49 protein-coding genes and 4 pseudogenes (2 of these 53 cut by a window edge) are annotated in these 57,671 nt (G+C 63.1%); 30 read left to right on the top strand and 23 right to left on the bottom strand.

The annotated features are described in order from the left end of the window. The 10 genes from LH20_RS22005 to LH20_RS24120 all read left to right on the top strand — a co-directional run. Window positions 1-1,735 carry the 3' portion of a type IV secretion system DNA-binding domain-containing protein gene (locus LH20_RS22005; protein ID WP_442800471.1) on the top strand. It extends 491 nt beyond the left edge of the window, so 1,735 of the gene's 2,226 nt are visible here — the last part of the coding sequence; the start codon falls outside the window, past its left edge; it ends in the stop codon at window positions 1,733-1,735. A 1-nt stretch (window position 1,736) separates the two neighbouring features. Further along, window positions 1,737-4,745, top strand: a complete 3,009-nt coding sequence (mobF, locus tag LH20_RS22010) for a MobF family relaxase (protein ID WP_053556514.1) — start codon at window positions 1,737-1,739, stop codon at window positions 4,743-4,745. A gap of 2 nt (window positions 4,746-4,747) precedes the next feature. Next, on the top strand, window positions 4,748-5,035 hold the full coding sequence (locus LH20_RS22015; protein WP_053556515.1) for a hypothetical protein: 288 nt from the start codon (window positions 4,748-4,750) through the stop codon (window positions 5,033-5,035). Between the two features lies 1 nt (window position 5,036). Then, complete coding sequence (locus tag LH20_RS22020) at window positions 5,037-5,753, top strand: hypothetical protein (RefSeq protein ID WP_053556516.1); 717 nt, start codon at window positions 5,037-5,039, stop codon at window positions 5,751-5,753. Continuing rightward, window positions 5,750-6,259, top strand: a complete 510-nt coding sequence (locus LH20_RS22025) for a DUF2726 domain-containing protein (protein ID WP_053556517.1) — start codon at window positions 5,750-5,752, stop codon at window positions 6,257-6,259. Before LH20_RS22020 ends, LH20_RS22025 begins: the two co-directional genes overlap by 4 nt. Before the next feature lie 20 nt (window positions 6,260-6,279). Continuing rightward, entirely contained in the window at window positions 6,280-6,486 is a 207-nt protein-coding gene (locus tag LH20_RS22030; RefSeq protein WP_053556518.1) for a hypothetical protein, read from the top strand. A gap of 26 nt (window positions 6,487-6,512) precedes the next feature. Further along, window positions 6,513-6,875: a hypothetical protein gene (locus LH20_RS22035; RefSeq protein WP_053556519.1), complete on the top strand. Its 363-nt coding sequence runs from the start codon at window positions 6,513-6,515 to the stop codon at window positions 6,873-6,875. 4 nt (window positions 6,876-6,879) lie between these two features. Next, complete coding sequence (locus LH20_RS22040; RefSeq protein ID WP_235527240.1) at window positions 6,880-7,656, top strand: CsgG/HfaB family protein; 777 nt, start codon at window positions 6,880-6,882, stop codon at window positions 7,654-7,656. Beyond that, the gene (locus tag LH20_RS22045; protein WP_053556521.1) at window positions 7,653-8,123 is read left to right on the top strand and encodes a hypothetical protein; all 471 of its coding nucleotides are present in this window, start codon (window positions 7,653-7,655) and stop codon (window positions 8,121-8,123) included. Before LH20_RS22040 ends, LH20_RS22045 begins: the two co-directional genes overlap by 4 nt. Before the next feature lie 71 nt (window positions 8,124-8,194). Further along, window positions 8,195-8,647: a hypothetical protein gene (locus tag LH20_RS24120; RefSeq protein WP_144423762.1), complete on the top strand. Its 453-nt coding sequence runs from the start codon at window positions 8,195-8,197 to the stop codon at window positions 8,645-8,647. Here LH20_RS24120 and LH20_RS23640 read toward each other — a convergent pair. Further along, window positions 8,640-8,912, bottom strand: a complete 273-nt coding sequence (locus LH20_RS23640; RefSeq protein ID WP_158501185.1) for a hypothetical protein — start codon at window positions 8,910-8,912, stop codon at window positions 8,640-8,642. The two genes, LH20_RS24120 and LH20_RS23640, sit on opposite strands and share 8 nt — an antisense overlap. 207 nt (window positions 8,913-9,119) lie before the next feature. Between LH20_RS23640 and LH20_RS22060 the strand changes: the two genes are divergently transcribed. The 4 genes from LH20_RS22060 to LH20_RS23175 all read left to right on the top strand — a co-directional run bounded on the left by LH20_RS22060 (window position 9,120) and on the right by LH20_RS23175 (window position 11,479). Continuing rightward, a complete protein-coding gene (locus tag LH20_RS22060) occupies window positions 9,120-9,551 on the top strand; it encodes a LexA family protein (RefSeq protein WP_083455639.1) in 432 nt (143 codons plus the stop codon). Continuing rightward, complete coding sequence (locus tag LH20_RS22065) at window positions 9,548-10,822, top strand: Y-family DNA polymerase (RefSeq protein WP_053556524.1); 1,275 nt, start codon at window positions 9,548-9,550, stop codon at window positions 10,820-10,822. The genes LH20_RS22060 and LH20_RS22065 overlap by 4 nt, the downstream gene beginning before the upstream one ends. Then, window positions 10,819-11,082, top strand: coding sequence for a hypothetical protein (locus LH20_RS22070; RefSeq protein WP_144423764.1), 264 nt, complete (start codon window positions 10,819-10,821; stop codon window positions 11,080-11,082). Before LH20_RS22065 ends, LH20_RS22070 begins: the two co-directional genes overlap by 4 nt. A gap of 82 nt (window positions 11,083-11,164) precedes the next feature. Beyond that, window positions 11,165-11,479 (top strand): WGR domain-containing protein, encoded by a 315-nt coding sequence (locus LH20_RS23175; protein WP_083455640.1) that lies wholly within the window; start codon window positions 11,165-11,167, stop codon window positions 11,477-11,479. Here the strand turns inward: LH20_RS23175 and LH20_RS23830 are convergent. Further along, window positions 11,473-11,649 carry a hypothetical protein gene (locus LH20_RS23830; protein ID WP_200905509.1) on the bottom strand — a complete coding sequence of 59 codons (177 nt, stop codon included), beginning with the start codon at window positions 11,647-11,649 and terminating at the stop codon, window positions 11,473-11,475. The genes LH20_RS23175 and LH20_RS23830 overlap by 7 nt on opposite strands. 38 nt (window positions 11,650-11,687) lie before the next feature. Between LH20_RS23830 and LH20_RS22080 the strand changes: the two genes are divergently transcribed. Then, entirely contained in the window at window positions 11,688-11,957 is a 270-nt protein-coding gene (locus LH20_RS22080) for an HU family DNA-binding protein (RefSeq protein ID WP_053556527.1), read from the top strand. A 134-nt stretch (window positions 11,958-12,091) separates the two neighbouring features. On the opposite strand, the gene LH20_RS22085 is transcribed toward LH20_RS22080, so the two are convergent. From LH20_RS22085 to LH20_RS22105, 5 genes and pseudogenes are all read right to left on the bottom strand, one after another. Next, window positions 12,092-12,904, bottom strand: a complete 813-nt coding sequence (locus LH20_RS22085) for a hypothetical protein (protein WP_053556528.1) — start codon at window positions 12,902-12,904, stop codon at window positions 12,092-12,094. Window positions 12,905-13,502: 598 nt separating this feature from the next. Further along, entirely contained in the window at window positions 13,503-15,215 is a 1,713-nt protein-coding gene (locus LH20_RS22090; RefSeq protein WP_051586985.1) for an FAD/NAD(P)-binding protein, read from the bottom strand. A gap of 29 nt (window positions 15,216-15,244) precedes the next feature. Beyond that, window positions 15,245-15,706, bottom strand: coding sequence for a BLUF domain-containing protein (locus tag LH20_RS22095; protein ID WP_036527633.1), 462 nt, complete (start codon window positions 15,704-15,706; stop codon window positions 15,245-15,247). 20 nt (window positions 15,707-15,726) lie between these two features. Continuing rightward, window positions 15,727-17,991 (bottom strand): catalase, encoded by a 2,265-nt coding sequence (locus LH20_RS22100; protein WP_081799113.1) that lies wholly within the window; start codon window positions 17,989-17,991, stop codon window positions 15,727-15,729. Between the two features lie 420 nt (window positions 17,992-18,411). Beyond that, a pseudogene (locus LH20_RS22105) lies at window positions 18,412-18,774 on the bottom strand (integrase core domain-containing protein); the annotation flags it as partial. Window positions 18,775-18,927: 153 nt separating this feature from the next. Here LH20_RS22105 and LH20_RS22110 point away from each other — a divergent pair. Beyond that, a pseudogene (locus tag LH20_RS22110) lies at window positions 18,928-20,224 on the top strand (IS110 family transposase). A gap of 209 nt (window positions 20,225-20,433) precedes the next feature. On the opposite strand, the pseudogene LH20_RS23180 reads toward LH20_RS22110, so the two are convergent. From LH20_RS23180 to LH20_RS22135, 4 genes and pseudogenes are all read right to left on the bottom strand, one after another. Then, window positions 20,434-21,242, bottom strand: a pseudogene (locus tag LH20_RS23180) (IS3 family transposase); the annotation flags it as partial. A gap of 49 nt (window positions 21,243-21,291) precedes the next feature. Continuing rightward, entirely contained in the window at window positions 21,292-22,113 is an 822-nt protein-coding gene (locus LH20_RS22125; RefSeq protein WP_053556532.1) for an IS5 family transposase, read from the bottom strand. A gap of 104 nt (window positions 22,114-22,217) precedes the next feature. Then, window positions 22,218-23,293, bottom strand: a pseudogene (locus tag LH20_RS22130) (AAA family ATPase); the annotation flags it as partial. A gap of 184 nt (window positions 23,294-23,477) precedes the next feature. After that, a complete protein-coding gene (locus LH20_RS22135) occupies window positions 23,478-24,299 on the bottom strand; it encodes an IS5 family transposase (protein ID WP_053556532.1) in 822 nt (273 codons plus the stop codon). Between the two features lie 459 nt (window positions 24,300-24,758). Here LH20_RS22135 and LH20_RS22140 point away from each other — a divergent pair, with 459 nt between their 5' ends. From LH20_RS22140 to LH20_RS22160, 5 genes are all read left to right on the top strand, one after another. Then, the gene (locus tag LH20_RS22140; protein ID WP_235527243.1) at window positions 24,759-28,082 is read left to right on the top strand and encodes a response regulator; all 3,324 of its coding nucleotides are present in this window, start codon (window positions 24,759-24,761) and stop codon (window positions 28,080-28,082) included. Then, entirely contained in the window at window positions 28,067-28,936 is an 870-nt protein-coding gene (locus LH20_RS22145) for a CheR family methyltransferase (RefSeq protein WP_081799108.1), read from the top strand. Before LH20_RS22140 ends, LH20_RS22145 begins: the two co-directional genes overlap by 16 nt. After that, entirely contained in the window at window positions 28,933-29,499 is a 567-nt protein-coding gene (locus LH20_RS22150) for a chemotaxis protein CheB (protein WP_036527602.1), read from the top strand. Before LH20_RS22145 ends, LH20_RS22150 begins: the two co-directional genes overlap by 4 nt. Continuing rightward, entirely contained in the window at window positions 29,496-30,629 is a 1,134-nt protein-coding gene (locus LH20_RS22155; RefSeq protein ID WP_053556533.1) for a hybrid sensor histidine kinase/response regulator, read from the top strand. The genes LH20_RS22150 and LH20_RS22155 overlap by 4 nt, the downstream gene beginning before the upstream one ends. Before the next feature lie 207 nt (window positions 30,630-30,836). Further along, window positions 30,837-31,469, top strand: coding sequence for a tyrosine-type recombinase/integrase (locus LH20_RS22160; RefSeq protein ID WP_053556534.1), 633 nt, complete (start codon window positions 30,837-30,839; stop codon window positions 31,467-31,469). Between the two features lie 178 nt (window positions 31,470-31,647). On the opposite strand, the gene LH20_RS23415 is transcribed toward LH20_RS22160, so the two are convergent. Beyond that, window positions 31,648-32,193 (bottom strand): hypothetical protein, encoded by a 546-nt coding sequence (locus LH20_RS23415; protein ID WP_144423765.1) that lies wholly within the window; start codon window positions 32,191-32,193, stop codon window positions 31,648-31,650. Between the two features lie 125 nt (window positions 32,194-32,318). After that, a complete protein-coding gene (locus LH20_RS22165) occupies window positions 32,319-33,431 on the bottom strand; it encodes a TonB-dependent receptor plug domain-containing protein (RefSeq protein ID WP_053556535.1) in 1,113 nt (370 codons plus the stop codon). Between the two features lie 614 nt (window positions 33,432-34,045). Here LH20_RS22165 and LH20_RS24300 point away from each other — a divergent pair. The 6 genes from LH20_RS24300 to LH20_RS22195 all read left to right on the top strand — a co-directional run bounded on the left by LH20_RS24300 (window position 34,046) and on the right by LH20_RS22195 (window position 41,306). Further along, window positions 34,046-35,119, top strand: a complete 1,074-nt coding sequence (locus LH20_RS24300; protein WP_321164248.1) for a hypothetical protein — start codon at window positions 34,046-34,048, stop codon at window positions 35,117-35,119. Continuing rightward, window positions 35,119-37,134 (top strand): outer membrane protein assembly factor BamB family protein, encoded by a 2,016-nt coding sequence (locus tag LH20_RS22175; RefSeq protein ID WP_053556537.1) that lies wholly within the window; start codon window positions 35,119-35,121, stop codon window positions 37,132-37,134. Before LH20_RS24300 ends, LH20_RS22175 begins: the two co-directional genes overlap by 1 nt. An 18-nt stretch (window positions 37,135-37,152) precedes the next feature. Further along, window positions 37,153-38,400 carry an MFS transporter gene (locus tag LH20_RS22180; RefSeq protein ID WP_053556538.1) on the top strand — a complete coding sequence of 416 codons (1,248 nt, stop codon included), beginning with the start codon at window positions 37,153-37,155 and terminating at the stop codon, window positions 38,398-38,400. A 127-nt stretch (window positions 38,401-38,527) separates the two neighbouring features. Further along, complete coding sequence (locus LH20_RS22185; protein WP_053556539.1) at window positions 38,528-38,896, top strand: c-type cytochrome; 369 nt, start codon at window positions 38,528-38,530, stop codon at window positions 38,894-38,896. A gap of 29 nt (window positions 38,897-38,925) precedes the next feature. Then, window positions 38,926-40,455 carry a class I adenylate-forming enzyme family protein gene (locus tag LH20_RS22190; protein ID WP_053556594.1) on the top strand — a complete coding sequence of 510 codons (1,530 nt, stop codon included), beginning with the start codon at window positions 38,926-38,928 and terminating at the stop codon, window positions 40,453-40,455. Between the two features lie 23 nt (window positions 40,456-40,478). Further along, window positions 40,479-41,306 (top strand): SDR family NAD(P)-dependent oxidoreductase, encoded by an 828-nt coding sequence (locus tag LH20_RS22195; RefSeq protein ID WP_053556540.1) that lies wholly within the window; start codon window positions 40,479-40,481, stop codon window positions 41,304-41,306. Window positions 41,307-41,328: 22 nt separating this feature from the next. On the opposite strand, the gene LH20_RS22200 is transcribed toward LH20_RS22195, so the two are convergent. The 8 genes from LH20_RS22200 to LH20_RS22235 form a co-directional block, all read right to left on the bottom strand. Further along, the gene (locus LH20_RS22200) at window positions 41,329-42,147 is read right to left on the bottom strand and encodes a phytanoyl-CoA dioxygenase family protein (protein ID WP_053556541.1); all 819 of its coding nucleotides are present in this window, start codon (window positions 42,145-42,147) and stop codon (window positions 41,329-41,331) included. A 463-nt stretch (window positions 42,148-42,610) separates the two neighbouring features. After that, window positions 42,611-44,395 (bottom strand): TonB-dependent receptor domain-containing protein, encoded by a 1,785-nt coding sequence (locus LH20_RS22205; protein ID WP_053556542.1) that lies wholly within the window; start codon window positions 44,393-44,395, stop codon window positions 42,611-42,613. Between the two features lie 217 nt (window positions 44,396-44,612). Beyond that, window positions 44,613-45,068: a GFA family protein gene (locus tag LH20_RS22210; RefSeq protein WP_083455645.1), complete on the bottom strand. Its 456-nt coding sequence runs from the start codon at window positions 45,066-45,068 to the stop codon at window positions 44,613-44,615. Window positions 45,069-45,264: 196 nt separating this feature from the next. Then, the gene (locus tag LH20_RS22215) at window positions 45,265-46,638 is read right to left on the bottom strand and encodes a hypothetical protein (protein WP_144423767.1); all 1,374 of its coding nucleotides are present in this window, start codon (window positions 46,636-46,638) and stop codon (window positions 45,265-45,267) included. Window positions 46,639-46,812: 174 nt separating this feature from the next. Then, a complete protein-coding gene (locus tag LH20_RS22220) occupies window positions 46,813-47,265 on the bottom strand; it encodes a hypothetical protein (RefSeq protein ID WP_053556545.1) in 453 nt (150 codons plus the stop codon). A gap of 10 nt (window positions 47,266-47,275) precedes the next feature. Then, window positions 47,276-52,189 (bottom strand): DEAD/DEAH box helicase, encoded by a 4,914-nt coding sequence (locus LH20_RS22225; RefSeq protein WP_053556546.1) that lies wholly within the window; start codon window positions 52,187-52,189, stop codon window positions 47,276-47,278. Window positions 52,190-52,373: 184 nt separating this feature from the next. Beyond that, on the bottom strand, window positions 52,374-52,760 hold the full coding sequence (locus tag LH20_RS22230; protein WP_053556547.1) for a type II toxin-antitoxin system VapC family toxin: 387 nt from the start codon (window positions 52,758-52,760) through the stop codon (window positions 52,374-52,376). Next, window positions 52,757-53,029 carry an AbrB/MazE/SpoVT family DNA-binding domain-containing protein gene (locus LH20_RS22235; protein ID WP_053556548.1) on the bottom strand — a complete coding sequence of 91 codons (273 nt, stop codon included), beginning with the start codon at window positions 53,027-53,029 and terminating at the stop codon, window positions 52,757-52,759. The genes LH20_RS22230 and LH20_RS22235 overlap by 4 nt, the downstream gene beginning before the upstream one ends. Window positions 53,030-53,266: 237 nt before the next feature. Between LH20_RS22235 and LH20_RS22240 the strand changes: the two genes are divergently transcribed. Continuing rightward, window positions 53,267-53,860 (top strand): recombinase family protein, encoded by a 594-nt coding sequence (locus LH20_RS22240; protein ID WP_053556549.1) that lies wholly within the window; start codon window positions 53,267-53,269, stop codon window positions 53,858-53,860. Between the two features lie 6 nt (window positions 53,861-53,866). Here LH20_RS22240 and LH20_RS22245 read toward each other — a convergent pair whose 3' ends face one another. Then, a complete protein-coding gene (locus LH20_RS22245; RefSeq protein ID WP_053556595.1) occupies window positions 53,867-54,478 on the bottom strand; it encodes an SOS response-associated peptidase in 612 nt (203 codons plus the stop codon). A gap of 61 nt (window positions 54,479-54,539) precedes the next feature. On the opposite strand from LH20_RS22245, the gene LH20_RS22250 reads away from it, so the two are divergent. Both LH20_RS22250 and LH20_RS22255 read left to right on the top strand, forming a co-directional pair. After that, window positions 54,540-54,923 (top strand): hypothetical protein, encoded by a 384-nt coding sequence (locus LH20_RS22250; RefSeq protein WP_442800469.1) that lies wholly within the window; start codon window positions 54,540-54,542, stop codon window positions 54,921-54,923. 96 nt (window positions 54,924-55,019) lie between these two features. After that, entirely contained in the window at window positions 55,020-55,295 is a 276-nt protein-coding gene (locus LH20_RS22255) for a hypothetical protein (RefSeq protein ID WP_053556551.1), read from the top strand. A gap of 53 nt (window positions 55,296-55,348) precedes the next feature. Here the strand turns inward: LH20_RS22255 and LH20_RS22260 are convergent, their stop codons facing one another. Beyond that, window positions 55,349-57,671: the 3' portion of a penicillin-insensitive murein endopeptidase gene (locus tag LH20_RS22260; RefSeq protein ID WP_083455646.1), read on the bottom strand. The gene runs 461 nt beyond the window's last position; the window shows 2,323 of its 2,784 coding nt (coding positions 462-2,784); the start codon falls outside the window, past its right edge — the gene reads right to left on this strand; it ends in the stop codon at window positions 55,349-55,351.

A 57,671-nucleotide genomic window follows, 5' to 3' on the forward strand; every position in this document is an offset into this window, starting at 1 on the left:
GTTGATCGGCACGACCGGCGCAGGCAAGACCACGCAGCTTCGCAGCATCGTCAAGCAGCTGCGCGAGCGCGGGCAAAGCGCGGTTATCTTCGATCTCACCGGCGCTTTCGTCGAGAGTTTCTACAACCCCGAAACCGACGTCATCCTTAACCCCATGGACCAGCGCTGCCGGCCCTGGACCATCTTCAACGACTGCGACATCTACGCTGATTTTCTATCGGCCGCGACCGCGCTCATCCCCTCCGATCCCGGTGACAAGGAGCCATTCTGGCAGCTCGCAGCGCGGACGCTATTCGTCGAAATCTGCATCAAGCTGAAAGCGGACGGCGAGACCTCGAACGCGGCGATCGCGCACCACCTCATGACTGCCGAGCTGAAGCGAATCCACGCCAAGCTCGAAGACACCGTTGCGGCCCCGCTGACGACCGAGAAAGCGGCGCGCATGGCGGAATCGATCCGCTCGGTCTTCAACACCAACGGCAATGTCCTGCGGTTCCTGCCCGACCCGGTCGAGGGCGGTGCGCAGGGTTTCTCGATCACCGACTGGATGACGCAGGAACATGCCCCCGGGTCGATCATGTTCATCACGTCGAACCACACCGACCTGACGCTCACGCGTCCGCTCCTGACCCTCTGGATGGACCTTGCCGTCAACAGCCTGATGCGCCTGCCCCGCACCCGCGACTTGCGCACTTGGTTCCTGTTCGACGAGGTACATGCGCTGCACGCACTGCCGGCGATCGAGCATGGCCTGCAGACTGCACGCAACTTCGGCGGCGCGTTCGTGCTTGGCATCCACTCGTTCGACAAGCTGGTCGAGACCTATGGCGAGCAGGGCGCGGTCAGCTTGACTGGCCTTGCGCGCACCAAGCTGATCCTCGCCACGGCCGACTATCGATCCGCCGAGCGCTGCGCGGAATTCATCGGCAACCGCGAGGTCCGGCAGATGGATGAGGCCTACAGCTACGGCTACAACAACACCCGCGACGCCTCGACCCTCACACCGCGCAAGATGATCGAGCCGCTCGTCATTCCGGACGACATCACGAACCTGCCGTCGATGCACGGGTTCATCAAGTTTCCCGACGGCTTCCCCGCGGCAAGGATCAAACTGCAGTGGCAGGACTATCCGCAGGTCGCCGAAGGCTTTCTCCGGGTCACCAAGATGGAACCGACGCCCTACGTGCCGCCCAAGGCCAAGGCGCCTGCGGCGCCGAAACGCGCGGAAGAGGGAGGGGAAGGTGGTCGCGAGCATACGCCGCTCACCGGACCGGAGGACGAGCAGGAAATCGAGCGCACGGAACCCGGCGAGGAGGTCAAACATCAGGACGGCCGCTCGGAAGCCGAGCTGGCGGCCGAGGCGATCGTGGTGCGCGGCGATCTTGGCGCAGTCGTCAACGACATCGAGCGCGCACCCGCCCCCGCCCAGGACCAGTCACCCCACGTAGCGGAAGGCAGAGAGGTGACCGCGGGCGCAAAACCGGTGGGGGGCGCATCGGTCTTTAGTGTCGGCGCGCTCACCGCCAAGACGGATGAGCTTGAGATGGCTCGTACCAAGGCAACGCAGGCGCTGACCGAACGTCGACATGGCCCGGACGCGAGAGACCGGGGCGAAGAGCAGATCCTGCGCGAGACGCGCGAAGGTGCCGGCGTCGCCCCGATCCATCCGCACCATCATCACCATCGTGAAGACCCCGCCGTAGAGGCGGAGCTCGATGACGGCATGGAGATGTGACGTGCTGAGCGTTGCCTCCGTCAAATCCGCGTCCGGCGCCGCGAACTACTTCGCCAAGGACGACTATCATGCGGCCGAATACTACGCCGGCGAACACGCCACCGAAGCCAGTGGCTGGGCCGGAGAAGGGGCGAAGGCGCTCGGCCTGGCCGGCGAAGTAGCGAAGGAAACTCTCGAGAAAATCCTCAACGGGGAACTGCCCGATGGGGAGAAGGTGGGCCAGGTCCAGAACCGACAGTCGGGGATCGACCTCACCTTCTCGATGCCCAAGTCGGCGAGCGTGATGGCCTATGTCGCTGGCGACGAACGCGTCCTGAAGGCCCATTGGAACGCTGTCCGCACGACCATGGCCTGGGCTGAGAAGCAGTTCGCGGAGGGTCGTACCTACGAGCGGACTAAATCAGGCGAACCGGTGCGGACCGGGAACCTGGTCTATGCGCTGTTCCAACACGACACGAGCCGCGCGCTCGACCCGCAAGGGCATATCCACGTCGTGATCGCCAACATGACGCGAATGGCCAACGGTGCCTGGCAGGCGCTGCACAACAGTCAGCTCTGGAAGAACAACACCACTTTGGGCGCGGCGTACAACGCGCAGTTCCGGTCCGAGCTGGCCAAGCTCGGTTACGAGACCCAGCTGACCGGCAAGCACGGCCAGTTCGAGATCAAGGGTGTCCCCAAGGAGGTGCTCGAGGAATTTAGCCAGCGTCGGGCGGAGATCCTCGCCAAGGCAGAGGAATTGGGCATTTCATCCCCGAAGGGGCTCGACAAAGTCACCACGAACACACGCGACCCAAAACTCAATGTCGAAGATCGGCTCAGCTTGCGGGACAGCTGGCGCGAACGCGCGGCGGCGCTGGGCTTCGACGGAAAGGCTCTGCTGGCCCAAGCGATCGGGCGATCAAGCCCTGGCTCCGCAGAACACGGTTTGCGAACCGAGCGGGGCCTCAACGAGGTTCTGACCGGCATCAGGGAAGCGGTCGGCAGCATTTTCAGCCCACGCGACCCGCTGGTCGATCGCGGCCTCGACCGGCTCGGCCTGACCGCCTCGGAATATCGCGCGCAGCACGCGGTCGCCTCGGCTGTCCGCATCCTCGAGCAGCGTGAGGCGGCGTTTTCGGTGCCCGAGGTCACCCGCACTGCGCTCGATCTCGGGCTTGCAGGGGTCACGGCCGAGAAGGTCGACGCGCGCATCAGCGAACTCGTCCGCGACGAAAAGCTGATCCCGGGAAAGTCCAACCGGATCGACGGGGTCGTGACGCATGTCACCACGCCCGAAGCGCTCGCGACTGAGGCGAAGATCCTGGCCGAGATCGACGCGGGGAAGGCGGCTGCCAAACCAATCGTCGCGCCCGACCAAGTGGTGATGCGGCTGACCGACGCGTCCGGGGACAAGACACTGAACGCCGGGCAGATGGCCGCTGCCACGCTGGCGCTGTCCTCGTCCGATCGGATCGTTGCCGTGCAAGGCGTCGCGGGCGCCGGCAAGTCGACCATGATCGCCAGCGTTGCCCGGGTTGCCGAAGCCGAAGGTCGCAAGGTGCTGGGCCTCGCCTTTCAGAACAAGATGGTCGGCGATCTGCGCGAGGGCTCGGGGATCGAGGCGCAGACGGTGTCGTCGTTCGTCAACACCTATGCCCGACATGCGCTCGCGGGGCGGGGAGAGGGCTACGAAGGGGCCCGGAACGAACTCAAGGGCACGGTCCTCGTGCTCGACGAAGCCTCGATGGTCGGCAGCACACCGATGCGCCATCTGGTCGGAATCGCCAATGCGCTTGGGGTCGACCGCCTCGTGATGATCGGCGACCGTCAGCAGCTTTCCGCGATCGACGCGGGCAAGTCGTTCGCACTGGCACAAGCTGGCGGGATCGCCATGGAGCGCATGGACGAGAACCTGCGCCAGCGCACGGATCAGCTGCGCAGCGTCGCCGCGCTCGCCAACCGTGGCGCCGTGCGCGAAGCGCTCGGTGTCCTGGGCGAAAAGCTGAAGGCCAGTCCGGCCCACGTCGAGGCGGCCGCCAACCATTGGCTATCCCTGCCCAAGGACGAACGCGACGCGACCGCGCTGTTCGCTTCTGGCCGCGCGTCTCGCGCCGAGTTGAACGAACGCGTGCAGGCAGGGCTGAAGGCGGACGGTACCCTGGCGGGCGAGGGGCGGACGTTCAGCGTGATCGAACGGGTCAACACGACCCGCGAGGAGTTGCGCTACGCCAAGACCTATGCCGCCGGGCAGACGGTCGAGGTCGCGCGCGCGGTCAGCGAGCTCGGACTTCGCCGCGGCACCTACGAGGTCATCGGCGTCGATGCCAAGGGCAGGGTAGAGCTGCGCTCGGGCAGTAAGACCCTGCGCTTCGATCCGCAGAAGATCGACCCTATGGACAAGCGGGATGCGCTCGGCCTCAGCCAGCGTGAGAGCATCAAGCTCCACGAGAACGATCAGATCCGCTGGACGCAGAACGACAAGGATCGCGGACTGCTCAATGCCGCTCTCGCGCGGGTAGTGTCGGTATCGGACAAGGGGATCACCGTAGAGGCGGCCGACAAGACCCTGCACGAATTGAAGACCGGCGATCCCATGCTTGAGCGCATGGGCCTCGCCTACGCGCTCAACATGCACATGGCGCAAGGCATCACGGCCGACAAAGGCATCGCGGTGATGAGCTCGACCGAGAGCAATCTTTCCAACCAGCGACTGTTCAACGTGACCGTGACCCGCGTGCGCGACGATCTGACGCTCTACACCGACAACAAGGACAGGCTGACCAGCGCGATCGAGCGCAACGAAGGCAACAAGACCTCGGCGCTCGAGACCGTGGGCAAGATTGACGTCGACGCTCCGTCTCGAAGCGCTCCGGCTCACGGACCTACGCCGCGCGAGGCCAGCTTCAACCCGACGCTGCCGCCTGACCTTGCGTCACTGCACGGCAAGCCGCTCGGCCTTGGCGCTGAACTTGGCCCGCCTGCGAAGGATCTGCCGTTCCCCGAAAAAGACATTGGACTGGAGCTGTGACCATGACCAACGCCGAAATGACGCCCGTAGTTACCTGGGATTCCGTGAAGCACCTGCAGCACGTTCACTGGTGCGATCTCGAAGCCAACAGCCTCAAGACATGCATCGCCAAGGCGCATCACGAACATGCGATGAAATGGGCCGGGGACGCTCTCTCGTTCGCGGCGATCGCGGTCCTGCTTCTGTTGCTGTTGCGGCCGCTGGCGCGCGCGCTGACAAGCGGCGAGCCGGGGGAGATCACCATTCGTCTGCCCGCGCGTCGGTTCATGCTGGCGAAGGCCCGCTCCTGACATGGGCCTCTCCGACCGCGACTATATGCGCGACCGCTACCGGAAACAGGGTGGAGCGGCGTCGATCCCTGTCTGGAATGACAAGAAGGGCAGGGTCGAACGCGAAGACGTTCCGCTGGGCAGCGCGAGCTGGGTCGGAAAGAACACCGAGTTCGACGAGTACGATCGCATAGCGATGCGCTACGGTCGCCGCCGGCGTACTCGTACAGGCCGCGCCGGTTGGACGCCTGCTCTGCGCGGTCTGATCCCCATCCTCTGCTTGGTGCCGGTGGCGATCGGCATCCTGGCCGACGCGAAGCGTCGGGGATGGCTTCCGGATTTCCAACCAGCGATCACTTTTCCGGAATCGGGAAGTGTCGCGGTGGCGCGCACTTTGCCGTTGGGTCTCGTCCAGAGCCGCCTCCGCGTCAGCGCGGCCGAGGCGAATGCCGTCGTCCAGCTGATCGATCCCCGCACCGGCGCACACGCCCTTTCCGTCTTCGTGGCAGCGAACGACGACATCGACGTTCCCGCCCCGGCGGGGAGGTGGCGCATGCGGATCGTCGAGGGCCAGAAGTGGCACGGCCCGAAGGATTTTTTCGGGCCCAACACCCAATTCGAGACCGTCGCAAAGCTGATGGATTTCCCGGCGCGCGGCGGAAACGGCATCAACCTGCATCGCCGGTTCGATGGCAATCTGCCGACGCGTCAAATGCTGACCGGACCGGATCCGCTATGACCCAGCAGCACATCATCTTCCTGGTCCTGGCTGTCCTCGCTGTCGCCTTGCTGCGCTTGCTAGGCGGGAGATCGGGCATCGGTCGCTTGCCAGTGCGGCCGCGCGAGCTGATGACCAAGCGCGAGCGGATCGTCTGCGGGTTCATCGAGCAAGCAATTCCGAGCGCGCGGGTTCATGCCCAGGTGTCGATGGGCGCGATCCTGCAGCCTGCGCGGGGGCTCGACCGGAGCCGCGCGACGTCGGTGCGCAATCGCTTCTCTTCCAAACGGGTCGACTTCCTCCTCGAGGACCGGGCCAGCGGCGACATCATCGCGATCGTCGAGCTCGACGATAGGACCCACAACGCCCGCCAGGACGCCCAGCGCGACCAAATGACGGCGCGGGCGGGCTACACGACCATCAGGCTCTCAGGGGGCCGTCAGACCGCCCTCAGCGTGCGCAGCGCGCTTGCCGAGGCTTTGGCACCACAACCGGATTCGCGCGCGATGCGCCGAACAGCAGCGTGATGACGCGGAAAGGAGGAAGCATGAGCAATTGGGATTTCGAGGAAATGGGCGACTTCGGCGACGAAGCCGCTGCGGAGCGCTGGGCGAAGCGCAACGACGTGGATCTCCGCGATATCCGCACCAGCAGACGAGGCGACGGGGTCCGATTGGAGATCCGTCGCTCGGCGCTCGGCGACACCGGTCGCCGGGACAATGACCTGCGCGACGGCCGTCGCACGGGGTGGTGAACACAACCAAGAAGGAGTGAATGCAAATGATGAAGCGATATCTGTTGGCGTCCACGCTCGGCCTGATGGCCGCGAGCGTCGCCGTACCTGCGGCAGCTCACGCTGCTGAACCGGGCCCGGTCCTCCTGGCCATGAACGAGTACGCCTCTTCCACCGCCGGGACGGATGTCGCCGCGCGGGTGGCGAAGAAGAAGGCGGCCTACCACGCGCACGCCGGGAAGCACCACGTCAAGTGCGACCTCAAGGACTGCGGGGATTGCCCCGACTGCCCTGATTGCCCCGATTGCGCGGACTGCGACGAAGCCAAGATCGCGCGCAAGGTCGCCGAGGAAAAGGCGGGCATCTGCGATCCCACCAAGCATGCGCAGGGCAAGGTGAAGCATGGCTAGGCGAATGATCGCCGCTGGGTTGCTGGCGGGCCTCGCGCTCGCCGGCACTCCCGCGCTCGCGCAAAAGCTGGGGCAGGGCGGCACCGGTGTCGACGAGAACACCGAGCTGCCACGATGCGCGGCCCCGCTCGGCGTCGTTGCCCTGGTCGAGGAGAAGGCGCCCGACATGCGCGACAGCCTTTCTCCCGGTTTGGCAGCGCTGCTCAAAATGGCAGAGGCGCAGCAAGGAGGCGGAACGGCCAGGGTCGATCCCTTGCCGCTCATCAAACTCATGGCCGCACGCTCCAACTGCTTTCGGGTAGCAGACCGCGGTGCCGCAATGTCCGCGCTCGAGCGTGAACGCGCGATGGCGGGGGCAACGCCGTCCGCGGCGATGACCAAAGCGGACTACCTCATCAGCGCGCAGGTGCTTTATTCCGATGCCAAGAGCCGCGAAAGCGGCGGCGGCTTAGGCGGCGCGCTGGGCGGCGCGGTCGGCCTCAAGTCGAAGACGCTCGAGAGCCAGGTCATGCTATCGCTGGTATCGGTCGACACCGGGTTGCAGGAGGCGGTCGCGACCGGCTCGGCCCGCAAGAAGGATATCGGCGTCGTCGGTGGTGGTCTGCTGCTTGGGCTTGGCGTGGGCGCGCTCGGCGGCACCTACGGGTCGACCGATATCGGAAAGATCACCTCGCTGGCAGTCCTCGACGCGTTCCGTAAGCTCATCGTCGACGTGCAAGCGCGCTTGCCGGCTAAGCCCGCAGCTGTGACGGCGCCGCCAATCGAGAGTCCGAAGCCATGAACATGCTCACCGGCGTCCCGGCAGCGAATTGCCCCTACTGCACCAAGCCGCTGGGTCGTTGGGCTGACGCGCATCTCGTCCATCGCTGCGCGGGCTGCGACCGCCCCCTGGGCCGCGTTCGAGTAAGCAGATCGGTTCGCTTGTATCGGATCATGCCGATGCTCGATGTGACCAAGATCCTCGGGACGGTCCTCGCGCTGTCCGGCATGGTTCTCATGGTCGTGGATCCCGCTCTGGTGAAAGGCTTCGTCCTGCTGATCGCCTTCGCGCTTATGACCTACGGGCTTACCGACGTGTTCGATGGCTGGCTTTCGGTCCGGACCCGGATCGATCGCACCGCGCGAAAGATGCGCACCGGGGCAGCGGCTCGCCGCGCTGGATTAGCGAAGATCCTGTTCGGTTTCTTGACCTTGACGGTCGCGATCATGGGTATCGTCGTTAGGTCCAGTCTGGGTGCAACTGTTTGACTTCGCACGATAGAACAGATGATCGGAGCGACGAGAATCGCTACAATGGTGTCATGAAACCCGAGACCTCCGTGACGACCAGACTCGGCAAACCCCAACTTTCCTGGGAGGTTGACGGTCGGCTTCACTCGCTCACGTTCGACGGCGCCCATGGGACGTACTGCTCGCCAGATGGCGAAGTCATAGAAATGCCGCGGGAGGGATGGCTGGCCCTTGTCGAAGCGGCCGCCCGCCTAACGGACGAACCAACAAAGATTAGCCCGCCGCTTCGCGCAACTCCGGCAAAACCACCCAAGCCTCGCGGGCCGAGGAGTGGGCAAGGCTGGTCGCCCGAAGAGGACGCTCGCGTCCTTGCCTGGTTCACCAGCGAGACGACGCCGATCGCCGCCATCATGGGCGAGCTGGGCCGCAACGAGGGTGGCATCGAATCCCGCCTTGTCCGCCTCAAGGCTGCGCCCGATCGTGAAGCCGTTCGCCGCGCGTATCTTCGCCGGACTGCCAGCGACGGTATTGGCATCAAATGAGCAGCGCGCAGTCGTCGCCTAGTGTGGACGAGGCCGAGCGTCCTTCGAGGCCATGCTCGAAGGGTGCTTCTGGTTGTTGCGCTTGTTTGATCGAGAAGGCCAGACAGACGCCTCCCTTCACATCTGCAACGCGATCGACGCGCTTCGCCGGCATCCCGCAGCTCGTCCGCTCGACTTCGCCCTGCATGATGCCGAAGCTACGGGGCTCCTCGAGCCGATTAATTGAGCGTGGAACGAAGGCGCTCCCGGCTGCGACGAGTGGCATTCGTATGCGAAGTCGCGGCAATCGGTGCGATGACTGTCGCCGGCCTGGTGTCGGCGCTCCATGGCGCTTGGCTTGCAGCACCCGAGCTTTTGGCACGTTTACAACGCCTTCTCTGATATCCGAATTGGCTTTTTGACGTCCAACACAGGTTGGCTGTTCCCTACATGTTCTGTTTCGCGCTACCAGTGCCCGCGAAAGCGGGCACAAATGCAAAACCAGATTCGACTGACAGAACTCCAATGGGCCGATACCCGATCCTCGATCCCGCTCGCGCTGGTGCGCGTTCCTGCAGGGTTTCCCAGCCCCGCCGAGGGCGAGGAAGACGACCCCATCGATCTCAACGCATGGCTGATCGAGCAACCAGCTGCCACCTATCTGATGCGGGTCGAAGGCTGGTCGATGACCGGTGCCGGAATCAATGATGGAGACCTGGTCGCGGTCAGCCGTGCGAAGCAGGCAATCGCCGGCGACGTCGTGGTTGCCGTGATGCATGGCGATCGCACTCTGAAGCGCCTCAAGAAGCTCGATGGGCGGTTCTGGCTCGTTCCCGAAGCTGAAGGCTACCCGCACCTCGAGGTCGACGAATACACCGAGATCTGGGGCGTGGTCGTGGGACTGGTCAGGCGCTATCGCCGATGAGCGGGCCGATCGCCTTATGCGACTGTAATTCCTTCTATGTTTCCGCAGAACGCGTCATGGATTTGTCCCTTCGCGGCGTTCCGGCGATCGTGGCTTCGAACAACGACGGCAATGCGGTCGCCAGATCTGCGGAGGCCAAGGCGCTCGGCATTAAGATGGGTGATCCCATTTTCAAGATCCGCGATCTTATCAAAGCGCACGGTGTGGCGGTCCGCAGTTCGAACTATACCTTGTATGCCGACATCCAGCGGCGCGTGCTGGCGGCGACCGAACCGTTCGCGCGCGACATCGAGATCTATTCCATAGACGAGAATTTTCTCGATCTGACCGGTTTCGAACACCTCGATCTGGTCGACCATTGCCAGAAGCTGCGCGCGCAGATCCTGCAGTGGACCACGATCCCCACCTGTGTCGGCTTAGGGCCAACCAAGACGCTGGCCAAGCTCGGCAACGCGGCCGCCAAGAAGAATCCGATCTTCGACGGCGTCGCAGACCTGCGCGACGAATATATCCGCCGCTACGTGATGGACCGGTTCGACGCCGCGGACGTGTGGGGGGTAGGGGGCGCGACCACGCGCAAGCTGAGCGACCTCGGCATTCGAACCGCTGGCCAGCTGCGCGACATGCCGCTGCGGCAGGCGAGGGGGCTTGGCACCGTCGTACTGGAGCGCCTCGTGGCCGAACTCAACGGCGTCCAGGCCGACGCGGTCGAACTCGTGGCTCCCGATCGTAAGGGCATGGCGGTGACGCGCTCGTTCGGCACGCCGATCGCCGACCTTGAGCAGCTGATGGGGGCGATCTCGCAATTCGCCATGCGCGCCGGCGAGAAGCTGCGCCAGCACGGCCTCGTGGCAGGGCGTATGGCGGTGTTCTTCCACACCAACCGCCACAAGCCGGATCGGCCGCAATATGGCGCGTCGCGGGGCGGGGCACTGCATCCCATGACTGCCGACAGCTTCGAGCTGATCTCCCTTGCCCGGCGCTTGGTCGAGCGCGCGTATCGTCGCGGTTTCGAGTTCACGAAGGCGGGCATCATGCTCGAGCAGCTGGCGGCGGCCGACGCACGGCCGCGCACGCTGTTCGAAAACCAGGACCAGTCCGCTCAGCGCGAGCGGCTCATGGCGGCGATCGACGACATCAACGGCAAGTTCGGCCGAATGACGGTTGTGCCCGGCAGCCAGGGGTTCAAACGGTCTTGGAAGATGCGCGCTGACATGAAATCGCCGGCATGGACGACACGAATAAGCGACTTGCCCGTAGTGAAGGCATGAGCGCCCCCGAGGACAGTATGGACGATCGCCTGACGCTACAGGCGCTTCGCGAGGAAATGGTTTTCACCCGCGTCCTGCTTGGCGAGCAGTATGCGACGTCCATCGACGCCGGCGCCGCGACGCGCGAGGAGATCACCGCGCACATCCTGAACTGCGGACGCATCGCCGAGCATCTGTCGAACAACCAGACCTCGGCGATCGCGGATGCAGCCAAGGCGATGATTGCGGCCCTTCCCAAAGGGTACCGGGGTGAGGAGTGATCGAGCGCATGAATCACAAGCCACGAGGTGATTCAAAATGCCCGTTTCACCCGCACAGTGTGCGCCCCTAGTGCTGTCGACTATGTCTCTGACCGATTTAGCCGGTGCTTCCTTCATCGAGCTCACCGCTGTCGATGAAGGTCGCAACTGCCGGCGAGCCTATCGTATTGAGCGCACCGAGGATCTTTTCGGGCACCAGCTGATCGAACTGTCATGGGGCCGGATCGCGGGGCCGTCTCAGACGAAGCGCCTGTCGGCACCGTCGACCGCCGAGGCTATCGCCACTATTCGCAGAGTGCTCGCGCGCCGAGCGTCCGCGACCAACCGGATCGGCGTTGCTTACACGCGACAGGATGCCGACAGCATGGCAGCGCCTGGAGCCTCTGCCCATCAATAGTCGAGGTTTCGCCGCTCCATCTGGTCGGCTGCGAGATCGGCCACCGGCCCGGTGCCGCCCGTCAGGCTGTAGATCTCGATGACCTGGTGATCCGGTAGGCGCTCGACCATCAGCCGCACAGCCGTAGCATTGTCCTGATCCAGGATCATCTTGGCTTCGGATTTGGTCATGATATGCACCTTGTCCAACTACATAAGGTGTCGATTACATGAATATGAGCGAACTGACCAAGAGCGTTGCCTCTTCCACCGGCGCGACCGAAACCGCCACAAAGGCAATGATTGCTGCGGTCTTCGACGCGATCGCCGCCTCAGCAGCAGAGGGCGATGACGTCGCTATTCCCGGTTTCGGCAAATTCACCGTCAAGAGCCGCCCCGAGCGTCAGGGACGGAATCCTGCGACCGGCGAAGCCATGACCATCAAGGCATCACGGAAGGTGTCGTTTGCGGCTGCAAAAGGACTGAAGGACCGCCTGTAGCGGTCGGCCTGGCTTGAGATGAAGAACAGACCGATGGCATCAGACGCCGGCAGCATGAGACGAGTCTCGTTTGGAAATTGCGGAGGTGTCTCTTTTCGAAGTTGCGCTTACCTATTTCAGATTGATAATACTTCTTATGTTAAATCAGAATGGAGTTCGGTCTCACCGTAGGTTTTCCATGCGCGCTTTACGCGCTCTGTCCACCGAAGCTTAAAAAAGGTCTCAACTGTGTCACTTGCTACGTCAAGTGTATCGAACGCGATATTGGCGATCTCGTCTTTCCTGAGGCGCAAGATCGCGATCACATCTTTCGCCGCTGGTGCTTGCCGATGCACTCCTTTAGCATCAACCGTGACCAAGAAGCGGTCCACCTTCGACATCGTGATCATGCCGACGCACTGATCCTCGTCGAGGCTGATGGCCTCGACCACGCCCTCGTAGGCCACGAAATTCCCCTCGTGCTCGGCTTTTGTCATCACGTAGGCGAGAGCGACCTTGTCCGATGCAGCGGACGCATCGACAACGCGCTGAAGCCATCCAGCCGCAGAAGGCTTCACGAGGTTCTGAAGCGCTCCTTTGCGACCGAGCCAATAGCAAAGCGCACCCGTTACGAAGCTGGTCCACAACAGGCCTGAAAGCGCCGTCCAGATGTCGTGGGCGTTACGCGCTTCGGTAGTCGGGCTCAGGATCACCCGGTAGAAGTCGGGATCATATGACAGCAACGTCCAGGTGGCGGCGACCCGACTGTTGAGGTCGATGGCCATGGCCGCCAACAGATGCCCGAGGCATGCGAAGAGCACGATCGCAGCCAATGTGGTGGTTGAGCCTTGCCGGTCGGGCATGGGGCTCAGGAGGTCATCGGTTGAACCGGCTCGAACGCATACCCACCCGACGATGCCGGGCAGGAGAAGCAACAGAGCAATAAATAGCTGGTAGCCGAGCGTCATGCCGGCTGCGGGCGTCGACCGCCAGCCTCGGGCTGTCGCTCGGCGATCGGGCGTGCCTCGCGCAGGCACGGGAGCTGGAGCGCCCTGCCCTCACCGCCGATAAGTCGTGGCGGGCTGTGAAGGTGAAAGGGCTGAAGGTCGAGGTGTTGCGATAGCCGGCGACGACCGCTTTGCGCCCCAATATCGGTCATTCCGAACCCTTCGGATTTAAACCGAAAGCCGCCATTCGTTCGCGCATCAAAACGAGGCGGCGCGGTTCATAGCTTGCTTGCCGACTGTCTGCGCGTTCCATCGATTAGCTCAATCAGCCACACTTTCTGGCGGGCCAACATGGCATCGTTGCGCGCCGCAATCAGCCGTTCGTGTTTCTGGCCCACAGACGGCCTTATTCACGCGAAAAAACCTGTAGGAATGCCGCACTATAATAAGCATAGGGCAGTATGCGCACACCTGTCACGAATTTTCGTGCAATTAAATGGCCCTTATCCTTTTCAGGCCTAAGCTCTTACTGCAAGATTTATTGAATTTTTCGTTGACAGGTAAGCCGGCTAGTTTTTCAATCGATGGAGCCAGCTTTCTACATAGCACACCAAGGCAACTAACTGCGCGGCGCTTCGAGGACAGCTTGGCCTTGGCTTGCGAACAGGTAAACCACATGCCCGCCAAGCGATGCCAGGGCCCCTTCGATATCAATCGGCAGGCCCCGCTCGCTGTTCGCGGCGAGCGCGCTCAGGATGGCATGCGCAGCCGCGGTTCCCAGCTCCTCTGCAGCGGTCAGCCCCTGTACGAAGGGGTTGCGCCCCAGCAGAAATGGCAACGACAGGCAATGCACGCGTTCCAGCGGGTTGCCGGGTTGCCCGAGCTTGAAGCCCTTCCCGGTGACGATTTCATCGAGGCTTGCCGACCGCGCGATGGCCAGGGCGCGGATCTGCATGCGCAGCGTTGGAAAGGGAAATTCCTCCTGCCCCAGAACGGCCTGCCCGCGTGCGTCGACGATGGAATCGAAGTGGTGCGTCACTCCGCGCGCAGCGATGTGCCAGCCGGCGCCTTTGTCGTCCCGCTCCATCGTATAGTCGGAACCGAGCGCATGGATTGCAAGGATACCGGCATCGTGCAACGCGATCAGCCGTTCGATCGAGAGCGGCGGAACAGCCGCATAATTGTCCACGAACACGCGCTTCAGCGAGCGGTTGAAGCGGGCGCGGTCGCCGTCCGACAAGTCCTTCACAATGGCGCCGAACGGCTCGTGCATGCGCAGCAGCGCATAACGCCAAGGCACGGTGCGGTGATGCCGCGCGTTGTAGTGCACTTCCAGCAGATTGCCGCGCGCCCATTCCAACGGATCGAAGTCGCTGCGGCGCTGCGCATAGCACTTGGAAAAGCCCTCCGGCGTCGTGCATCCCGGCCCGAGCGATCGTAGGAACGCCGGGTCGAGCCGCTCGAGCTGGTCGAGGAAGAGGCCGAATGCCCGGTCCAGATCGCCATCCTTGCCCATGACGATTGCAGCCAGCCGGTCGTCGGTAAACAGATCCAGCGGCTGATAGGGGATCGGGCAGAAGAAATCGGCTTCGGGCAGCAGCCCGCCGCGCGACATCATGGTGATGAGCGGACCCTGCGCCCGGTCGCATTGGTCGGTCGGCGCAAAGGTCAGGCGCCCGTCCACGGACTTGAAACGGCCGATCCGCATTGCATGATCGATCGCCACGTCGATTCCGCTCAGAGAGGTGCCAAGGATACCGAGCCGAATCGCGTCCGCCGAAAGATTTGGCTCGACGCTGCGCCCCAGGGCCGCCGGGTCGGCCCCGTGTGTCTTGGGCACCGAGTGCCCGGTGGCCAGAATCGCATGATCGAACGCGAGCGCGGCCTGCTGAGTGACAGCATCGCTCGTCACCCAGACCCCGCCCTCATGCGCGACAATATCGCTGACGCGGGTGCGCGTGTGCAGCGTGATGCGGTGGCCGCGCGCCGCGCCTTCATTCACCAGCGCGCCAAACTGGTCGGCGTAATAATCGCCCAGAACCACGCGCGGAAAAAAGTGTCGTTCGTGCAGGTCGGCATCCCCGATGCCCCAGCCATGGCGGGTTTCGGGCGGGATCCGCTGCAACCAGTCGAGCAGGGTCTCGCACACCGGCGGCAGTTCGATGCTGGCGATGTTGGACAGCATGGCCGGTGAGTTCTGCTGGCGATCGTAGGGCGTACCCACACCGGGCCGCGCCCCGGATTCAAAGATCAATATCGCCAGCGGTGCCTCTGACGTGATCAACCGCTTCAGGGCATAGACCGCGCTCGGCCCGGCCCCGATGATCGCCACGCGCGGCCGCGTTGGCTTGTTCGTATTCCTCAATCGAACACGCTGAAGGCGAGCAGCTTTTCGCGCACATCGCGATCCGCCCCGGCCGGGATCAGCGCCTCGATCGCGGCGCGGCGGTCCAGCGGGCTGGCGTCGAGATCGAGCCCGAGCATGGCGGTGTCGGGGAATGTCCGCTCCGTCGCAGGTTGATCAAGCACGACATCGAGCGCGCGGTGACGCGGATCGCGGTTGACCGTGGCAAACATCTGGCCAACCGCCTCCGGGCTGCCTTCGAGCACCTGCATGTAGCTATTGCCGTTGCCCAGCAGCAGGCCGGTGAGGCCCTTGCGCCGATTGCCCGCCTGCACTTCGTGAGCGAGCGCAAGCGCGGTGTCGGCCTGCGCGTTTTCCTGCGCGCCGGCGGTGCTGAGATAGATCAGCACGCGCAGCGGTGCCTCGGACAGCGTGCAGACATCGGCGGTGCCGGCCATGACGGGATCGTTGTCCTCCATGATCCGGCACCGCGCGTGGGTCAGGCCAGGTCGCGGACTTTGGGTTCGCGATCCCAGTGGCGCTTGGTGCCGACCTTGAGGAAGTCCTCCGGCTTGGGCACGCCCGCGTCAGGCTCGATATTCGCCTTGGGCAGGATATGCTCGCGCGTGCCGCCACAGGCGCCGATGGTCTTGCAGTGATACCAGGCGTCGGCAAACCAGGCGACCGCGCCCACATCCTTGGCCAGTTCCTGCGCCTGGTCGGGCATCAGGATGGCGACCACCGCATCGAACACCACCGAAGGCGTGCCCGCGAGCTGGCCATCGGCCTTGAGTGTGCCGCCCTTGACCTTGATCTCGCCCACCTTGGGCGCGACCAGCTTAACCGTACCGCCGTCCTTTTCGACGCCCGCCTTGATCTCGTCGATCATCGCCTTGTCCGAACCCTCGGCGTAGAGAATGCCCACGCAGCGGCCCTCGAACACGGGCTTTTCCTGCTTCTGGATCGACAGTGCATCGGACAGCGCCATATCGATCGGTTCCTTCGCGGCCTTGGCCTTTTCCGGGAGGTCCATCGCCAGACCGGCGGCCACGCGCTTGGCCAGATCCTCGTCGATATTGCGAAGACGGCTCATCACCCGGTTGCGGACATGCTCCAGCGTCACCTTCGACAGCTCGAACACGATAGCCGAGCAGATGTGCGCCTGTTCGTTATCGGTCTGCGAACGATAGAACAGCCGTGCCTGGCTGTAGTGGTCGGCGAAGGTTTCCGCACGGATGCGCAGCTTCTCGCCGCCATCGTTGCGTTCGTCATTGGCGGCAAAGCTGGTGAAGCCGGTTTCCGGGCATTCGCGCGGGCCGCCGTCCTCGCCCGCTTCGGCAAGGCTGTTGGGCTCGTAATTGGCGCGGCCCGTGGGCACCAGCGTCTGCATCATCCCGTCGCGCTGGAAATTGTGGAACGGGCACTTGGGCGCGTTGATCGGGATCTGGTGGAAATTGGTCGTGCCCAGCCGCGATTTCTGCGTGTCGAGATAGCTGAACAGCCGCCCTTGCAGCAGCGGATCGTTCGAGAAATCGATCCCCGGCACCACATTGGTGGGCAGGAAGGCGACCTGCTCGGTCTCGGCAAAGAAATTGTCGACATTACGGTTCAGCGTCATGCGCCCGATGATGTCGACCGGGATTTCCTCTTCGGGAATCAGCTTGGTCGCATCGAGCACGTCATAGGGCTGCTTGGCGGCCCACGCCTCGTCGAACACCTGGATGCCCAGGTCCCATGCCGGATAGTGCCCGCCATCGATCGCTTCGTGGAGATCGCGGCGGTGGAAATCGGGGTCGGCCCCGGCCAGCTTCACTGCCTCATCCCAAGTGGTGGAGGCAAGGCCCAGCACCGGCTTCCAGTGGAACTTGACGAAGCTGCCCTTGCCCTCGGCATTGACGAGCCGGAAGGTGTGGACGCCGAACCCTTCCATGTTGCGCAGCGTGCGCGGGATCGCGCGGTCGGACATCGCCCACATGATCATGTGCATGGACTCGGGCATCAGGCTGATGAAATCCCAGAACGTGTCATGCGCGCTGGCCGCTTGCGGATAGCCGCGATCGGCCTCCATCTTCACCGAATGGACGAGGTCGGGGAACTTGATCGCGTCCTGGATGAAGAACACCGGGATGTTGTTGCCGACCAGGTCCCAGTTGCCGTCTTCGGTGTAGAGCTTGACCGCAAAGCCGCGCACGTCGCGCGGGGTGTCGACCGATCCAGCGCCGCCCGCGACGGTGGAGAAACGGGTGAACACGGGGCAGCTGTTGCCGGCCTTGGAGAATAGCTTGGCCTTGGTCAGTTCGGGGATCGCCTTGGTGACTTCGAACACGCCGTGCGCGCCGGAACCGCGGGCGTGGACGATACGCTCGGGGATACGTTCGTGATCGAAGTGAAAGATCTTCTCGCGCAGAACGAAGTCTTCCAGCAGTGTCGGCCCGCGCGCGCCGGCTTTGAGGCTGTTCTGGTTGTCCGCAATGCGATGGCCGTGGTTGTCGGTGAGATGCGCCACCGTATCGCTATGATCGCCGCTATCGGGCACCTGCTGATGCACTTCGCCAGCATTGCCCAGCTCGGTGTCGAAATCGGTCTCGCCCAGACCCGGGTTGTGGTGGTGCAGCGAATTGTCGCCCGCCGGGCCGCGTGGCCGCTCCCCCTTGTCGATCGCGCGGCCACCGAAAGGACCGGTTTTGTCCACGTTGGGAACTGGCTTCACGATGATCGGGTCGGGGTTGATGTCATGGGCGGTCGTCTGAACTTTTTTAGCCATCGTTCATCCTCTAATTTTTGCCCCGGGTCGGGGCAACATCGATAAAGTGCCCGCAGGGGTCCCGATATCCAGCGATCGTCGATCAAGATACGCTAGCTGCAAAGATCTTAGCGGCCTTCGCACATGGAGCGACTCATCTTTTCGGCCATAACGGAAAAAAGGAGTGCGATGCCATACCGCCCGCCGATCAGAACGCTCCCGCTCCATGCGGTGACGCCAAACTTGCCATCGCGAGGGAATTGGAATGTCGCATTGTAGAAGGCCTTCCCGGCTCCTTGCTATTCGGTTTCCTAGCGACCGATCTCGAGCCTTTGCTTTCGGCGGATAGGAAAAGGTGCCGCAGTCGGAATTATCTGTTAGTTAGCGCTGTCAATTGTCTGGCAGTTCGTGACGTGACCCCCGGCTTTCCCCCAACTGGGATTAGAGCCGCGCGGTTGTTTTGCGCTTGAGCGCGGTTGAAGCAATGGGCTGCGTAGCGGAGCCCGGAGGGCGTAGCGAATCAGTCCATTGCTTATCCAGTTCGGCGGCGAACGCCGCCGGTGTTGCGTATCCAAGGGATGAGTGTGGTCTCTCCCGATTGTAGTCCTCGACCCAGGCGGCGATCTCGACCCGGGCGTGGGCAAGGCTGAGGAACAGCGTCTCGTTGAGCAGTTCGTCGCGCATGCGGCCGTTGAAGCTCTCGACGTAGCCGTTCTGCATCGGCTTGCCCGGCGCGATGTAGTGCCGCTCAACGCCGATCTCCCCGCACCATGCCAGCACCGCATTGCTCGTGAGTTCGGTCCCGTAGCACATTGGGAAGCGGCCCCTCGAAGGGCCGCGTTGCCTTGATGAAGACAAGGGCGCGTAGCGCCCGCCGGCTTCATCAAGGCGGCCATGACCGGCCAGCAGGTCTCTAAAGTGAAGTTGTCGACTCAACACTTTGGAGACGGACCGACCATGACCAAGCGCAGTTCTACTCCCGCCGACGCCGTGCTGGTAGCCATCGATATGTCGAAGCACCGGCAGGAGGTGCTGATCGAACGCCCTGAAGGCGGCCGCCGCCGGCGCATGACAATCATGTGCACCAAGGCGGACTACGATCGCCTCGCCCGTGAGCTCGGCAGTATAGGGCGCCCGATCGTCGTCGGCTTTGAGGCCACTGGCAACTACCATCGCACCCTGGCGCATCGGTTGCTGACCGCAGGCTTCGAGCTGCGCCTGATTTCGTCAGTCGCGCTGGCTCGCACTCGCGAGGCGTTGCACAATGGCTGGGACAAGAACGATTCCAAGGATGCGCAGGTGATCCTGCACATGCTGCGGATCGGCGCCACCCAGCGTTACGTCGATCCGCTCGTCGCCGGGATCAACGACCTGCAGGAGATGTCGAAGACGCACGAAGCTATCTCGAAGGCCAAGACCCAGACCTGGCACCGGATCCTGACGCACTACCTGCCGCTGTATTTTCCTGAGATCGAGCGCTTCGCCGGTAACAGCCGGTCAGATTGGTTCCTCGCGCTGCTCGAGCGGTTCCCGACGCCGACCAGCATCACAGCGCTCGGTCAGGAGGGCTTTACGCGCGAAGCCTGGTCCCTCGTCGGTCGCAAGGTGTCCAAGGCACGGTTGATCAACGACATTTACGAGACGGCCTCCGCCTCTGTGGCACTGCCGATCGACGAGGACTCCGTCGCGATCGCCATGTTCCGCATGGTCATAGCTCAAGCACGCAGCCTGATCCGGCAGCGCGACGAGATCGAGCGAACTGCCCACGCCATGCTGGCCGAGAACCGCGATTACCAGCTCCTGCGCATGATCCCCGGGATCGGGCCGATCAACGCGCTCACCATCCTTGCCGAAGCCGGCGATCTTCGCCGCTTCGCCCACCATCGCCAGTTCCTCAAGTTCTGCGGGCTCGACCTGGCGACCTGTCAGTCAGGCACCTTCCGTGGCCGGACCAAGCTCTCGAAGTACGGCAATGCCCGGCTACGCCGCACCTTCTGGATGGCGACCCAGGTCGCCGTTCGCCAACGCGACAACAGTTTTCGCGACAAGCTTGGTCGCTATGTGGCCGGCCACGGCAACGACCCTGATCGCCGCCGCAAGGCGATGACTGCACTCACCGCTAAGATGGCGCGCGTTGCGCACGCCGTCATCAAGACGGGAGCCGAGTACCGTCCGTTCGTCGAACGGGCGGACACCAGATGGAAGGACCCCTCTCTGCTGTGCCGTGAGGGCGCTACGGCGACCCTGTAGATAATGTTCGGGCCTTCCATCTGGCATCCGCATCTCATTTTAAGGACGGTGAGGACCACGACCCGCGCGGCCGCTGGATCCTGTGTTTGCTATGGCCGAGAGCGCATTCCTTGACGATGGAAGCCATCTGGATCAGAACGCAACCAGCGCCGATCATGATCGGCGCAACGAGACCTGCTGGCCGTTTCCCGCCGCTGCTTCCCGACCTAGGACGTTGTCGCTGACGATCATCCCCGGTTTGCCGCGCTGTGCGATCAGCTCCGTCAACTCGCGCACGACACGGCCGCCTGAGATCGATGTGTCGGGCACCGCCGCAAGGCACTCCCGGGTCACGTCATCGACCACGTTCAGCACGCGGAACCGTCGTCCTGACGCCATTTGGTCGTGCACGAAGTCGAGGCTCCAGCGCTGGTTCGGTAGGGCCAGCACCGGAGCAGGCGCCCGTGTTCCAACAGCACGCTTGCGGCTCCGGCGTCGCCTGACCGCCAATCCCTCCTCACGGTAAAGACGCTGGGTTTTCTTGCGGTTGATCATCACCCCCTCCCGGCGCAGCAGGATATGCAGGCGACGATAGCCGAACCGGCGTCGCTGGTTCGCCAGCTCGCGCAGCTTCTCGCGAAGCTCGGCATCGTCAGCCCGCTGGGAGCGATATCGCACGCTCTTACGGTCGGCTCCGATCACATGACACGCCCGCCGCTCGCTCATCCCGTGACAATCCTGGAGATGAGCAACAGCTTCCCGCTTCGCGGCGGGCGTCAGAACTTTTTTGTCAGAAGATCCTTCAGCGCAGCGTTGTTCAGCATCGCATCGGCCAACAAGCGCTTGAGCCTGCCGTTCTCATCCTCGAGCGAGCGCAGCCGCTTTGCCTCGGACACCTCCAGTCCGCCGTACTTCGCCTTCCAGTTGTAGATCGTCGCTTCCGACACACCGTGTCGGCGGGCCAGGTCCGCGGTCTTCGCCCCCGCCTCCGCTTCCTTCAGCACGCCAATGATCTGCTCTTCAGAAAACCTCGTTCGCTTCATCTCGTCCGTCCTTCTCTCAGAGTCTGACTCGAAACTATCGGCTGTATTTTCATAGACGTACGATGCGTCGAGTGAGGAGCTGGACGGAAGCGGTGAACAGCCAGCAGCGGGCCGATGCGAGGGTCTGTTCGAAGTCCTTTGCAAGGCGACGGTTGCGGCCGAGCCAGGCGAATGTCCGCTCGACCACCCAGCGTCGCGGCAGGATTTCGAAGCCCTTTGCCCTGTCGGACCGTTTGATGATCTCGATGGTCCACTGCCCGAGCCGGGCGAGGCTACCCCTGAGCTTCTTCCCGGCATAGCCGCCATCGGCGAAGACGTGCCGCAGCCATGGGAACGAGCGGACGATCTCGGCCAGCAGCAGCGGAGCACCGTCACGGTCCTGGATATCGGCGGTGTGGACCACGGCATGAACCAGATTACCTTCGGTATCGGTCACGATATGACGCTTGCGCCCCTTGATCTTTTTACCTGCATCATAGCCCTGCGGACCTCCGCTTTCGGTCGTCTTGACGCTTTGGCTGTCGATTACACCGGCACTGGGCGAAGCCTCACGGCCCTGGGCGGTGCGTAGGTCTTGCAGCAGATAATGGTTGATCCGTTCCCACAGGCCCGCATCGCGCCATAAGTAGAACCAGCGCTGCACGGTCGAGGCCGGCGGAAAACAGGGGGGCAGCATCCGCCAGGGCAACCCGCCGCGAAGCAGGTAAAGGATCGCCTCGACAATGCGCCGGACTGGCCATTTGCGAGGCCGCCCAGTCTGCGATGGCGGCGGGAAAAAGGGCTCCAGAACGGCCCACTCACCATCGGTCAAATCGCTTGGCAGGGCGAGGCCTTTGCGCGAATGATGCGCGCGGGTGGTATCGGTCCACATCGCTGATCTCCGGAAGTTCTTCGCAAAACCTCCTGAATCAACGGCAAGGCACGGCGTCAAGCTAACCTGCTGATATCACCCACCTTAGTTTCGGGTCAGACACTAAGGCTGTTTCGCGTCGGCGCCACGCTCGACACCTTCACGCTTAGCGCTTCTGCGATGTCACCCGATCGGTGGGGCCCAGCGCCAAGCTCGGCCATTGCGCGCAGATATCGCTTCTCCGCCGGTGTCAGACGATCGAACCGCACACGAAAGAAGCTGGCGTCCAGTTCGGCAAGAGCGCTGCGCGTTGCAGCCGCGACATCGTCACCAGTAATCGGGGAGGCTATGGCAGCATCCCAACTATGCTTTCCCCATTCCTGCAGGAAGTAAGGATAGCCTTGGGTCTGCTGGAGAATTGCATCCAGAGCCGCATCATTGACGGTTTCTTCTTCCCGCTTGATTGGAAGCCGAATGGCATCGCGGGCGGCCGCATCATCGAGTGGGCCCACGGCGGCAAACTCGAAAAGCCGTTCCGCATAGGACTTGGCCCGGCCCAGCTGCCCGACAAGTTGCGGCAGGCCGGCGGCGATCATTGTGACGGAAGCTGCTTCTGACTGGCGCGATGGAGGGCACTGATCAAAGCGGCCAATTGCTCTTCCGGGACATATTGGAGTTCGTCGATCACGAGTACGACGGCCGATCCCTTCTCTCGCGCCGCCTCACCGATCGCCACCATCAGATCGGCGAGATCGGCTTCCAGGTCGCCGCTGTCGGCTAGGCCTGGCTCAACGTCGAAATCGAGCCCGACTTCGAGATCATCATATTTGACTTTGAGCTTCGCGAATCCCGCCAGCGCCCGAAGCGCCCGCCTGACGCCCTCCGAAGCCTGCTTCATGCGATCAAGCCTCAGCAGCGTGGCCCGAAGGGCGGGCACCAGAATGCCAGGAAGGGACCGGTTTTCCGGTGCCTCGATCGCGACGATCGCCATGCCCTCCCCTTCCGCAGCGTCCCGCATCGCCGTCAGCAGAACGGTCTTGCCCACGCCGCGCAGGCCGTAGAGAACGCTGGGGCGCGCGGCGCGGCCCATGCGGATCCGGTCTAGGGCAACCGCATTGCGTTCGAGCAGTGCGTCTCGACCGGCGAGCTCGGGAGGACGCGTGCCGGCACCGGGCGCGAAGGGGTTGCGGCGTGGATCCATAGCGAGGTTATGGCAGTTTATCGTTTTTCTGTAAACTTGCTAATCTCTCTATAACTTCTCTCCTTGGGTTGAGATTGACGTACAAAAAGGCTATTCTTCGTGTCCAGGAGATGATCATGCGTTTCCAGAAATTCGACCTCCATACCTACAATCAGAGTCTGACTCGAAACTATCGGCTGTATTTTCATAGACGTACGATGCGTCGAGTGAGGAGCTGGACGGAAGCGGTGAACAGCCAGCAGCGGGCCGATGCGAGGGTCTGTTCGAAGTCCTTTGCAAGGCGACGGTTGCGGCCGAGCCAGGCGAATGTCCGCTCGACCACCCAGCGTCGCGGCAGGATTTCGAAGCCCTTTGCCCTGTCGGACCGTTTGATGATCTCGATGGTCCACTGCCCGAGCCGGGCGAGGCTACCCCTGAGCTTCTTCCCGGCATAGCCGCCATCGGCGAAGACGTGCCGCAGCCATGGGAACGAGCGGACGATCTCGGCCAGCAGCAGCGGAGCACCGTCACGGTCCTGGATATCGGCGGTGTGGACCACGGCATGAACCAGATTACCTTCGGTATCGGTCACGATATGACGCTTGCGCCCCTTGATCTTTTTACCTGCATCATAGCCCTGCGGACCTCCGCTTTCGGTCGTCTTGACGCTTTGGCTGTCGATTACACCGGCACTGGGCGAAGCCTCACGGCCCTGGGCGGTGCGTAGGTCTTGCAGCAGATAATGGTTGATCCGTTCCCACAGGCCCGCATCGCGCCATAAGTAGAACCAGCGCTGCACGGTCGAGGCCGGCGGAAAACAGGGGGGCAGCATCCGCCAGGGCAACCCGCCGCGAAGCAGGTAAAGGATCGCCTCGACAATGCGCCGGACTGGCCATTTGCGAGGCCGCCCAGTCTGCGATGGCGGCGGGAAAAAGGGCTCCAGAACGGCCCACTCACCATCGGTCAAATCGCTTGGCAGGGCGAGGCCTTTGCGCGAATGATGCGCGCGGGTGGTATCGGTCCACATCGCTGATCTCCGGAAGTTCTTCGCAAAACCTCCTGAATCAACGGCAAGGCACGGCGTCAAGCTAACCTGCTGATATCACCCACCTTAGTTTCGGGTCAGACACTCAGGGGCGGACTCTAATCCAGCGTGGAGGAAAATCGGGGGTCACGTCACTATTCCAAGGGCGGCACACAGCGATCTGATCACGGCTCGGCATCCAGAGGCTCGATACAATCGCGACGCTCATCAAAAAGGTGCAAACTGACGCTACATGCCATTAGAGACTGAGGAAGAGGTTGCTTCGAATTATCGTCCGCCGTTATGGCCTTGGCACGACTAAAGGATTTCAAACTCTTGCAAGATGCTGCCTCCAAGCGGAAATTCCGCGACACGAATTCCTGGTGGTCTATCGTCGGCCTCGTTGCCGGGATCGGCTTCTTCCTGGTCAGCGCGATCCTTTCGTATTCGAACGTCCTCAGCATGCGCGAGAACGAGGAACGGATCCGCGTTACGCACGAGGTGCTGACGTCGCTCGATGAGCTCATGATAGCGGTGCTCGGCGTGGAAACTGGTAGCAGAGGCTATGTCCTGACCGGCAAAGACCAATATCTTGAAGCTTATCGAACCGGAGCTGCCAGCGCGCGACAAAACCTGGGGAAGTTGGAAGCTTTTGCAAATGACAATGCCGCCGAGGATGAGGACCTCGACCGGCTCCGGACCCTGATCGACGAAAAACTCCGTTTCTCCCGGTTGGCCATCGAGACTCGTCGCGATCAGGGCTTCGATCCGGCGATCGCGATGATCGACAGCGACCAGGGCAAGATCGCGATGGATGCGATCCGTTTGGAGATGGCGCAGAGAAACCGCGCGGAGACGACAGAGCGCCAGCAGCGCATCGCCGAACTGGCTGCGGCGTCCAGTGCAACGCTCGTCAGCGCCATGGTCACTAGCCTTATTGGCATCGCCTTGACCATCGCGATATTCCTGCTGCTCATGCGCGGAAACCGCCTGCGCGAACGTCAGCGTTGGCTGCAAACCGCGCAGGTGGAGCTTAGCGAAGCGATGCGCGGCGAGAAGACTGTCCCGCAGCTGGGCGCCGCGGTGCTTGCCTTCCTCGCCGAGAGGACCGGGGCTAACGTAGGCGCGATCTTCAAGGGAGAAGGAGGCACGTTCAACCGTGCAGCCATGCTCGGGGTGACCGACGCGGCAGCGGTGCCCGAAACGTTTGCCTTCAACGAAGGCTTGCTCGGCAAGGTGGCGGCAGACGGACACCCGACCGAGCTTGCGGATATCCCGGACGGTTATCTCAAGATCGGTTCCGCACTTGGCAGCGATACGCCGCGCCATCTCGTGGTCGCCCCGGCTTTCAATGAAGGTTCGGTCAATGCCGTCATCGAACTCGGATTTTTCGATGCGGTGGATGACCGGGTACGAGAACTGCTCGATACCGTTTCAGGCTCGATCGGCGTCGCCCTGCGCTCGGCGCGTTTCCGCGAGCGCCTGCAGGACGCGCTGGAGGAAACGCAGCGCCAGGCTAGCGAACTGCAGGCGCAAAGCGAGGAATTGCGGGTCTCCAACGAGGAACTGGAGGAGCAGGGGAATGCGTTGAAGGAAACGCAAGCCCGGCTGGAACTGCAGCAGGTCGAACTGGAACAGACCAACAGCCAGCTTGAAGAACAAGCGCAGGCTCTGGAGGGCCAGCGTGACGAGCTTTCGCGCGCCGCTGCCTCGCTGCAGCTTAAGGCTCGCGAGCTTGAGCAGGCCAGCCAGTACAAGTCTGACTTCCTTGCCAACATGAGCCACGAGCTGCGCACGCCGCTCAATTCGCTGCTGATCCTTTCCAAGCTGCTGGGCGACAATGCCGACGGCAACCTTTCGGCCGAACAGGTCAAGTTTGCCCGCACGATCGAATCTTCGGGCAACGACCTCCTGACCCTTATCAACGACATCCTCGATCTGTCGAAAATCGAGGCGGGTCACGTCGAGATCCAGGCGACCCAGGTCTCCACGGAGCGGCTCGCTTCGGACCTGCGAAAGATGTTCGAGCCGCTGGCGCAGCAGCGTGGGCTGGAACTCGACATCGCGCTTGCCGACGATGCGCCGCGTTCCATCGAGACCGATCGACAGCGGCTGGAACAGGTACTCAAGAACCTGCTTTCGAACGCGATCAAGTTCACCGAACGGGGCAGCGTTACCCTGTCGATCTCCAGCAAGGATGACGACCAGATCGAATTCGCGGTCGCCGACACCGGGATCGGCATCGCACCGGAGCAGCGCGACGCGATATTCGACGCCTTCCGCCAGGCCGACGGCACAATCAGCCGCAAGTTCGGCGGCACCGGGCTCGGCCTCTCGATTTCGCGCGAACTGGTCCGCCTGCTGGGCGGAACGATCCGGGTCACGAGCGAAGAAGGCAAGGGAAGCACGTTCATCGTGGACGTGCCTGCCACTTACGATCCCGCCACCGTCGCGCCGCGCGCTGCCGCGCCGGCGGGTAAGGAACCGCCGGCAACAGCCCCGGCAACTGTACAAGCCGCGACCAGGCCGAAGGGCCGGACCAATACGACACCCAAGGGGCCGGTCATCGACGACGACCGGGCGGTCCTGTCCGGTGACAAGCGCGTATTGCTCGTGATCGAGGACGACAGCAGATTTGCCGGTATCGTGTGCGACCTGTCACGCGAAATGGGTTTCGAATGCCTCGTGGCCGGCACCGCGCAGGAAGCGATCGACCTTGCCCGCGAGTACCGGCCCAGCGCCATCGTGCTCGACATCGGTCTGCCCGATCAGTCGGGCCTTACCGTTCTGGACCGGCTCAAGCATGAAGACAGGACACGGCACATACCGATCCACGTTATCTCCGGTTCGGACCAGGCCCAGACAGCGATGGCATTGGGTGCGATCGGCTTCCTTGAAAAGCCCGCCCCCCGCGAACGGCTGGCAGAGGTGCTGGCCATGCTGCAGCAGAAACTGGCATCGCGCGTTCGGCGTGTGCTCATCGTCGAGGACGACGCGGTCCAGCGTGAGGCGGTCAGTCAGCTGCTCGGATCGCAGGATGTCGAGACTGTCGGCGTCGGCACGGTCGCCGAATGTCTGGAGGAACTGCGCGGCGGCCAGTACGATTGCATGGTCCTCGACCTCGCGCTGCCCGATGCCACCGGCTTTTCCCTGCTCGAGACGCTAAGCGAGGAAGGCGAGGGTCCGCTTCCTCCGGTAATCGTCTACACCGGGCGGGACCTTTCGGCCGACGAGGAGCAGCGCCTGCGTCGTTATTCCAGTTCCATCATTATCAAGGGCGCCAAGTCGCCCGAGCGCCTGCTGGACGAGGTTTCGCTGTTCCTGCACCAGGTCGTTTCCGACTTGCCTGCCGAACAGCGCCAGATGATCGAGAAAGCGCGTCACCGTGATGCGGCGCTCGAAGGCCGCCGCATCCTCATCGTCGAGGATGACGTGCGCAACGTCTACTCGCTCACCAGCGTTCTGGAGCCCCGCGGCGCACTGACGCGGATCGCGCGCAACGGGCAGGAGGCGATCGATGCGCTGGAGGAAGCGGCGGGCGATCCTGACAACACGATCGACTTGGTGCTGATGGACGTCATGATGCCGGTGATGGACGGCCTCACCGCCGCTCGCGCCATCCGTGCCGATGCGCGCTGGAAGAAGCTGCCCATTGTCATGCTCACCGCCAAGGCCATGCCCGACGACCAGCAGAAATGCATCGATGCGGGCGCCAACGATTACATGTCAAAGCCGATCGACGTGGACAAGTTGCTTTCACTGGTACGGGTATGGATGCCCAGGTGATGCGCACCAGAATGACGGACGCCGGTGCTGCGAACGAGAGCATCGAGGACATCGAGATCCAGCTTCTGCTGGACGCACTCTATCGGCATTATCACTACGATTTTCGGCACTATGCCCGCGCCTCAATCAAGCGGCGGCTGCTGCAGGCGCGGACACAGTTGGGCTACGACAGCATTTCCGACATCCAGTCGGCCGTCCTGCACGACGAGACGATCCTGCCGCGTTTGCTAAACTTCCTCACCGTTCAGGTGAGCGAGATGTTTCGCGACCCTTCGTATTTTCGCGCCCTGCGCGAAAGCGTCGTGCCTCACCTCAGGACCTACCCCTCGCTCAAGGTATGGGTCGCGGGATGCAGCCATGGCGAGGAGCTTTATTCGCTGGCGATCCTCTTCGCCGAGGAAGGGCTGGCCGACCGTACCATCTTCTACGCAACGGACATCAACCCGGCGGCGCTGCGCGCGGCGCAGGCGGGCATTTATCCGCTGGACCGGATCCGCCAGTTCACGGAAAACCATCGCCAGTCCGGCGGACATTCATCTTTATCTGAATACTATACCGCGGACTACGACAGGGCCGTGTTTGACAAGGCCCTGCGCGAACGAGCCGTTTTCTCCGATCATAGCCTGGTGACCGACGCCGCGTTCGGCGAGATGCACCTCGTTTCATGCCGCAACGTGCTGATCTACTTCGACCGCGAATTGCAGGACCGGGTCGTGGGACTGTTCGGCGAATCGCTCGCGCGCGGCGGATTCCTAGGCGTCGGGTCGAAGGAAAGCCTGCGCTTCTCGGCCCACGCCGACATGTTCTCGGAGTTCGTGCGCGAGGAAAAGATCTATCGAAGGAACACTCGGTGAGCCTTCAGGCAGTCGTCATCGGCGCGTCGGCGGGCGGCGTGCAGGCCCTTTCGCAGGTGCTGCCGGCCTTGCCCGTGGACTTTCCCATTCCCGTCATCGTCGTCGTCCATATCCCGCCACGGCGCGATAACGCCTTGGTCGATCTGTTCGCCGACAAATGCCGCATCCCTGTAAAGGAAGCGGAGGATAAGGAGCCGCTGGAACCGGGAACGATCTATTTCGCGCCGTCCGATTATCATCTTCTCGTCGAGGCGGGCGGCTCGCTCGCTCTATCCTCGGACGAGCCGGTCAATCACTCGCGACCCGCAATCGACGTGCTGTTCGAAAGCGCGGCAGACGCGTTCGGAAGCGAGCTGGCCGGGATTGTCCTGACGGGAGCGAACAGCGATGGCGCAGCGGGATTGCGCGCTATATGTGCGGCAGGCGGGAAAGGTATCGTACAGGATCCGGCCTCGGCGGAAGTGGCGACAATGCCCCACGCTGCGCTTGCCGCGGCCCCGGGTTCGCAAGCGATGCGGTTGGAAGACATCCACCCTGCGCTGGAGGCCATGATCGCGCTATGACCAACAACGTCAAATTCCTGTTGGTCGACGATCTCGAGGAAAACCTCGTCGCGCTCGAAGCCTTGCTTGCGCGCGAAGGGCTGGAGCTGCATTTGGCGCGCAGCGGCGAAGATGCGCTCGAACTGATGCTGGCGAACGATTATGCGCTGGCGCTGCTCGACGTGCAGATGCCCGGCATGGACGGGTTCGAACTGGCCGAGATAATGCGCGCGAACGAGCGATCGCGGCATATCCCGATCATTTTCGTGACGGCGGGAAGCGGCGATGCCGCACGCCGCTTTCGAGGTTACGAGGCGGGAGCGGTCGATTTCATCCAAAAGCCGATCGAAGCCGACATCCTGCGCTCCAAATCGAATGTCTTCCTGGACCTGTATGCCCAGCGGCAGCAGATCACCGCCCAGCGCGACGAACTCGCAACGCTCAGCGCTGCGCTACAGGCTGCCGATCAGCAGAAAAACCGGTTTCTCGCGGTGCTGGCGCACGAGTTGCGCAATCCGTTGGCGGTCCTTGCCGCCGGTCTCAGCATTCTGGAGAGGAAAAGGGATCCGGAGGTCATTGGAAACGTCCGCACGTCGATGCGGCAGCATCTCGGGCACATGACCCGTCTCGTCGACGACCTGCTCGACATCAACCGCATCGAGCACGGAAAAATCTCGCTGCGCCGGGAGAAAGTGCTGCTGGCCGACATCCTTCCCTCCGCGCTGGAAGTCGCGGTTCCGGCAATCGAGTCAGGGAATCACACGCTCGCAGTGAACGTTCCGGAACAGCCGATACTACTCGACGTCGACAAGGCGCGCTTCATTCAGATGGTCAGCAATGTCGTTGGCAATGCGGCACGGTACACGCCGAAGGGCGGGCGCATCGAGGTCACCGCAAGTGGCAGCGGAAACAGCGCCAGCATTGTCGTTTCCGACAACGGTGTCGGCATCCCAGCCGACCAGCAGTCGCGCATTTTCGAGCTCTTCGAGCAATCCAATGCAGGAATGGTCGTGATAGGCGACGGGCTGGGAATCGGGCTGGCCCTCGTCAAGCAACTTGCCGAACTGCATGGCGGGACAATCCGGCTGGTAAGCAGCGTACCTGGCGAAGGAAGTACTTTCGAGATCCAGCTTCCGACCGGAAACCACTAGCGCGATTAAGCTTACCGCTGAACTTTCGTACTTGAAGCTCGCAACACCAATCCAGGAACCCAAATAGTCAGGAGGGATCCCGTCGGATGGCAGTTGATTGTCGGATTTCAAGGTCGCAGCGCCTATAAGCCGCCAGTCCGCTTGCGGCCCAAAAGCCTCCTCTTTCAGCGTTCCCCGCTTGGCCAATGACGGCCGAGGAGATGAACCATGGGATACTCTCGATTTGACCCCGCAATACAAGCCCGTGCAGCCTGGAACGCCGGCAAGACCGTTGGCACCAAGCGACCTCTGACGCAGAAGCAAATCTGGGCGATACGCTTCCACCTAGATCGCGAAGGCCGTCTCCGGGACAAGGCTCTCTTCGATCTCGCGATCGACAGCAAACTGCGTGGCTGTGATCTCGTCAAGGTCAAGATTGGCGATGTCGTTGCTGGCGCGGACATTCGCAATCGCGCCATTGTCATCCAGCAAAAGACCAACCGTCCCGTCCAATTCGAACTGACAGCGGATGTTCGCGCGACTCTGATCGCCTGGCTAGAGCGACGCGGCGGTTCGGCTCACGATTATCTATTTCCGAGCCGCGTCGATCTCCATGGCCATATGAGCACACGCCAGTATGCCCGCCTCGTCGATGAGTGGGTGACCGCCATCGGTTTGCGTAAGGCTGAGTACGGCACTCACTCGCTGCGGCGAACGAAAGCTGCGATGATCTACCGTGCCACCGGCAATATCCGAGCTATCCAAATTCTGCTCGGCCACACCAAGATCGAAAACACGGTTCGGTACCTTGGTGTCGACCTCGAGGATGCCTTACTGTTGGCGGAGCGCACCGAAATCTGACACAGCAAGCGGTCGACCGACCTATTCGGTCGGCCGCTTTGAGGCGGCGTTAGAATGGCGTGATCGACCGAAATTGGGTGGAGAGCGGAATGGCACCTTTATCAACCGAATGAGATCGAAGATCTACCGTTACGCACTGGGGCGACGTAAAGAAAGGTAGCCGCAAATCGATGGAGTCCTATTTCTCGATGGGAGGTGGCGGATAATCCGTGGTCATCTGTCCAGAAAGCCGTCGATTTTCTAAGATAAGCACTCTGCTAATGGCTGAAGATCCTTCAAGCCCGACAAACACGTTGAGTACCGGATCCATCAGGCCGCCTTGGCAATTATTTATGGTGAGTTGCGGAACCTCGCCTTTGACCATGTCGCTGCATAGCCATGGACCCATGCTCGCCCAATAAAATCCACCTACTGCGTTATCTTGAGTGTCGCCGATCATTGAAAAACCTTCAACGTTCAATAGTCTATGAACCGCTTCAGCAACTTCGTAGGGTCCCTTGAACAATTGCGCACCTTCGCTCGTAACGAGGGAGAGAGTGACAGTCGTTGTAAGCTCGGCCTTAGCTTCAACGAGGCGACCGACAGCGACTTTCGCAAAGAATTTCGCGGGTAACTGGGTAACGGCGGTGTCCGCAGGCGAGCAGGCAGATGCTGCTCCAGTCGACACTATGACAGAAACGATGCCAGCAGTTACTAGTAGCCCTCGTCGGTCTAAATCAGTCATTTAGCACCTCCACCAGCCCAGACCGAGCTTCCCTTGAAACAGGCACACCCGTGGCACTCTTGCGCCTGAGTTCGCCCCCTATGTCAGGTTCGACGTCTCGACCTGAGATAGGCAGATTTCAAGCCTTACTCGCTCACCGCCAAATGTCTGAAGAGGGCGAGAAAGGTGTTGAAGCCGGGGTTGGACGAGGGAACGATGAACGAGGTGCCCGGTCCGGTGGGGCCGTTGCTTGCCAAATAGCCCGAGGTGACACGGTAGTCGGGCAGCTTGGTGCTTGCGTATAAAGCCTCGACGCGAAAATCGATGCTGTCCGAGAGTGCCACGGTCACTTCGCCATAGAACTGGTACTGATCGGTGTTTTCGACCAGGTTGTCGAAGGGCATATACTGATAGTAGCAAACGGGTGCGGTGCCCGCGAAGCCCGAGAACCCGCCCACCGCCGTGCAATTCGCATCGATGTTGTAGCCGAAGCTGGTCCCGGTGCCGCCGGGACCGCTGTAAGCTGTGTAGGCGCCGGGGTTGCCCGTACCCGACCATCCTGCGGGGCTCGTGAGATAGGGCTGCAGAACCCAGTCTCGCTCCAACACGCTGAGTTCGGCTCGGTGCTGATAGGCGCCGCTGAGGAGAACCCTCACTCCGTCGCCTTCGTAGCCGTAGAGCAGGCTGCCCGAGTAGTCCCCGCCATCGGATCCGGGCACATAACGATAGTCTACCGACCCCTCGAGACCATCGACGTTGGTGCGCGTGATGAAGTTCGCGACACCGGCGATGGCATCGGACCCGTAGGTGGCAGCCGCGCCGTCCTTGAGCACTTCCACACGGCCGATCGCGGCGATGGGAAGAAGGTTCGTATCGGCCGTGCCGGCGGCGAACCGGCGTCCGTTGAGCAGCACAAGCGTTCGCTGCGCCCCCAAGGAACGGATATTGATCGTGCCTCCGCCGTTCCGGACGTTGGCCGCGGCGTTGAACTGGTTTGTGTCGCCAAGCACCGGCCCAGCGATCGGAAGGGTCTTGATGAGATCGAGCACCGAAGGCGAACCGCGCTTCTCGATATCTTCCTGGCTAACCACCGAGAGGGGGATAGCCGTGTCCTTGGCCGTGCCCTGAATATAGGTGCCGGTGACGACGATCTCGTTCTCGACCTCGGGAGGGGTGTCTTGCACGCTCTGACCAAAGGCGGGAGCTGCGATCGCTAGCGCGAGCGCAGACGCGGCAAATTTCCAACGCGATTTCACCATCATTTCCTCCTCCACATTGGACCTGTTGCCGGCCCTCTTCGATGCGTGTCGTCGAAATCGTCAGGTGCCGGCGCGCGAATGCGCTTCGTTCGCGCGGCATTTACCCGTGGGGAGGAGGGGGCCGACTTGAGCGGTCAGTAGCCCGCACAACAAATTGAAGTCAATCGCATTGAGAAATTATGCATGTCATCATATGCATAATGCCGTTACGGCCTTGGTGACTTTGATCCTTTTTTCAGAATCTCGCAATGCTCCGAGGTCTCATGATCTGCCGTTTGCTCGGAGGACGCGCAACCGAGGCCAGACCGATGGCCCCGGCGAGGTGCTGCCCGAGGGCAAGTCTGAGCGCGTACTCAAACCGCTCTTTGTCCGTCTGCGGTCTGGCCATGTGCACCGAGCGCGCCATCGATCGAGGCGGTGCACTTTCGCGGACACGGCCATCTTGTCACCGAAGCGCCGATGGTGACCGCGAATAAAGCATCAACGGCGCGCTTGCTTTCCTTTGCTCCAAGAACGAGAAGACGGGTCCGCTATTATGTGCCGCGAAAAAAGGCCTGCTGGACAGGATTAAGAAAATCGGTATGTCTCGTCGCTTCAAGTCCGGAGAGGCTGACATGGTCGAGTTTACGCCGAATGGTCTCGTCGCCGCAGCGCTTGCGTTCTGCATAGCAACTGCGACGCCTGCTAGCGCCGCCGAGAAGGAATGGCACTGTCCCGAGGGCTTTACGCCGAAGGCCGGCCTCAACACCGATTTTCCGTCCGATGGCGAGAAGCGCGCCTTCGTGATCGTGCCGCCCAAGGGCGAGAGCCGCGGACCCGCGCCGGTGTGGGTGCCGATGGTCGGCACGGTCGAAGCGACCAATTGGAACCTCAATGTGCCGCGCAGCGGCAACAACGCCAAGCTCGCCGAAGCCGGGTTCATGGTCATTGCGCCTATTCGGGAATGCGCCAAGCAGGATCCCGACCTGGCCGCGGGTGCCTGCAATGGGCCGGGCCGCAACGGATGGACTTGGAATCCTTGGCGGGACGGCCGAGCGGGCGGCGTTTCCGGAGACGTCTTCAAAACCGATGCCGGCCCGGATGTGCGCTTCTTTCAAAGAATGGTTCGCTGTGTCGGCACCAAATGGAAGCTGGATCGCAAGCGGCTCTATCTCGGCGGCATTTCGGCCGGCGGTACCATGACCAACCGCGCGCTGACGTTCGATTCCGGATTTTGGGCCGGCGGCCTGCCGATTTCCGGTGAGTGGTACGTCACTCAGGACGACGGTTCGTCGAGATCCTTTATGGACACCCGGGCGATGGTGGCGGCCGAGCCGAACAAGATCTGGCAGGGGCGCGTCGGACCCTATCCGTTGCCGCACCGGCTCGAGCCGATGATCGTCGTCACCGTGTGGGGCGGCGAAAAGGATCTGTGGGACTGCGGCCCGCCAATCGGGCTCTGCTCCGACTATCGCCCATCGACCCAGGCGGGGGCGAACTACTTTAGCTCCATTCCGGGAGTGGTCCATGTCGCCTGCACCGGGCAGTACGGGCACCGCTGGCCGCAGCCCAAAACCGACGAATTCAACCTGTGGGCGCTGACCACGCTCGCGTCGCACCCCAAGGGCAGCAAGCCGAGCCGCTTCAAGCTGACCACGCCTCCCGAAGGCTTCGACTGCCGCGTCGGGCGCTACACGGATCACTATTGATGGCCTGGACGACTCACCGCACCGGCATAACCGCAGCGGCCTCGGCGGGGCTCGCGCTGATCGCCTCCATCACCTATGCCCAAACATCGGGCACCTCGGCGGCCGCGCAGTCAGCGCCGAGGAGCCCGGCCACTACGCAGGACATGCCGGCGGCTCACGCGACGGCCGCGGCCGCTGACGGCGCGGCGCTTTACCAAGCGCGATGCGCTGCGTGCCACGAGAACGCGGTCGAGCGCACGCCCAGCCGCGAGGTCCTTTCGAAGAACCCTGTCAGCTTCATCCTGGCTTCGATGCGCACAGGCGCGATGGCCCCGATGGCGGAAGGGCTCAGCTTGGCGGAGATGACCGCGATCGCCCGTCACGTGAGCAAAGCGCCCGAGGCCGCCGCGGCGGATCAGGACGTCGACGTCAAGGCGATCTGGGGCGACGGGGTCGAGGGCACGCCACTCGACGCACCGAAATGCAAATCCGCCCCCCCACCGATCGACCTCGCGGCGCGCGACCAATGGAACGGCTGGAGCATCAGCAAGACCAACAACCGCTATCAGCCCAATCCCGGCCTCAAGGCTGGCGACGTCCCCAAGCTAAAGCTCAAATGGGCGTTCCAGTATCCGGGGGCCAAAAATGGACAAGCAACCGTCATCGGCGACCGCTTGTTCGTCACCTCGATGTCGGGCGCAGTCTATGCGCTCAATGCCAAAACGGGCTGTGTCTACTGGCGCCATGCCGCGGGCGCGGCCACCCGTACCAGTGTGGCCATCGCGGCATTGCCGCCCGGTTCCGGCGCGCGGACGGCGCTGTTCTTTTCCGATTGGACCAAGTCCGCAGTCGCGCTCGACGCCGACACCGGCAAGCAGCTGTGGAAGACCGTTGTCGACGACCAGCCTGGCCTGCAAATGACCGGATCGCTGACTTACTGGGACGGCAAGATCTTCGTGCCGATCTCGTCAGGCAACGAGGCCTTCGCACAATCGCCCAACTGGGTGTGCTGCAAGTTCAGGGGCGCGCTCGTCGCGCTGGATGCGCGAACAGGGAAGGTGCTGTGGAAGCGCTTCACCACGGAGGAAGAGCCAAAGCCGTTCAAGAAGAACCGGCTCGGAAAGGACATGTGGGGGCCATCGGGCGGAGCCATCTGGGTCGCGCCGACGATCGATGCCAAGCGCCGCATCGTCTACGTCGGCACCTCCAATTCGTACACCGAGAAGACCTACGACAATGCCGATTCGGTGATGGCGTTGAACGCCGACAGCGGCGCGGTGCTCTGGTCGCGCCAGCTGACCCCCGACGACAACTATATCGACGGCTGCTACCGGCCCGCCGCGCAGCGGCCCGCCAACTGTCCATCCCCTCTCGGACCCGACTTCTCGATCGGCGCGTCGCCAATCCTCCACGACCTACCCGACGGTAGGCAGCTGCTCCTCGTCGGCCAGAAATCGGGCATGATCTATGGGCTCGATCCAGCTCGCAAAGGCGCCACCGTCTGGGAGAGGCAGCTCTCGGCCGGGAGCGCGCTGGGCGGCATCGAGTTCGGCACCGCTTCCGACGGCGCGCGCGTCTACGCTGGCGTCTCGGACATCGCCTCCCCCGATCCCGATCGTGGCAAGCCGGGCCTGTGGGCGCTCGACGCCGCCACCGGCGCCGTGGTCTGGAATCAGCCCACCAGTTCCAAGCCTACCTGCCGATGGAAGAACTGGTGGTGTCATGGGGCGATCAGCCAGGCGATCAGCGTCATGCCCGGCGTGGTGTTTGCGGGCAGCTATGATGGCCACTTCCGCGCCTATGACGCCGTCACGGGGAAGATCGTTTGGGATTTCGATACCGGAACCAAGCCGGTCAAGGCTTTGAACGGCGCAATGGTCTACGGCGGCGTAATGGACGGGGCCGGTCCGACGATCGCGGGCGGCATGGTCTATGTCCACGCGGGCTATGCCGGGCGTTCCGGTAGCACCGGCGGTCGCGACATGCGCAATGCCGACGGCAACGTGCTGATGGCATTCTCGGTCGGCGGCCGCTAGCCGCCGACCACGCATTGTATGGGCGGCGCGATCGACCCGTCGCTCGAACCGCCGGGCCAGCGCGACGCAAGTGGGCGTGCGAGCTGGCGCCCCCTGGCCTATCCGCTCTTCGCGGCAGTCTGGCTAGCCAACACCGTGTCGAACTTCGGCGGCCAGGCTCAGGGCGTCGGCGCTGCCTGGCTGATGACCTCGCTGACCAGCGACCCCCTGACCGTCTCGTTGGTCACTACCGCCGCCCTCGCGCCCATGCTGCTATTTTCGCTCCTGGCGGGTGCGGTCGCGGACGCATACGATCGGCGGCTGGTGCTTCTGATCGCGCAGGGCGCCATGTTCGGACTGTCCATCGCGCTGGCCTGGGCGGCGGGGGCCGGCGCGCTGACGCCAGCCGGGCTGGTCCTTCTCACTTTCGGTATCGGTTGCGGTTTCGCCTTCAACGCGCCCGCGTGGCAGGCGGCGGTGTGGGAGTTGGTGTCGCACGAGGACGTGCCCGCGGCGGTGTCACTGAACGTGGTTGGCTTCAACCTCTCGCGCACCGCGGGTCCAGCGCTGGGGGGCCTCATCGTCGGCTGGGGCGGGCCATCGGCGTCCTTCTGGTTCAATGCCGCCAGCTACCTCGGCTTGCTGGCGGTCCTGGCGATATGGCTCCGCCGCCCGACCAAGGCGTCGATCACTTCCGCTCAGCCGATCTGGCCAGCCATCCGCGCCGGGGTCGGCCACGCCGCCACATCCGCCCCGTTGCGCAGGGTGCTGATCCGGATCGGGCTGTTCGGACTACCCCTTGGGGCCTTGCTCGCGCTTCTGCCGATCGTAGTCCGGCAGCTCGGCGCCGGTCCGGATGGCCTGGGGATCGTGCTCGCCTGCTCGGGCGGCGGTGCTGTGCTGGGCGCGCTGGTGGCCAATCGATGGCGCGCACGGCTCGGCCTCGAGCACCTGCTCCGCCTGTGCATCGCGGCGACCGCGGCTGGGATGACGATCGTCGCGGCGAGCGATCACCTGGCGATCGTGGCGATGGCGGAAGTGGTGACGGGCTGCGCCGCGACAATCTTCTACACCGTCGCGAACATCACTCTCCAGATCGCCGCCCCGCGCCCGATGCTGGGACGCATCATGTCGCTGCAAGCGATGGTCGCCTTGGGCGCGTTGGGGCTGGGGAGCTGGCTGTGGGGCGGTGTCGCGGTCGTGCTCGGGGTCGAGATCGCGCTCGGGTGCGCGGCCACCGTCATGGCGCTGATGCTCGCCCTTCCGGGTTCCCCAGGGCATGGCTAGGAGCAAACCATCTTTCTCAAAACTTGCGAAACGAGACTCGCGCTGATAGGCCAAGCCACAGCAGTTACGAGACGGTTCAGAAAAGTGCTGTCATACCAGGTGTCTCGTTTTATTCTGCGGAGAGATCATGAAGGGCCTTCTGCTCACATCGGCCGTGCTTTCGGCGACGCTCGTATCGACCACCGCTGCGCAGGCGCAGACAGTAGTCAGGCCGCCCGCCTATGCGCGCTGCGCCGCTTGCCATAGCGTGGTCAAGGGTGGGCCCAACGGGGCCGGCCCCAATCTCTTCGGGGTGGTCGGTCGCAAAGCCGCAGCGGCGCCCGGCTACAGCTATTCGCCGGCGCTCAAGAAGAAGGGCGGCGTGTGGACCCGCGCGGCGCTCGAGCGCTACATCACCGATCCGACGGCTTTCGCCCCCGGAGGCAAGATGATGAAGGTGCCGACGACGCCGGCCGATCGGGCGGCGATCCTCGCTTATCTGACCGCGCTGAAGTGAGCGAAACCCGCGCCGCGATCGCCGACTACATGGCGCAGCCGTTCGGCACCTTTGCCGATCTGGTCGCCCTGCAGGCAGCCGCGCAGCCCGATGCGACAGCCATCGTCTGCGAGGGACGGACCATTTCCTATGGCGAGCTCGACGATCTGGCGAACCGGGTCGCGGCCGCGCTTCAACGCGACGGCGTGCAACCTCGCGGGGTGGCGGCGATCTGCGCCCACAGCAGCATCGCGTATGCCGCGGTATTCATCGGGACGCTGCGCGCGGGCGCGGCGATCTCGCCTCTAGCGCCATCGGCGACGCCCGCGCAGCTTCGGGCAATGGTCGCGGACAGCGCCGCCAGCCATCTCTTCACCGATGTCGCCACCTCCAGCGATCTCGCACCTGTCGCGGCTTCGATCGAGGCGCGGCGGGTGGCTCTGGAAAAAGGCGCTGCAGGCGTCTTACTCGAAGAGTGGCTCCCGCCCCCCCAGACACGGCCGGCGCCGGTGGCAGTCGATCCCGATCAGGCGTTCAACATCATCTACTCTTCCGGCACCACCGGCACGCCGAAGGGCATCGTCCAGCCGTTCAGCATGCGCTGGAACCATGTCGGGCGCTGGGGTGGCTATGGCCCGGGATCGGTGACCATGATCTCGACCGGGCTTTATTCGAACACCACCTTGGTGTGCTTTCTGCCCGCTCTCGCGACAGGTGGGACCGTGGTCCTGATGCCCAAGTTCGACGCTCACCGCTTTCTCGAACTGAGCGAGCAACATCGCGCGAACTACGCGATGCTGGTGCCGGTGCAGTACCGACGGATCATGGACCTGCCCGACTTCGATAGCTTCGATCTGTCAAGCTATATCATGAAGTTCGCGACATCTGCGCCGTTCGCGGCCGAGCTCAAGGCGGATGTTCTACGCCGTTGGCCGGGCGGCCTCACCGAGTGGTATGGCATGACCGAAGGCGGCGGTTCGTGCCAATTGCTCGCGCACGAGCATCCCGACAAGCTTCACACGGTCGGCCAGCCCATGGATGGGCACGAGATGTTCGTGATCGACGAGGCCGGCAATCGTCTTCCTCCCGATCAGGTGGGCGAGGTGGTCGGCCGCTCGACCTCGATGATGAACGGCTATCATAATCAACCCGGAAAGACTGCCGAAGCCGAGTGGTGGAGCCCGGCGGGCGAGCGCTACATTCGCACCGGCGACCTCGCGAGTGTCGACGCCGACGGCTTCTTCACCCTCGTCGGCCGCAAGAAGGACATGATCATCTCGGGGGGGATCAATATCTACCCTGTCGATCTGGAAGCGGCGCTGCTCAATGATCCGGCGGTCAAGGAAGCGGCGGTGGTCGGCGCGCCAAGTCGGGAATGGGGCGAGACCCCGGTCGGCTTCGTGACTCTCCACCCGGGCGCGGAGGCCGACGGAGAAGCTCTGCGCGCGGCCGCCAACGCGCACCTGGGCAAAATGCAGCGCCTATCTGCCGTTCACGTCGTCGACGAGCTGCCGCGCAGCGCCATCGGAAAGATACTCAAACGAGAACTGCAAGATCGGCTCGCCAGAGCAACCGCCTAAAGCGCGAAACAGGAGGACCACGGATGACAGGCAGGCTCGACGGCAAGGTCGCCGTCATCACCGGGGGTACGAGCGGGATCGGGGAGGCGACCGTCGAGCTGTTCGTCGAGCACGGTGCAAGGGTGGTGTTCACCGGCCGCAACGAGGCCAGGGGCGGCGAGATAGCGAGCAAGCTCGGAGAGGCAGCGCTGTTCGTCGCCGGCGACGTCCGTCGCGAAGAGGACATCGCTTCCGCGATCCAGGCCGCACGCGACACGTTCGGTCGTCTCGATTGCCTGTTCAACAATGCCGGCGGCGGCACCAGCGGCTCCGTAGAGACGGTGACGACCGACGATTTTCGCTACGCCATGGACTTGCTGGTCGGCAGCGTCGTGTTCGGGATGAAGCATGCCGCGCCGATAATGAAGGCTCAGGGCTCCGGCGCGATCATCAACAACACCAGCGTCGCAGCCCTCAGGACCAATTACGGCGGATTGCTCTACGCCGGTGCCAAGGCGGCGGTGCGTCAGATGACCAAGGTCGCGGGCATGGAGCTTGCTCCGTGGGGCATCACGGTCAATTCGATCGCGCCCGGTGGGATCGCGACACCGATATTCTTCGGCGGATCCGAGCGCGCCAAGGGCATGGAGGAAGGCCACGTGGCTGCTTCGATGGCCAAGCTCGAGCGGAGCCTGGCCGCCGCGACGCCGCTCCAGCGCTCGGGTCACCCGATCGATATCGCCTATGGCGCGCTTTACCTGGCGAGCGACGAGGGACGTTTCGTCACCTGCCACGACCTGGTCATCGACGCGGGCATGACCGCTGGCGGTAAGACGAACTTCGAGGGCAGGCCGCCCGAGACGAGCTGGTAGTAGGACGCGACGCCGAGCGGCTTCACATGGGGTCGCGCCGCCCTGCAATTCCGGCGTGAATGCGCGCACGCACTTCAGGCAGGATCGCGCGCATAGGGTGGCGGCCGTCGACCCAGCCGACGAACTGACAGATGTCGTAGCCCAGCAGCTTCTGCACCTCTTCGGGCAGGCTGGCCACCGTCGCGGGATCGAGCCCGAGGTATTGGTTTTCCTGCTGACGCAGCCAGCCGCGGCAGTAGTTGAGCGAAAGTCCGAAGCGAGCCTCCCCGGTGGTGTTGGCTCCGCCACCATGCCAGACGGCGCCGTTCCAGAGCAGCACGGACCCACGCGGCATCTCGGCCGCGATCCATGCCGCTGCCGGATCGACCGGCTCGCTGCAGAGGTGCGAGCCCGGGACGAGGCGGGTCGCTCCATTGGCCAGGCTGAAGTCGGTCAGAGCCCAGATTGTGTTGATCACGAGCGGCGGATGTGCCGCGTCTGGAAAGTATGCGTCGTCGCGGTGCAGAGCCTGGAAGGTCTCCCCGCCGTGGATCTCCATTGTCGAAGCGATCGAAAGCTGGGCTTCAGGACCGAGAGCAGAGCGGACGATCGTAAGCACGTCGGGCTGGACCAGCAGGGAATCGAGGACGCGGGTTTTGGCGAACAGATTGAACACTCGCTTGGTGCGGGTCCCGGCGAAGTCGTTGTCGCCGAACGGCTGGTCCGCATGAAGGCGATCGAGCTCGGACTTGATCCTCCGGCACCCTTCGTCTTCGAGCAGGCCGGGGATGATGGTGTACCCGGCCTCGGCGAGCTGTTCGGCATGCTCGGACAGCGCGTCCGGGGCGTATGGCCGGAACATCAAACCGTATCCGACACGGCCTGCCAGGGGGGCGCAACTCGCGCATCGTCGGGACGATTGTCTTCGCCCCAGAAGAGGACTGCGGGCACGTGTGCAACCAACTGCTTCGAAACAATAATCTACAGCTGACAAATCGCCGAGAGCACCAATAGCAGCACCGCATCGCGAAGCAAGTTTGACGGGCGAACCTAGAGCCAACCAAATACAGAGCGAGGAGGACACAATTGTGCTCTCTAAACGAGCGGGGCGATGGTCGGTGGGCTGCGCGCAAACCCTGACGACTGGCCGACCGCACTGCTGTGGGATTTTTGGGCGTACCTCAGGCAATAGTCCGCGCATTTGTGGTGGCGGGGATACGGTATCTCTTCCGTTTAGGGCGGACGGTCCTGCAGCCTTGCAGTTAGCGAACGGCGGCGACGCGCTTCCGAAGCGCGTCGCCGCAAACGGTCGCCCACGCGATCGCTCAGAACTTCTTCCTCAGGCCGAGTTTGAACGTCCGTCCAATCGGATTCCCAATGAACGGATCGTAGCTGTATTCCAGACGTGCGCGAGGTGGATCACGGTCGAACACGTTCAAGACCGAAGCCGACAACGTAACGTCCAATGGTAGGTCTACGCGGTAGGTGAAATCGTGCATCATGAAGGAGTTCACGCGCAGACCGAAATCGACCAGTTGGCAATTGGTGGCCGAGCCGGCGTTGACGTTGGCCACGCTGCAGTTCGTCGAGGGGCCGGTCTGCACGACAGTCGGCCCTCGATTGTCGTCGACTCCCTCGATGAAGGTCGTCGTCCAGTTGAAGCGATGCGGCCCTGTTTCGAAGTCCAAATAGGCGGCTACCCGCAATTTCGACACGGTGCCCGGTGCTCGATCGTAGTTGGTGAATCCGGCCGCATCGAAAGCCGGCGAGACGAAGATACCGTTGTAGACGAACTCGTACTGCTTGTAATGAAACAGGTAGCTACCCGTCGCACCGATATCGAGCGTTCCGCCGATAAGCTGGTCGAAGCGATAATTGACGTCGAAATCCACTCCGTTGAGGCGGATCGTGGGACCATTGGTCACGTCGGATCGGACCCGCTCGATGTCGTTGCCCGTCGTCACGCCCTGCGTGCAGGCATTGGCGTTGTTGAAGGTGACGAACGAGCGCAGTGGGCTCGAGCAGTTGACGAACTGGCTGCCGTTTCCAGTACCCGCAACTGCGGTCGCGACGACATTGGCCGGAACCGCGAGGATCTGGTCGTCGACCTTGTAGCTCCAATAATCTATCGTCGCCGTAAGCCCGCCTGTCTGTAAGATCGCGCCGACGCTGTAGCTGAGCGCCTTTTCTGGCCCGACGGCGGGGTTGCCGAATGTGTCGATCGACTTGAAGACATTGCCCGAGGCGGCGATGCCTTGAAGGAGGGTGACACCCGTCGGCGCCGAATCCAGCACCGTAGGGCCACGAAAGGATGTCCCTACCGAACCTCTGATCGCCAGCCAGTCGGTTAGGTCCCATTTCGCGCGCAATTGCGGATTTGTGGTCGAGCCGGTCAAGCCGCCATAATCTTCGTGTCGTAACGACAGCTGGGCGTCGAACCCTTCGAACAGCGGCAGGCTCAACTCGCCGAACACCGCCTTCACCTTTAGGGAGAGATCGAGCGGAATGTTCTGTCCGAGGAAGATGTAGGGGCCGGTGCGTAAGGCGCAGGTCGTCTGGCCTAGCACCGGGCATGGGTTGAGGTTGGCGTTGTAGATGTCGGAGACACGCTGTTCGAAATCGACGTGCCGGTACTGCGCGCCGACCGCAAATCCCACCTCTCCGCCCGGGAGAATGACCGGCAAGGCGCCGCTTACCACCGTATCGGCGACCCAGGTTTGGGTCTTGGCGGTGTAGCGCTGCGTGTCGAATAGCCAGGCGACAAGCTCGGTAGAATTGGCGTTCGCCGGCACATAGCCGGGGTTGGTCAACTCGAGCGGGCGATTGCCGGCATACCCATTCGAGAAGGGATTGAAGTATTGGCAGCCGTTGGCCCCGGGCACGGTGCCCCCGCAGTTGGGGCCACCCAAGCCGTCGAGTGCCCGCTGCAGGCGGTCGATCAAGACGTCGGGGGTCTGCTGGACCTGGTCCTCGATGATGTATGTCGCCGCAATGTCGAAGGCCAGGCCGTCCGTGAGGTCCCCTTTCACGCCCGCAGACCATCGCAACTGCTCGTAGTCGCGCTTGAGAATCTGTCCTCCTTTGCCGTCTGTCGTCGGATTGCCGCCCACTGCGATCGGACGAAGCCGATTGGTCCTAATGCTCTGCGCTACGCCGATCAGAGCGCCTTGTCCGGTCTGGGGTCGATTCCTGAACGGCAGGAATTTTTCGCGAGCGGGGCAAAGCCGCCATGCGGCTTTCCGGATCGCGGATCAGCCCTGCTCATGGCCGCTTGTGGGTGGAAAGGCGAATGGCAGCTTTGGCAGCAAAACCTTGCAAGCTTGGTCGCTAGCTCGGAGTAGGCCCGACAAGCGCTATCCACTCGGCTTGTGTCCGCGGTTGTTCGGCAAGTGCGGGCACCCCATCAGGAAGCGTCACCCAGGCTTGCTTGCTGCTCACCCAAAGATGAGCGGCAGGCACGACCTCGTGGCTTTGATCGAGGGTTCCGCAGCGCAACGATGCAAAGCCCGGGCGCTTGTCATTCTCGGCGAAGATGCGGACTTTGCAGGTTGGACACCCCCAGATCGATGATAGGGCACCACTCGGCTGTTCATAGGAGCCGATGTCCAGATCGCCCTCAATGTCGAGATCCTGCTTGGCGAACAGCATGTGCTCGCTGAAGGCTCCACCAGTTCGCGTCTGACAGTCGGTGCAATGGCATGCATAAGGTCGAAATCGAAATCCATCGCGAAGAGTGTAGCGCACGGCACCGCACAGACATCCACCCGTCAAATCGCCTTTCATCGGTTAGCCCTCACGTCGTAACCTTCCGGCAGTCTAGCGAAGGCTGGAACGGCGACAATGGGGTCGTGAGCTGCCTGGCGGCTTTTGGCCCATAGGCCCAGGATAGCGGACAATGCGTCCGGCGCCGGCTCGGTGTCTGCTTTCCTACCCCGGCGATCTGGAAGCTGCCGATCGGCTTCCGACCCCTTAGCAGTCATCACTCCAGTTGCAGGGATTGGTTTGCCATCTGTCCCAACGCGCCGAGCGCTTCGAGCGCGTCTCTGGAATTGCCGTCAGCAAGCGTCATGATCCGCGCCGTCACAGACGGCGAGGCCCCCAGCTCGCGGGTGAGCCTGAAGAAGATCGCCTCGCTCCACGGTTCTCCCTTGCGCACAGCAACGAACAGCGCGCGGTTGAGATCGGCAAGGCCGGCCTTGCCAGCGCGCCGTTCGTCTTGATCGATCGCCAGCCACATGATCAGCCCGCACTGATAGTGCAGATCGAATTTGCCCTCGGCCGAGGCTTTGCTCAAAGGTGTCGCGGCAAGCCCGGCGGCACAGGCCTGTTGGGCCTCTTCCTTGCGGCTCAGCACATAGGCCCGCTCTGCCGGACCGCGCCCGACCATCGCTAGCGCGGCCATGGCCTCGGCACCGCCCTCGTGAATCCACGCAAAACGATCGTCGCCGAACAGTTTGCCGGCCTTGTCCTGCTGGAACAGATGCGCGGCTTCGTGGGCGAAGAACCAATCCAGCCACAGCGGATTATCCGCAGCGACCCTTTCAATCGCGCCCTCGCCGTCAAAGTGCATGAAAATCTGACGCGGGAGGGTGCCGCCCTGGCTAGAAACTCGGCCATTCTTCTCCGGCTCGTCGTCGATGGAGACATAGAGTTCCGGTTTGAAGGACAGCGGGCCGTAGATCGTGGCAAGATCCTGAATGGCTTGGGGCAGGGAGCGATCGAGATGCTGGCGCACCGCCGGCGGAAGACCGGGATCAATGATCGCCACGAAATCATCGGCATCCACGGGCTTGAGCGTGCCGATGAAGATGCTGGTGCCATCGTCCCGGCTGATGAAGCTCTCGCGGTCCGGGGTCCGGCGACCCTCGACACCGACAATCTCGCCGGGCGCCGTGATGCGGATCGGCAGGGGGCCGGTCTGCTCGCATGGCGCGCTCGGGCAGGCGTGGAACTGGCCGGAATGAACGAGAGCGCCGCCCTGGCTGAACGGCGAGAAGGGCGCGTAGCTCTTCGGCAGGGCGCGATAGTCGATCGGAATCGTGAACGCGACTTGCCGGAACGCTTGCCCGTCGGTGCGCTCGATCCGCTCGCCTTGGCCTTCCTTGACCCAGCGGAAGGCACCGTCGGCGGGCTTCCAGACTTCAGCGCGATAGCCGCCGAGCTCTTGCGGGAAGTGGAGCGCCGTGGTCGCCTCGCTTAGGCGATAGTCTGCCGTGACCTGCCGGTCTGCAGAGTGGGTCAGATCCAGCGCCAGCGTCTGAGGCGCGCCCGGCACGCCCACTCCGGCAGCGCAGCCTGCTAAAGCGAGGGCTGCGGGCAGCACTATGGCAAGCGTGCGAAATGACAATGGCATATCGATTCCCTGAACGACCGGTTGAGGCGACATCTACAGCTCTGGCACGGCGTCGAAAAGCCGCCCTTCGCTTTCCCACCCTCGACCTCGCCATTAGATCGGCTCTGGGCAAAACTTGGAAGCGGTCATTGAACGTGGGGGCGGCGGTGGTGGCGGTGCCCGGACGCATACGGCTTAGCGTACGTTTACGCACAGATTCTGCGATGCCCCCGTCTTGGCAGCCTCCTGTGCGACGTCGGCGAGCGGCTCGAAACGGTAAGGGGCGAAGTCCGCCACCATCCGCTTCGACAGCGTCTTGCGGCTGTAGGCGCCGCCCTCGGTCCAGCTCGCGCTTTGCGTGAAGCCATAGCCCTCCGCGTGCCGAACCATCTCGTCGTGCGGCGCGACGTACCAGCGGCCGGCGTCGTGGAACGCGATCCAGATGTCGCGACCGAGGTACTTCCGGTCGATCATCCAGCGCCCCTTGAGCTGGACGAGCTTCGTGTCGCCGGTCGTCTCATTGGCGAGGATGAAGTCGATGCCGCCGTCGTAGACCGGCAGGAAGGCGTTGTAGCCGTTGGCGAGCGCGAGGCTCACCAGCGCGTTGCGGTTGATGACCTCTCGGATCTGGCTGCGGTATCGGCTCATGGGCGCGGCCTCAGCCCTGCCAGCTTGGCAGCGCGGCAACGATTTCGCGCGTGCGCAGGCTCATGGCGATGACGCGTGCGAGGAGGTCGAAGGGGTAGCGGGGATCGCCCTTCTCCTCGCGCGCGTAGGCGTTGGCGTCCTTGGTGATGCCCGACGCGGTGTCGGTCCGGACCCCCTGCCACTCCATCACCCATTCGATCGCCGACTTGCCGTTGACGACGTAATCGTACGCCTCGAGCGGCACGCCGGTCAGGGTGAGGTTGTGGTTGTAGTGGATGACGCTGCGATCATACGCGCCCTGCTTGCCGCCGAAGCGCATCTTCTCGACCCGCCAGAAGACGACGGGGTCGGGGATGTTGATCAGCCGCAGGTCGCCCTGGGCGAGCGTCACGGGGAACGGCTCTACACTCTCGAAACCGCAGTGCAGCTCGGCAAGCTCCCGGCCCGCCCGCTCGAATGCGTCGAAGATGGCGCGATCGGTCGGAACCGGCAGACGCGGCAGTTCCTTGGCGAGCGTGTCGGCAAAGCGCAGACGATAGTCGGGTGCGTGGAGCAAGCCGTACGAATAATAGAACATTGCCTCGTGGCTGAGCGCGGCATCGCCGAGCGCGCTGCGATAGGCGTCGAGCGCGCCAGGCGTGATCCCGGGGCGGCGCCGGTACTGGCGCTCTCCCTCCCCGAACAATTCGCCAGCGGCGAGATCGGCATCCGGGCCGACAGGCTCGTAAATCCAGAGCGGGAAACACTGCGAGCCGCCCATATCGGCGAAGTGCAGGCTGGGAACGGCGTCGGCCATGATCGCGCCAAACGCGACCTTGCCACCGACCCCGGAGATGCTGATCACCCTGTTGTCGCAGCCCGCCGCCGGAAAGATCGACGGCATCTTGTAGACCATCTCGTTGAGGTCGCGGGCGAAATACAGCATCTGAGGGGTGAAGGGCCGATATAGGGACCGCGTGATGGCCGCCCCTTCGTACGCGAGGGGCCGGCGTTTGACCGCCATATCCTTCAGTGCACGGGTCCAACTGATCTTTCGGCTGTCGGTGTCGACGAACGCGTCGATGAGCGCCTCCCGCTCTTTGCGGGTGGCCTTTGGATGCGCTGCGTCGAACCGTTTCAGCTCGGAATTGTAAGTGTCGATCATGCGGCCGATGTTCGCGGCAAGTGCGGCGCGCGACGGGTTGTAAGCCCACCAATCACGCTGCGTCTTCACGCCGGCAGAATAGCTTGCAAAAAGCTTGATCCGCTCCTTCCCGTCCTTGTCGCCCATCGCCATCAGATCGGCGAAGCTGCCGTCGCGCTGACCCAGCCAGTCGCCGTGCGCGTCGGGCTCGATCAAACGCCAGCCCTTGCGCGCACCTACGCCCTTCATGCTGCCGAGGCGCATGACCTCCGCCAGCTTCCGCTCACGGGTCAGGTAGTCGTCGACGGCGTGGAAATGGATGCGGCCATGGTGGGCGGCGTCGGGGTTCTTGACGAACAGCCACACTGCGATCGGCGCGCGCGAACCGGCATCGAAGATCTTGCCGCCCTCGCGCCGCGACCGCTCACCCGAGGTGCGCTGGTTGCCCTTGAGGTGGAAGATGTAGAGGTCGGCGAACTCCTCCTGCAGGCATCGCCGGATGCCATCGGTGGAATTGCCGTCGACCCAGCCCCCGTTCGTGACGAACGACACGATGCCGCGGTCGCCGATCCGGTCGGAGGCCCAGCGCATCGCGCGGATGTAGCTGTTGTAGAGCCCATTCTTGTTCCGCGCGGCCGAGCGCGCGGCGTAGGTGTCGCGCACCCGCTGATCGAGGTGCGGATAGTCGACGTTGGCGGCATTGTCGTTCGCCGTGTCCTGCCCGTCCGAATAGGGCGGGTTGCCGATGATGACGCGGATGTCGAGCGCCTTCTGCCGCGTCCGCCGCCCGCTGTTGTCGCGCAGGGTCTCCGCGACGAGGTCATCCTTCTCGTAGAGCTGGAAGGTGTCGGTCAGGCAGATGCCGGGGAAGGGCTGATAGGCGCCGCCCGACAGCTCGTGGAACGTCGCCTCGATGTTGATCGCGGCGATGTAGTAGGCGAGCAGCACGATCTCGTTGGCGTGGATCTCGTGCGCGTATTTGCGCGCCAGCTGGTCGGCGGGGATCAGCCCCGACTGCAGCAGCCGGGTGACGAAGGTGCCGGTCCCGGTGAAGGGGTCGATGATGTGCACCCCCTCGGACGCCAGCGTCTGCCCGAAGCTGTCGCGCAGCGCCTCGTCGACCGAGCGGATGATGAAGTCGACGATCTCGACCGGCGTGTAGACGATGCCGAGCTTCTTCGAGAGCGTCGGGAAGGCGGTCTTGAAGAACTTGTCGTAAAGCTCGAGCACGATGCGCTGCTTGGCGGCGGCGCTGTCGATCCCGGCGGCGCGCATCCGCACGCTCGCGTAGAAGCGTTCCAGCCCCTGCGCCTCGCGGTCGAGGTTGTGACGGTCGAGGACGGCAAGCACGCCTTCGAGCGCGCGGCTGACGGGGTTGGAGGCGGCGAAGTCGTAGCCCTCGAACAGCGCCTCGAACACGGGCCGGGTGATGAGGTGCTGGGCCAGCGTCTCGATGGCCTCGGCCTCGGTGATGCTGTCGTTAAGGTCGTCGCGGATCTCGGTGAGGAAGCGCTCGAACGCGGCGCGCTCCTCGCTGCCCGGCGTCGCCACGATCGCGGCGATGCGCGTCACTTGCGCCTCGGCGATGCCGGCGACGTCCTTCGCCCACTCCTCCCAATAGGTGCGCGTGCCGCACTTCCGGACGATGCGCGCCATGATCGCGCGGCTGATCTCGTCGAACTGAAAGGCGAGGCTGCCTTGCGCCGGTCCTGGCGCGGCGGGGCGATCGTCGCCGGGGTCGGTGTCGCCCGCCCCGCCCTCGCCGCCGATGCCGATGCCGCCGCCGCCCTTCTGCGGCCGCGTCGGCAGTTCGTTGGCGACGGCGATGATCTCGATGCGATCGCCCGGATCGACGCCGAGGTCGATCTTGTTGATCGTCGCGTCGAGCCGCTCGTCGTGGCTCCGGAGCGCGTTCAGGATCTGCCAGACGACGCGGTACTTCTCGTTGTTGTTGAGCGCGTCCTCGGCTGCGACCCCGGCGGGGATGCCGACCGGCAGGATCACGTAGCCGAGCTCCTTGCCCGGCGCGCGCCGCATGACCCGCCCGACGGCCTGCACGACGTCGATCTGACTCTTGCGCGGATGGAGGAACATGACGGCGTCGAGCGCGGGCACGTCGACGCCCTCCGACAGGCAGCGCGCGTTGGTGAGGACGCGGCACTCGTCGTCGCGGCCCGTGTCGGCCTTCAGCCAGCCGAGCAGATGATCGCGCGCCTTGGCGTTGAACCCGCCGTCCACATGCTCGACCGTGACCTCGAGCGGTGGCATCTGTTCCGCAAGCTTGGGTGCCGCCGCCTCGAGCGAGGCACGCCAGTCGGCGGCGACCCGTCCGAACTCGGCCGCGACGGTCTTGGAGGCGGCGATGCTCTTGGCGAACGCGATCGCGCGCCGCATCGGTCGTGGGTGGCCCGCCTCACCTGCGAAGTCCACCTTGGTCAGCGCTTTGTAGCAGCCCACCAACTTCGTTGCATCGTCGAGCACCAGTGCGCTGTCGTCGTCAGCAAGCCGCGCCTGCAGGCCGGCGGCCACATCCGCTTCGTTGATGGCGAGGACGATGACCTTGTAGTCGGTGAGGAGGTCGTTCTGAACTGCCCACCCGAAGCTGCGTGTGAAAAGTGTTTCGCCATAGAGAGCAGGGTCGTCCATTGAGACGAGCGCGGCATTCTCATCGCGCGCGACATCGCGCACCGCTTCACCATACACGCGCGGCGTCGCGGTCATGTAGAGACGCTTGGCGGCGCGGATGTAGGTTGCGTCATGGACGCGCACGAAGTTGCTCTCATCCTCGCCAGACAGCGTCACGCCGGTGGTTCGGTGGGCCTCGTCGCAAATGATCAGGTCGAACGCCGGTAACCCGAACTTTTCCTGCGCTACTGCAATCGTTGGCAATGACTGGTAGGTCGAGAAGATCACCGTCATCCGCTCGGGAACGTCGATGGTCGCCTTTGCTGCGAGCACAGAAGCGTTGGTTGTCGCCGGAATCTCGAGGTCGTGCGCGTCGATGTCGGTTGTATCATCGCGGCCGCGCCGGACACCGACCTGCGCGTCCGAGCAAACCGCGAACGAGCGAAGCGGCGCTTCGCTATCGATCGACCACTCACGCACGGTCTGCTGCATCAAAGCCAGGCTTGGCACCAGGAACAGCACCCGACCCCCTCGCCCCGCCATCGCTTCCGCGATCTTAAGCCCGGTAAAAGTCTTGCCGGTACCGCACGCCATGATGAGCTTTCCGCGGTCGGCCGTCGCTAGCTTGTCGGTGACGCAATCAATCGCTTCGATCTGGTCGGGACGTGGCCGCTTTTTGTCAGTCAGCCGCACTGTGCCGTCGGCAGCAAATGCGGACCAGTCGATCCCGCTCTCCTCGAGCTCGGTGAGACCGACGCGCTGCGTTTCGATTGCCTGATCTCGAAAGGTCGTCTCGGCATGATCGGTCCAGTTGACACCCGTCGTGTCGACGAACATCCGGCGCGCGAAAGGTGCGCGCGCGGACGCGGCCAGGAACCCATCAATGTCGGATCGCTGAAGCCGATAGCCCTCCGCGTAGAATTTGCACTGTATCGCGCACCAGCGACCCGGATCGTCCGCCAGCTCGGCGACGAGATCGATGCCCGTGTCAGTCCCGCTTTCTCCGCGTTCCCGCCCGAAGTCCGTATAGGTCAGCACGCGCGCATAACGGCCCGCTTGGGTCGGTGCGTGCTCAAGCCAAATTTTGGTCAGTCGCTCAAAGTAGGTGCCCTTCTCGCGCTGCGACCGCGCACTCGAACGATAGTGGTCTAACAGGGCACGAAGGGGTGTCGGCACAAATGGGCTTTCGTGAAAATCTCGAAGGTCGAGCGTCTACAAGTTTTCGTCTCAATGAGTCTGCTGGTATTGCGGAGACCTAATATGGGGCAGCGAAATGTTGCTCGTTCAATGTGCCAATTCACCGTGCCGAAAGTGGCCTCAAGCGGGCATTTGCCAAGTCCTATCCTCTCAGGATTCTCCATTAGCGAAGGTGCTTGAGCTGTAGCCCCCTCACCTTCACCTTCTTCCATTCGCGGTCAGCGGTGAGGACCGGCAAGCCTAGCTGAAGCCCGAGTGCCATGCACGAACGGTCACCCAGCCCTCGCCCATATTCCTGGGTCTTCTCCCACAGCTCGGCAGCGGCATAGGCAGCCTCGGTATCATGTGCACGGACGTCGAGCGCGAGCTCGCCGAGGATCGCGCGCACGTCCGCACAGGATGCGCCTTCACGAAACATCTCCTTTGCCACTTCCTGCAGATTGACAGCGGAGATTGCAGCATTGCCCATGTGGCCGGCAACGATGTCCGCCCCCGGCTCGTCACGCAGAAGCGCCAGCACGGCCGATGCATCCAGCACCACCTCGCTCATGGGGCAGGATCGCTAATGCTCGCTTCGTCGTGCCCGGCCTCTTCACGCCTGTCGCGTAGGAAGTCTTCGGTGGTGCGCGGCGACTTGACCGCCTGCAGGTACAGCTCGCGTGCGCGCATCACACGATGGCCGATGGGCACAAGTCGGACGCCACCCGCTTCTACGATCGCGGTCACCTTCGTATCGCCCGACAAGCCCATTGCTTCGCGCACGGACTTCGGAAGAACCATTCGCCCATTGGCAGCCACCTTCAGATCAATAGCCGTCATCACACGTTGAACCTTAGACCAAATATGCCACGGTTTAAAAAGTGGCACACAATCAGATAGGACGCAACGCCATAAGAAATTTGGTTGTACGATAGGGGGTCGCTCAACGGACACAAAATTTGGCCCGATCGCCAATCAATAGAATTTGGCTTTCGTCCTCCAAAATCGGGGTCGACCAGTCCGTCTCATTAAGGTAGTACGACTAGATTCTCATTGATGGGGCGCTAAGCGTTACAGATGACCGGGACTTTGATCGGATACGCACGGTGTTCAACCGACAAGCAGGATTTGACGGCCCAACGCCATGCTCTCGCCGAGCTCGGTGTGTCGGCCGACCGGATCTATACCGATCACGGCCTCACCGGCACTTCGCGCGATCGGCCAGGGCTTGCGCAGGCACTCGCCGCCGTCCGTGCCGGCGATACCTTGGTCGCACCGAAGCTCGACCGCCTAGCCCGATCGGTCCCCGATGCGCGGGCGATCGCCGAGGAGCTCGAGAAGCGCGGTGTTGCCCTCGCCCTCGGCCGACAGATCCACGACCCGAGCGATCCTATGGGCAAGATGTTCTTCAACATCCTCGCCACCTTCGCTGAATTCGAAGCTGACCTGATCCGGATGAGGACGCGGGAAGGTATGAAGGTCGCCAAGGCGAAGGGAAAGTTGAAGGGCAAGCCCCCCAAGCTGACCGACCGCCAGCAGCGCCATCTGCACCAGCTGCATGAAGGAGGCGAGCACTCGATCAGTGAGCTGAGCGAGTTATTCTCGGTTTCGCGCCCAACAGTCTATCGAACCATCCAGCGCATGGCATCCAAGCTCGCTTCCGGACAGTAGTGCATTCTAGCGGCCCGTCCGCACCCAGGGCACCGTCGTTCGATCGACTTTGATATCTCTCTGGTATGGCAGCTCGCATAGGGTCAACGCTTCAGCGGCTGAGCCGTGTTCCCATGTCGGATATTGGTCGCCTCGCAAAATAACCGGCATCCGGGAATGGACTTCGGCCGCGGCACCAGTGCCATCCTTCATCACCATCGAATAGCAATCACCCCATTCATCCGAAGACCGCCATACGCCGGCGACGGCGAACAACTCCGCGTCCGGCAGCGACAGCCAGGTGCGCGTCATGGATCCTCGGGGACCCTCGGCCTCCGCCCACGCGGTAAGGGGGATGAGGCAACGTCGCTTCTCGAAGCTGTCCCGCCAGAAGAACTGGCTCAGCTTGTCGGTGCGGGCGTTGTTGACCGGTTTCGGCTTTAGAGGCTGGCCCGACTTCTTGCTCTTCAGCGACAGCGGAAAGCCCCACACCATCGATCGGATCGATCCTTTGGCCACGACCAACCCGGGATACCCTGGATAGATCTCTCCCGGCGCGTTGCTCGCTGCAGCGGGCGCGGCGTTGAACAACCCAGCGACCTCGGCCGAGCTCTTGGTCATGCGATACAGGTTACAAATACACGCCTCCCAGCCTTCAGGAATCTTCAACTGTCATCGCAGTATGATAGAAGAAGAGATCATGCCCGCCACCATTCTTGCCGCCGCCGCTGCCTTTGTTTGCACCCCGATCGCGGTCTGGGACGGAGACGGGCCAATTTGGTGTGCCGAGGGCCCGAAAATTCGCGTCGGCAATATAGCAGCGCGGGAGAGGGACGAGACCTGCCGACCAGGGCACCCCTGCCCTGCGGCAAGCGGCGCGGCCGCGCGCGACGCAATGGTCGCTCTCCTCGGTGGACCTCGAGGAACTTTAAGCACCGGCCATGTCCGCGTGCGCGCGCCCGCCATGCAGTGTCAGGCTACCGGCAGCAGCTACGAGCGGGTCGTTGCGACCTGTCGCCTGCCCAACGGCCGCGATCTTGGTGCGGCCATGCTGGCCACCGGCACCGTTGTTCCTTGGCGATAGACACAGCCTCGATCCGGCGCGAATCCGAAGAACGGACAGAGAACGCTTGTCCTCGAGCTTCCGAATGTGATATCCTTTTGCCGGAAGGAAATCACCATGTCGTCGTTCGATAACTGGCCAAGCGCGACCTCGTCGTTCGACGACGCTCCGAGCCGTCGGTTTGAATCGGCCGCGCCGGAGTTCAGGTCGACCGTATTTAACCAGTCCAACCCCTACGATCTGTCCACCTATATGGGACAGCATCTGATGTCCCACCCAATAGGTTCTGGTCTCCCGCTGCCCTCTACAGCTCAAGGGCTGTCATGGAAGCAGTTCGGGTCGATGGTAGCTCTTGGCATTGTCGGTGCGATGATCCTCGCCCTGATCTTCTGAAGCTGATTTGTCAGCCGTAACGAACGGCGCGGCAGCTATGCCGCGCCGTTTGCTTATCCGCGATTACCGAAAGTCAGGTGCAGGTGGTTGTCGTGTCCCCTGTACGGCTTGGTCAGACCTTCGCGGACGAGGACCGGGTCATTGAAGAGCACCGTCATTCCGGGGTTACGCTCCTTCATGAACTCGATGTAGTTGCGCGTCTGTTCGCGATCATAGGACCGGCTCTCCCAGTTGGTGGGCTGGTTCGAACCGTCGTGTCGGAACGGTCGAACGTCGACCTGACGTCCGACCTCATGCGTGTCATGGCCTGGAAGGTCTCCCCCACCCCGCCGGCTGATGTCGCCAATGTTAACTGGCGAACCGCCGCGAGCGGACCATGCGGCCGACGACTGTGCCAGCTCGCTCACGAGCGACGCCGTGCCGTACTGCTGGCTCTGTGGCGAATAGCTCCTGAAACCTGCGCCTGATCGCGGCAAAGCCGTCTGCACCGGTCCGGCGCCGACATTGCCCCCGCCCATGCCAAGCTGGTTCTGGACCCAGTCAGAGGCTTCACCAATTCGCTCGCGAGCGCCCTCTATCAGCGGCGAAACGACAGGCATGGTCTCGATTAGCGATTGATGATTGCGATGGTCGACATGCGCCCCAAGATCTGCGCCGCGGCCGCGTGCGTCGCTCACCCGTCCGTCCAAGTCGAACCCTTCGCGCATTACACGAGCCGAGCCACCGAGAATCTGGTCCTGCACATCATCGGCAAGTCCCTGATCACGAGAGCTGGCGCGTACATCAACATCGGGCCCTTGGCCGCGCACGGCGGCTTGTTGCCGACCACCCCAGCCACGGACACCCTCGGCTGACGTGATCGACGGTCCGGTCAAGCCGGTGTCCAACCGATCGGGGATTCGCAGCCCCATCTCTTCGCGGGCATCGTTGATCTGCCTGTTGACGAAGTCGTTCAGCAGAATGTCGCGGACTTGGCGCTGTCCCTCTGTGCGAGGCATGACCATGCCCGGCGTCCACCCCTGCGAGGACAGGAGGGGATCGGCGCGAAGGCGTTCTTGCGCATACGTGACGAATTCCTGCGTGTCGTTCTGATTGAGGCTGTACCCGTTCGAGGAAGACTCGCGCAGATCGTCCGACACTCGCTTGAACGTCTCCTCGCTCATGGCCGCCTCTCGCGTGAGACCGCGCGACTCGGTGACGCCCGCCGACAGCCGTTCCGATAGGGACCGCACGCGGCTGTCCGAGCTGCTGCTGGTCTCCCGTTGGAAGTCGTCCCGCGCAGTGCGCGCCTGACTCGTATTGGTCTCACGGTAGAGATAATCTTTCAGCTCCGACAAAGCCTCCTCGGATGTGACAGTTCGCCCTGAATCTCTTGAGGCAGTGGTGGCTAACTTTGCTCCAAGAGCTGCGGAGGCGTTGGCACTCAGGCCGGGGATACTGTTGCCTGTTCCAGTACCGCCTGAGAGACCAACGGTGCCCTCCCCAATCATCTGCGAGGCGCGCGCAATCCGCTCCGAATCCGCTTCACTGAGACCAAACCGAGATTGCAGCCCACTCGAGATCCCACGGGACACGTCGTGCATTCGGCTCAAGCTGTTGTTGAAGCCAGATCCCGTTTCCGTTCCGCTCGATGCGCGCTGCTCGGCCGTCCGCAACAGATCCGTGCCGGTTTGCACCGTCGCCTGCCAGGATTCGGATGCCGATTGGCGCCGCGAGTCAACGAGCGACTGCCCTTCCGAGAGCGTCCGCGAAACCGCCGCATCGAAGCCGCTGGTCCGCGTCGGGGTGAACGCAAGGTTGGAGATACCTTGCCGGGTGTCATACGCATAATCCCCGTTCGCGAAGCCATGTTCGACCCCGCCGTCGGCATTGGTGAAGCTGCTGCTCGCGAACCCGCCCGTGATGTATGGCCGCTCATCCCACTTGTTCGCCTGACGCATGTTCGACGTCAGGTTCTGATAGGACATGTTGCCATAGCTGTAGTTGCCGGTGGTCCGCTCCGAAGCGGCCGCCTCGGCGGCGCTCTGTGCCGGCGCCAACATCGACGTCGCATGCCCGGCGATCGCCATCGCGCCGCGCGCCATCCCGGCGGCCAAGAACGGCACGCTCATCATCAGGAACCCGGCGACGGTCGCGATATCGTTGTTCACGGCCGTGATCCCGTCGACCACCAATAGCGTCGGTCCGGTAGGTGAAATAGCCGCATAGGAGCTGGCCGCCCTGTTCATCACGAACATGTGCAGGATGACGTAGAGCGGGCCCCAGCTGGCGAGATAGAAGAAGCCTGTCGCGTAGCCCTTCAGCGTCGAGATGCCAGTCCGCGGGAAAAGGAACAGCGGGAAAATCACCGGGAACATCGCGTAGAACACGACCTGC

It is taken from the genome of Sphingopyxis sp. 113P3 (genome assembly GCF_001278035.1).
GTDB lineage: Bacteria > Pseudomonadota > Alphaproteobacteria > Sphingomonadales > Sphingomonadaceae > Sphingopyxis.

Excerpts from the sequence above, each read along its gene's own strand:
- LH20_RS22015 (WP_053556515.1), top strand. The coding sequence starts at position 4,748 with ATGACCAACGCCGAAATGACGCCCGTAGTTACCTGGGATTCCGTGAAG.
- LH20_RS22020 (WP_053556516.1), top strand. The coding sequence starts at position 5,037 with ATGGGCCTCTCCGACCGCGACTATATGCGCGACCGCTACCGGAAACAG.
- LH20_RS22025 (WP_053556517.1), top strand. The coding sequence starts at position 5,750 with ATGACCCAGCAGCACATCATCTTCCTGGTCCTGGCTGTCCTCGCTGTC.
- LH20_RS22030 (WP_053556518.1), top strand. The coding sequence starts at position 6,280 with ATGAGCAATTGGGATTTCGAGGAAATGGGCGACTTCGGCGACGAAGCC.
- LH20_RS22035 (WP_053556519.1), top strand. The coding sequence starts at position 6,513 with ATGATGAAGCGATATCTGTTGGCGTCCACGCTCGGCCTGATGGCCGCG.
- LH20_RS22040 (WP_235527240.1), top strand. The coding sequence starts at position 6,880 with ATGATCGCCGCTGGGTTGCTGGCGGGCCTCGCGCTCGCCGGCACTCCC.
- LH20_RS22045 (WP_053556521.1), top strand. The coding sequence starts at position 7,653 with ATGAACATGCTCACCGGCGTCCCGGCAGCGAATTGCCCCTACTGCACC.
- LH20_RS23640 (WP_158501185.1), bottom strand. The coding sequence starts at position 8,912 with ATGCCACTCGTCGCAGCCGGGAGCGCCTTCGTTCCACGCTCAATTAAT.
- LH20_RS22060 (WP_083455639.1), top strand. The coding sequence starts at position 9,120 with ATGCAAAACCAGATTCGACTGACAGAACTCCAATGGGCCGATACCCGA.
- LH20_RS22065 (WP_053556524.1), top strand. The coding sequence starts at position 9,548 with ATGAGCGGGCCGATCGCCTTATGCGACTGTAATTCCTTCTATGTTTCC.
- LH20_RS22070 (WP_144423764.1), top strand. The coding sequence starts at position 10,819 with ATGAGCGCCCCCGAGGACAGTATGGACGATCGCCTGACGCTACAGGCG.
- LH20_RS23175 (WP_083455640.1), top strand. The coding sequence starts at position 11,165 with ATGTCTCTGACCGATTTAGCCGGTGCTTCCTTCATCGAGCTCACCGCT.
- LH20_RS23830 (WP_200905509.1), bottom strand. The coding sequence starts at position 11,649 with ATGACCAAATCCGAAGCCAAGATGATCCTGGATCAGGACAATGCTACG.
- LH20_RS22080 (WP_053556527.1), top strand. The coding sequence starts at position 11,688 with ATGAATATGAGCGAACTGACCAAGAGCGTTGCCTCTTCCACCGGCGCG.
- LH20_RS22085 (WP_053556528.1), bottom strand. The coding sequence starts at position 12,904 with ATGACGCTCGGCTACCAGCTATTTATTGCTCTGTTGCTTCTCCTGCCC.
- LH20_RS22095 (WP_036527633.1), bottom strand. The coding sequence starts at position 15,706 with ATGGAGGACAACGATCCCGTCATGGCCGGCACCGCCGATGTCTGCACG.
- LH20_RS22100 (WP_081799113.1), bottom strand. The coding sequence starts at position 17,991 with ATGGCTAAAAAAGTTCAGACGACCGCCCATGACATCAACCCCGACCCG.
- LH20_RS22125 (WP_053556532.1), bottom strand. The coding sequence starts at position 22,113 with ATGTGGACCGATACCACCCGCGCGCATCATTCGCGCAAAGGCCTCGCC.
- LH20_RS22135 (WP_053556532.1), bottom strand. The coding sequence starts at position 24,299 with ATGTGGACCGATACCACCCGCGCGCATCATTCGCGCAAAGGCCTCGCC.
- LH20_RS22140 (WP_235527243.1), top strand. The coding sequence starts at position 24,759 with ATGCGCGAGAACGAGGAACGGATCCGCGTTACGCACGAGGTGCTGACG.
- LH20_RS22145 (WP_081799108.1), top strand. The coding sequence starts at position 28,067 with ATGGATGCCCAGGTGATGCGCACCAGAATGACGGACGCCGGTGCTGCG.
- LH20_RS22155 (WP_053556533.1), top strand. The coding sequence starts at position 29,496 with ATGACCAACAACGTCAAATTCCTGTTGGTCGACGATCTCGAGGAAAAC.
- LH20_RS22160 (WP_053556534.1), top strand. The coding sequence starts at position 30,837 with ATGGGATACTCTCGATTTGACCCCGCAATACAAGCCCGTGCAGCCTGG.
- LH20_RS23415 (WP_144423765.1), bottom strand. The coding sequence starts at position 32,193 with ATGACTGATTTAGACCGACGAGGGCTACTAGTAACTGCTGGCATCGTT.
- LH20_RS22165 (WP_053556535.1), bottom strand. The coding sequence starts at position 33,431 with ATGGTGAAATCGCGTTGGAAATTTGCCGCGTCTGCGCTCGCGCTAGCG.
- LH20_RS24300 (WP_321164248.1), top strand. The coding sequence starts at position 34,046 with ATGGTCGAGTTTACGCCGAATGGTCTCGTCGCCGCAGCGCTTGCGTTC.
- LH20_RS22175 (WP_053556537.1), top strand. The coding sequence starts at position 35,119 with ATGGCCTGGACGACTCACCGCACCGGCATAACCGCAGCGGCCTCGGCG.
- LH20_RS22180 (WP_053556538.1), top strand. The coding sequence starts at position 37,153 with ATGGGCGGCGCGATCGACCCGTCGCTCGAACCGCCGGGCCAGCGCGAC.
- LH20_RS22185 (WP_053556539.1), top strand. The coding sequence starts at position 38,528 with ATGAAGGGCCTTCTGCTCACATCGGCCGTGCTTTCGGCGACGCTCGTA.
- LH20_RS22190 (WP_053556594.1), top strand. The coding sequence starts at position 38,926 with ATGGCGCAGCCGTTCGGCACCTTTGCCGATCTGGTCGCCCTGCAGGCA.
- LH20_RS22195 (WP_053556540.1), top strand. The coding sequence starts at position 40,479 with ATGACAGGCAGGCTCGACGGCAAGGTCGCCGTCATCACCGGGGGTACG.
- LH20_RS22200 (WP_053556541.1), bottom strand. The coding sequence starts at position 42,147 with ATGTTCCGGCCATACGCCCCGGACGCGCTGTCCGAGCATGCCGAACAG.
- LH20_RS22210 (WP_083455645.1), bottom strand. The coding sequence starts at position 45,068 with ATGAAAGGCGATTTGACGGGTGGATGTCTGTGCGGTGCCGTGCGCTAC.
- LH20_RS22215 (WP_144423767.1), bottom strand. The coding sequence starts at position 46,638 with ATGCCATTGTCATTTCGCACGCTTGCCATAGTGCTGCCCGCAGCCCTC.
- LH20_RS22220 (WP_053556545.1), bottom strand. The coding sequence starts at position 47,265 with ATGAGCCGATACCGCAGCCAGATCCGAGAGGTCATCAACCGCAACGCG.
- LH20_RS22230 (WP_053556547.1), bottom strand. The coding sequence starts at position 52,760 with ATGAGCGAGGTGGTGCTGGATGCATCGGCCGTGCTGGCGCTTCTGCGT.
- LH20_RS22235 (WP_053556548.1), bottom strand. The coding sequence starts at position 53,029 with ATGACGGCTATTGATCTGAAGGTGGCTGCCAATGGGCGAATGGTTCTT.
- LH20_RS22240 (WP_053556549.1), top strand. The coding sequence starts at position 53,267 with ATGACCGGGACTTTGATCGGATACGCACGGTGTTCAACCGACAAGCAG.
- LH20_RS22250 (WP_442800469.1), top strand. The coding sequence starts at position 54,540 with ATGCCCGCCACCATTCTTGCCGCCGCCGCTGCCTTTGTTTGCACCCCG.
- LH20_RS22255 (WP_053556551.1), top strand. The coding sequence starts at position 55,020 with ATGTCGTCGTTCGATAACTGGCCAAGCGCGACCTCGTCGTTCGACGAC.